51 protein-coding genes, 1 tRNA gene and 1 pseudogene are annotated in these 47,958 nt (G+C 75.0%); 19 read left to right on the forward strand and 34 right to left on the reverse strand.

What is annotated here, in order from left to right; genetic code table 11:
• Positions 1–68: 68 nt before the first annotated feature.
• From MY526_RS21010 to MY526_RS21020, 3 genes are all read right to left on the reverse strand, one after another.
• The gene (locus MY526_RS21010; RefSeq protein WP_436704991.1) at positions 69–698 is read right to left on the reverse strand and encodes a dihydrofolate reductase family protein; all 630 of its coding nucleotides are present in this window, start codon (positions 696–698) and stop codon (positions 69–71) included.
• Positions 699–933: 235 nt separating this feature from the next.
• Positions 934–1,605 (reverse strand): PaaI family thioesterase, encoded by a 672-nt coding sequence (locus MY526_RS21015; protein ID WP_436693941.1) that lies wholly within the window; start codon positions 1,603–1,605, stop codon positions 934–936.
• Positions 1,598–2,752: an acyl-CoA dehydrogenase family protein gene (locus MY526_RS21020; protein WP_436693940.1), complete on the reverse strand. Its 1,155-nt coding sequence runs from the start codon at positions 2,750–2,752 to the stop codon at positions 1,598–1,600. The genes MY526_RS21015 and MY526_RS21020 overlap by 8 nt, the downstream gene beginning before the upstream one ends.
• A 173-nt stretch (positions 2,753–2,925) precedes the next feature.
• Here MY526_RS21020 and MY526_RS21025 point away from each other — a divergent pair, with 173 nt between their 5' ends.
• Both MY526_RS21025 and MY526_RS21030 read left to right on the forward strand, forming a co-directional pair.
• Positions 2,926–3,420 (forward strand): STAS domain-containing protein, encoded by a 495-nt coding sequence (locus tag MY526_RS21025; RefSeq protein WP_436693939.1) that lies wholly within the window; start codon positions 2,926–2,928, stop codon positions 3,418–3,420.
• A 94-nt stretch (positions 3,421–3,514) separates the two neighbouring features.
• A complete protein-coding gene (locus MY526_RS21030) occupies positions 3,515–4,096 on the forward strand; it encodes a histidine phosphatase family protein (RefSeq protein ID WP_436693938.1) in 582 nt (193 codons plus the stop codon).
• A 117-nt stretch (positions 4,097–4,213) separates the two neighbouring features.
• Here the strand turns inward: MY526_RS21030 and MY526_RS21035 are convergent, their stop codons facing one another.
• A complete protein-coding gene (locus tag MY526_RS21035) occupies positions 4,214–5,296 on the reverse strand; it encodes an EAL domain-containing protein (RefSeq protein ID WP_436704992.1) in 1,083 nt (360 codons plus the stop codon).
• A 147-nt stretch (positions 5,297–5,443) separates the two neighbouring features.
• Between MY526_RS21035 and MY526_RS21040 the strand changes: the two genes are divergently transcribed.
• Positions 5,444–6,070, forward strand: coding sequence for a TetR/AcrR family transcriptional regulator (locus tag MY526_RS21040; protein WP_436704993.1), 627 nt, complete (start codon positions 5,444–5,446; stop codon positions 6,068–6,070).
• A 1-nt stretch (position 6,071) separates the two neighbouring features.
• On the opposite strand, the gene MY526_RS21045 is transcribed toward MY526_RS21040, so the two are convergent.
• Together MY526_RS21045 and MY526_RS21050 are read right to left on the reverse strand one after the other, a co-directional pair.
• Positions 6,072–6,569 (reverse strand): DUF427 domain-containing protein, encoded by a 498-nt coding sequence (locus MY526_RS21045; protein ID WP_436693935.1) that lies wholly within the window; start codon positions 6,567–6,569, stop codon positions 6,072–6,074.
• A gap of 7 nt (positions 6,570–6,576) precedes the next feature.
• Entirely contained in the window at positions 6,577–6,807 is a 231-nt protein-coding gene (locus MY526_RS21050) for a DUF3618 domain-containing protein (protein ID WP_436704994.1), read from the reverse strand.
• 120 nt (positions 6,808–6,927) lie between these two features.
• On the opposite strand from MY526_RS21050, the gene MY526_RS21055 reads away from it, so the two are divergent.
• Positions 6,928–7,008: transfer RNA gene (locus tag MY526_RS21055), tRNA-Leu, on the forward strand.
• Between the two features lie 21 nt (positions 7,009–7,029).
• Here the strand turns inward: MY526_RS21055 and MY526_RS21060 are convergent.
• Together MY526_RS21060 and MY526_RS21065 are read right to left on the reverse strand one after the other, a co-directional pair.
• The gene (locus tag MY526_RS21060; protein ID WP_436693933.1) at positions 7,030–7,950 is read right to left on the reverse strand and encodes a DUF6910 family protein; all 921 of its coding nucleotides are present in this window, start codon (positions 7,948–7,950) and stop codon (positions 7,030–7,032) included.
• Positions 7,951–8,002: 52 nt separating this feature from the next.
• Complete coding sequence (locus MY526_RS21065) at positions 8,003–9,994, reverse strand: putative bifunctional diguanylate cyclase/phosphodiesterase (RefSeq protein ID WP_436693932.1); 1,992 nt, start codon at positions 9,992–9,994, stop codon at positions 8,003–8,005.
• 164 nt (positions 9,995–10,158) lie between these two features.
• On the opposite strand from MY526_RS21065, the gene MY526_RS21070 reads away from it, so the two are divergent.
• The 4 genes from MY526_RS21070 to MY526_RS21085 all read left to right on the forward strand — a co-directional run bounded on the left by MY526_RS21070 (position 10,159) and on the right by MY526_RS21085 (position 14,728).
• Positions 10,159–11,760, forward strand: coding sequence for a helicase HerA-like domain-containing protein (locus tag MY526_RS21070; protein WP_436704995.1), 1,602 nt, complete (start codon positions 10,159–10,161; stop codon positions 11,758–11,760).
• A 96-nt stretch (positions 11,761–11,856) separates the two neighbouring features.
• Positions 11,857–12,045: a hypothetical protein gene (locus MY526_RS21075; protein WP_436704996.1), complete on the forward strand. Its 189-nt coding sequence runs from the start codon at positions 11,857–11,859 to the stop codon at positions 12,043–12,045.
• A 53-nt stretch (positions 12,046–12,098) separates the two neighbouring features.
• Positions 12,099–14,153: a glycosyltransferase gene (locus tag MY526_RS21080; protein WP_436693929.1), complete on the forward strand. Its 2,055-nt coding sequence runs from the start codon at positions 12,099–12,101 to the stop codon at positions 14,151–14,153.
• Positions 14,150–14,728, forward strand: a complete 579-nt coding sequence (locus MY526_RS21085; RefSeq protein WP_436693928.1) for a hypothetical protein — start codon at positions 14,150–14,152, stop codon at positions 14,726–14,728. The genes MY526_RS21080 and MY526_RS21085 overlap by 4 nt, the downstream gene beginning before the upstream one ends.
• Before the next feature lie 9 nt (positions 14,729–14,737).
• On the opposite strand, the gene rdgB is transcribed toward MY526_RS21085, so the two are convergent.
• Positions 14,738–15,349: an RdgB/HAM1 family non-canonical purine NTP pyrophosphatase gene (gene rdgB, locus MY526_RS21090; RefSeq protein ID WP_436704997.1), complete on the reverse strand. Its 612-nt coding sequence runs from the start codon at positions 15,347–15,349 to the stop codon at positions 14,738–14,740.
• Positions 15,346–16,086 carry a ribonuclease PH gene (gene rph / locus MY526_RS21095; RefSeq protein WP_436693926.1) on the reverse strand — a complete coding sequence of 247 codons (741 nt, stop codon included), beginning with the start codon at positions 16,084–16,086 and terminating at the stop codon, positions 15,346–15,348. Before rph ends, rdgB begins: the two co-directional genes overlap by 4 nt.
• Before the next feature lie 58 nt (positions 16,087–16,144).
• Here rph and MY526_RS21100 point away from each other — a divergent pair, with 58 nt between their 5' ends.
• Positions 16,145–16,549 (forward strand): YjbQ family protein, encoded by a 405-nt coding sequence (locus tag MY526_RS21100; RefSeq protein WP_436693925.1) that lies wholly within the window; start codon positions 16,145–16,147, stop codon positions 16,547–16,549.
• Between the two features lie 63 nt (positions 16,550–16,612).
• Positions 16,613–17,113: a thioredoxin-dependent thiol peroxidase gene (bcp, locus tag MY526_RS21105; protein ID WP_436693924.1), complete on the forward strand. Its 501-nt coding sequence runs from the start codon at positions 16,613–16,615 to the stop codon at positions 17,111–17,113.
• Between the two features lie 89 nt (positions 17,114–17,202).
• On the opposite strand, the gene MY526_RS21110 is transcribed toward bcp, so the two are convergent.
• From MY526_RS21110 to MY526_RS21145, 8 genes are all read right to left on the reverse strand, one after another.
• Complete coding sequence (locus tag MY526_RS21110; RefSeq protein WP_436693970.1) at positions 17,203–17,574, reverse strand: hypothetical protein; 372 nt, start codon at positions 17,572–17,574, stop codon at positions 17,203–17,205.
• A gap of 108 nt (positions 17,575–17,682) precedes the next feature.
• Positions 17,683–18,246 carry a DUF4188 domain-containing protein gene (locus MY526_RS21115; RefSeq protein ID WP_436704998.1) on the reverse strand — a complete coding sequence of 188 codons (564 nt, stop codon included), beginning with the start codon at positions 18,244–18,246 and terminating at the stop codon, positions 17,683–17,685.
• A 174-nt stretch (positions 18,247–18,420) separates the two neighbouring features.
• Positions 18,421–18,906 (reverse strand): DUF4262 domain-containing protein, encoded by a 486-nt coding sequence (locus tag MY526_RS21120; protein ID WP_436704999.1) that lies wholly within the window; start codon positions 18,904–18,906, stop codon positions 18,421–18,423.
• A gap of 94 nt (positions 18,907–19,000) precedes the next feature.
• Entirely contained in the window at positions 19,001–19,954 is a 954-nt protein-coding gene (locus MY526_RS21125) for a DNA polymerase domain-containing protein (protein WP_436705000.1), read from the reverse strand.
• A 39-nt stretch (positions 19,955–19,993) separates the two neighbouring features.
• The gene (locus tag MY526_RS21130) at positions 19,994–20,734 is read right to left on the reverse strand and encodes an MBL fold metallo-hydrolase (RefSeq protein ID WP_436693920.1); all 741 of its coding nucleotides are present in this window, start codon (positions 20,732–20,734) and stop codon (positions 19,994–19,996) included.
• 72 nt (positions 20,735–20,806) lie between these two features.
• Positions 20,807–21,757: a PLP-dependent cysteine synthase family protein gene (locus tag MY526_RS21135; protein WP_436693919.1), complete on the reverse strand. Its 951-nt coding sequence runs from the start codon at positions 21,755–21,757 to the stop codon at positions 20,807–20,809.
• Between the two features lie 47 nt (positions 21,758–21,804).
• On the reverse strand, positions 21,805–22,083 hold the full coding sequence (locus MY526_RS21140; RefSeq protein WP_436693918.1) for a ubiquitin-like small modifier protein 1: 279 nt from the start codon (positions 22,081–22,083) through the stop codon (positions 21,805–21,807).
• A 167-nt stretch (positions 22,084–22,250) separates the two neighbouring features.
• Positions 22,251–22,724, reverse strand: coding sequence for a Mov34/MPN/PAD-1 family protein (locus MY526_RS21145; RefSeq protein WP_436693917.1), 474 nt, complete (start codon positions 22,722–22,724; stop codon positions 22,251–22,253).
• Between the two features lie 64 nt (positions 22,725–22,788).
• Here MY526_RS21145 and MY526_RS21150 point away from each other — a divergent pair, with 64 nt between their 5' ends.
• The 3 genes from MY526_RS21150 (at position 22,789) to MY526_RS21160 (ending at position 25,088) form a co-directional block, all read left to right on the forward strand.
• Positions 22,789–23,142, forward strand: a complete 354-nt coding sequence (locus MY526_RS21150) for a hypothetical protein (RefSeq protein ID WP_436693916.1) — start codon at positions 22,789–22,791, stop codon at positions 23,140–23,142.
• A 73-nt stretch (positions 23,143–23,215) separates the two neighbouring features.
• The gene (locus MY526_RS21155; RefSeq protein WP_436693915.1) at positions 23,216–24,499 is read left to right on the forward strand and encodes a nicotinate phosphoribosyltransferase; all 1,284 of its coding nucleotides are present in this window, start codon (positions 23,216–23,218) and stop codon (positions 24,497–24,499) included.
• 16 nt (positions 24,500–24,515) lie between these two features.
• Positions 24,516–25,088, forward strand: coding sequence for a nicotinamidase (locus MY526_RS21160; protein ID WP_436693914.1), 573 nt, complete (start codon positions 24,516–24,518; stop codon positions 25,086–25,088).
• 51 nt (positions 25,089–25,139) lie between these two features.
• Here the strand turns inward: MY526_RS21160 and serB are convergent, their stop codons facing one another.
• The 4 genes from serB to MY526_RS21180 form a co-directional block, all read right to left on the reverse strand.
• Positions 25,140–26,396, reverse strand: coding sequence for a phosphoserine phosphatase SerB (gene serB, locus MY526_RS21165; protein ID WP_436705001.1), 1,257 nt, complete (start codon positions 26,394–26,396; stop codon positions 25,140–25,142).
• Positions 26,397–26,516: 120 nt separating this feature from the next.
• A complete protein-coding gene (gene ctaD / locus MY526_RS21170) occupies positions 26,517–28,268 on the reverse strand; it encodes an aa3-type cytochrome oxidase subunit I (RefSeq protein WP_436693913.1) in 1,752 nt (583 codons plus the stop codon).
• Positions 28,269–28,382: 114 nt separating this feature from the next.
• Positions 28,383–29,210 carry a putative RNA methyltransferase gene (locus tag MY526_RS21175; protein ID WP_436693968.1) on the reverse strand — a complete coding sequence of 276 codons (828 nt, stop codon included), beginning with the start codon at positions 29,208–29,210 and terminating at the stop codon, positions 28,383–28,385.
• A 49-nt stretch (positions 29,211–29,259) separates the two neighbouring features.
• The gene (locus MY526_RS21180) at positions 29,260–29,763 is read right to left on the reverse strand and encodes a metallophosphoesterase family protein (RefSeq protein WP_436693912.1); all 504 of its coding nucleotides are present in this window, start codon (positions 29,761–29,763) and stop codon (positions 29,260–29,262) included.
• A 78-nt stretch (positions 29,764–29,841) separates the two neighbouring features.
• Here MY526_RS21180 and MY526_RS21185 point away from each other — a divergent pair, with 78 nt between their 5' ends.
• Positions 29,842–31,386, forward strand: coding sequence for a DHA2 family efflux MFS transporter permease subunit (locus MY526_RS21185; RefSeq protein WP_436693911.1), 1,545 nt, complete (start codon positions 29,842–29,844; stop codon positions 31,384–31,386).
• 78 nt (positions 31,387–31,464) lie between these two features.
• Here the strand turns inward: MY526_RS21185 and MY526_RS21190 are convergent, their stop codons facing one another.
• The 3 genes from MY526_RS21190 to MY526_RS21200 form a co-directional block, all read right to left on the reverse strand.
• The gene (locus tag MY526_RS21190) at positions 31,465–32,406 is read right to left on the reverse strand and encodes a cytochrome c oxidase assembly protein (protein WP_436705002.1); all 942 of its coding nucleotides are present in this window, start codon (positions 32,404–32,406) and stop codon (positions 31,465–31,467) included.
• Positions 32,407–32,492: 86 nt separating this feature from the next.
• Positions 32,493–33,416, reverse strand: a complete 924-nt coding sequence (locus MY526_RS21195) for a cation diffusion facilitator family transporter (RefSeq protein ID WP_436693909.1) — start codon at positions 33,414–33,416, stop codon at positions 32,493–32,495.
• 110 nt (positions 33,417–33,526) lie between these two features.
• Positions 33,527–34,510 (reverse strand): M23 family metallopeptidase, encoded by a 984-nt coding sequence (locus MY526_RS21200; RefSeq protein ID WP_436693908.1) that lies wholly within the window; start codon positions 34,508–34,510, stop codon positions 33,527–33,529.
• A 392-nt stretch (positions 34,511–34,902) separates the two neighbouring features.
• Here MY526_RS21200 and MY526_RS21205 point away from each other — a divergent pair, with 392 nt between their 5' ends.
• Positions 34,903–36,084 (forward strand): alcohol dehydrogenase catalytic domain-containing protein, encoded by a 1,182-nt coding sequence (locus MY526_RS21205; RefSeq protein ID WP_436693907.1) that lies wholly within the window; start codon positions 34,903–34,905, stop codon positions 36,082–36,084.
• 177 nt (positions 36,085–36,261) lie between these two features.
• Positions 36,262–37,458: an MFS transporter gene (locus tag MY526_RS21210; RefSeq protein ID WP_436705003.1), complete on the forward strand. Its 1,197-nt coding sequence runs from the start codon at positions 36,262–36,264 to the stop codon at positions 37,456–37,458.
• Between the two features lie 7 nt (positions 37,459–37,465).
• On the opposite strand, the gene MY526_RS21215 is transcribed toward MY526_RS21210, so the two are convergent.
• Positions 37,466–38,797 carry a D-arabinono-1,4-lactone oxidase gene (locus MY526_RS21215; protein WP_436693905.1) on the reverse strand — a complete coding sequence of 444 codons (1,332 nt, stop codon included), beginning with the start codon at positions 38,795–38,797 and terminating at the stop codon, positions 37,466–37,468.
• A gap of 109 nt (positions 38,798–38,906) precedes the next feature.
• Between MY526_RS21215 and MY526_RS21220 the strand changes: the two genes are divergently transcribed.
• Positions 38,907–40,130, forward strand: a complete 1,224-nt coding sequence (locus MY526_RS21220; RefSeq protein ID WP_436693904.1) for an amino acid deaminase/aldolase — start codon at positions 38,907–38,909, stop codon at positions 40,128–40,130.
• Positions 40,131–40,137: 7 nt separating this feature from the next.
• Here MY526_RS21220 and MY526_RS21225 read toward each other — a convergent pair whose 3' ends face one another.
• From MY526_RS21225 to MY526_RS21240, 4 genes are all read right to left on the reverse strand, one after another.
• Entirely contained in the window at positions 40,138–40,536 is a 399-nt protein-coding gene (locus MY526_RS21225; RefSeq protein ID WP_436693903.1) for a hypothetical protein, read from the reverse strand.
• Positions 40,537–40,704: 168 nt separating this feature from the next.
• Positions 40,705–42,324 (reverse strand): ABC-F family ATP-binding cassette domain-containing protein, encoded by a 1,620-nt coding sequence (locus MY526_RS21230; protein ID WP_436693902.1) that lies wholly within the window; start codon positions 42,322–42,324, stop codon positions 40,705–40,707.
• 30 nt (positions 42,325–42,354) lie between these two features.
• Positions 42,355–43,332 carry a zinc-binding dehydrogenase gene (locus MY526_RS21235; RefSeq protein WP_436693901.1) on the reverse strand — a complete coding sequence of 326 codons (978 nt, stop codon included), beginning with the start codon at positions 43,330–43,332 and terminating at the stop codon, positions 42,355–42,357.
• A gap of 65 nt (positions 43,333–43,397) precedes the next feature.
• Positions 43,398–43,592: a three-helix bundle dimerization domain-containing protein gene (locus tag MY526_RS21240; RefSeq protein WP_436705004.1), complete on the reverse strand. Its 195-nt coding sequence runs from the start codon at positions 43,590–43,592 to the stop codon at positions 43,398–43,400.
• A 204-nt stretch (positions 43,593–43,796) separates the two neighbouring features.
• Here MY526_RS21240 and MY526_RS21245 point away from each other — a divergent pair, with 204 nt between their 5' ends.
• Positions 43,797–45,077, forward strand: a complete 1,281-nt coding sequence (locus MY526_RS21245; RefSeq protein ID WP_436693899.1) for a phosphoribosyltransferase family protein — start codon at positions 43,797–43,799, stop codon at positions 45,075–45,077.
• On the opposite strand, the gene MY526_RS21250 is transcribed toward MY526_RS21245, so the two are convergent.
• Genes MY526_RS21250 through MY526_RS21265 form a run of 4 tightly spaced genes read right to left on the reverse strand, consistent with a single transcriptional unit; the run spans position 45,078 to position 47,068 of the window.
• On the reverse strand, positions 45,078–45,503 hold the full coding sequence (locus tag MY526_RS21250) for a DUF1801 domain-containing protein (protein WP_436693898.1): 426 nt from the start codon (positions 45,501–45,503) through the stop codon (positions 45,078–45,080).
• 9 nt (positions 45,504–45,512) lie between these two features.
• Positions 45,513–45,638 (reverse strand): hypothetical protein, encoded by a 126-nt coding sequence (locus MY526_RS21255; RefSeq protein WP_436693897.1) that lies wholly within the window; start codon positions 45,636–45,638, stop codon positions 45,513–45,515.
• A gap of 31 nt (positions 45,639–45,669) precedes the next feature.
• Positions 45,670–46,248: a class I SAM-dependent methyltransferase gene (locus MY526_RS21260; protein ID WP_436693896.1), complete on the reverse strand. Its 579-nt coding sequence runs from the start codon at positions 46,246–46,248 to the stop codon at positions 45,670–45,672.
• 13 nt (positions 46,249–46,261) lie between these two features.
• Positions 46,262–47,068 (reverse strand): SDR family NAD(P)-dependent oxidoreductase, encoded by an 807-nt coding sequence (locus MY526_RS21265; RefSeq protein WP_436693895.1) that lies wholly within the window; start codon positions 47,066–47,068, stop codon positions 46,262–46,264.
• A gap of 249 nt (positions 47,069–47,317) precedes the next feature.
• Between MY526_RS21265 and MY526_RS21270 the strand changes: the two are divergent.
• Positions 47,318–47,958 (forward strand): annotated as a pseudogene (locus tag MY526_RS21270) (hypothetical protein); the annotation flags it as partial.

The raw sequence follows: 47,958 nt of genomic DNA on the forward strand, positions 1-47,958 counted from the left end.
CCGGCACCGCCCCAGCCGAGAACCGGTCCTGCACCGGGCAAAGGTTGGCAGCCGCGGCACTAGCTAGACTAGGAGGTGTCTCCCACGTCCCGCGTCGAGTAGACGATGTGCGTCGCGTTCGGCGACGCGTGCACCTCGATCGGCTTCAGCCGGAGGTTGGCGAGGCCCGCGAACGGCGACTCGCCGCCGCCGAGCACGATCGGCGCGTGGCTGAGCATGATCTCGTCGATCACGCCCGCCTCGAAGCCCTGCCGGACCGCACTCGCTCCTCCGGCGATGGTGACCGTGTCATCGCCCGCCGCCTCGACTGCGCGCTCCATCGCCTCCTCGAAGCTGGTGACGAAGTGGAAGGTGGTGCCGCCCTCCATCTCGACCGGGTCGTGCGGGTAGTGGGTCAGCACGAAAACCGGCGCGTGGTACGGCGGGTCCTCGCCCCACCAGCCGCGCCACATCTCCCCACCGGCGGCGTCGGCCCACTCACCACGATCGGGGGCGTACATGTTGCGCCCCATCACGTAGGCGCCGCGCGGCGCGAGGATCCGCGCAGTCATCGCGTGGTCGACGTCGTTGTCGGTCTGGCCGAGATGCCAGAGGTGCAGGTCCTCGCCGAGAACGCCGAGTGGCTCCTCCCGGGTCTGGCGGGGGCCAGCGACGTAGCCGTCGAGCGAGATGGACAGGTGTGCGGTGACCTTGGGCATGGGGGTCTGACTCCTGCTGTTGCTGGGACTCATCGGTCACCCCATCAAGGACCGAACGAGCAGGACAATGGCCGGAAGCCGAGCTCACGGCGAGCACGTCCGCCGGACGAAGGTGGGCCGGGAGGTAACGGCGTGACATGGCACCGACCACCACCCCGGGCAGCAGGGCGGCCCTGGTCATCACGAGCGAACTGTCCCTGAGGCCGCCTTCGGGGCGACCGTCGCCGGACCCTCGCTAGTCGCCGCGGGCGGTCCAGGCGCCGGCCGACCGTCCGGTCGACCCGAACACCGTCGCCGCGCGCTCCGGCCGCATGGCCACGAACAGGCCGTCGGCCTCGGCGAGCACCGTGCCCGGGTCGTCCTCGGCGGCCAGCCGGGCGGTCGCCGTCGTGCGCCGCCCGTCGGCCTCCCCCGCCTCCGCCGTGAGCACCAGCGGGATGCCGAGCGGCACCGGCCGGCGGTAGCTGACGGTCAGCGTGGCGGTCAGGCCGCCGCGGCCGGCCGCGCGCACGGCCCGGGCCAGCACGTGGTCGAGCAGGGTCGCGACGACGCCGCCGTGCACCAGTCCGGGCGGCCCCTCGTGCGGCTTGCCGACGGTGACCCGGCCGGTGGCCCGCCCGTCGGGCGTGCTCGTCGCCACCAACGGCGGCGCGACGGGGCTGCCGGGGCCGTAGACCGGGCTGTACCAGCGCTCGCCCAGGTCGGGGTCGTCGACGGAGGCGACCTCGTGCACGTCCCGCGCCTCCGCGCGCAGGCGGTCGGCCAGGCCACGGGCGGCCGCGGCGACGGCGGCGAGCTCCTCGCCCGGCACCTCGGTGCGGACGGCGGCGTCGACCAGCTCGCGCAGCGCCGCACCGAGCTCGCCCACGACCTCCCGCCGGGCGGCCCGCGCATCCGCCTCAGGCACGCGGCATGCCGGCGTCGCGCAGGAGCCCGCCGCCGATGATCACGCGCTGCACCTCGCTGGTGCCCTCGTAGAGCCGGAGGAGACGGGCGTCGCGGTAGAAGCGCTCGACCGGCGTGCTGCGCAGGTAGCCGAGGCCGCCGTGCACCTGGACCGCGCGGTCGACGGCGCGGCCGACCATCTCGGTGCAGAACAGCTTGGCCGACGACGGCCCGAGGGAGGTGTCCTCGCCGGTGTCGTAGCGGGCGGCCACGTCGCGGACCAGGCTCCGCCCGGCCAGGAGCTCGGCGTGCATGTCAGCCAGGTGCGCCTGGACCAGCTGGAACCGGCCGATCGGGGCACCGCCCTGCTGGGCGGTGGCGGCGTAGCCGACCGACTCGTCGAGCACCCGCTGGGCCATGCCGACGCTCAGCGCGGCGATGTGCAACCGGCCGCGGGACAGCACGGTCAGCGCCTTCGCGTAGCCGCGCCCCTCCTCACCGACCAGCGCGCCTGCCGGCACCCGCACGTCGTCGAGGAACACCTCCGCCGTCCAGGCGCCGGACTGCCCCATCTTGCGGTCGTGCGGTCCGACGGTGAGCCCGGGCGTGGCAGCGTCGACGACGAAGCTGGAGATGCCCCGGCCGCCGCGCTCCTCGGGGTCGCTCCGGGCGAACACGACGAACAGGTCGGCCAGCGGGGCGTTGGTGATGTAGCGCTTGACGCCGTTGAGCACCCAGCCGTCACCGTCCCGGCGGGCGGTGGTGCGCAGTCCGGCGGGGTCGGAGCCCGCCTCGGCCTCGGTCAGGGCGAAGGAGCCGATCAGCTCGCCCGAGGCCAGCCGGGGCAGGTACGCCTTCTTCTGCTCCTCGCTGCCGAACCGGGCGATCACCTGGCCGGCGATCCCGTTGTTGGTGCCGAACAGGGAGCGGAACGCCGGCGTGGTGTAGCCGAACTCCATGGCCAGCTCGACGTCCTCGGCCATCGTGACGCCCAGACCGCCGTGCTCCTCGGGCAGCGCGTAACCGAACAGCCCCATGTCGGCGGCGCGGGCGCGCAGCTCGTCGGGGATGCGGTCCTCCTCCTCGATCCGCTCCTCGAGCGGCACGACGACCTCCCGGACCAACTGCCGGACGGCGTCCCTGACGTGGCGGAAGTCCTCGGCGTCCACGCCGCCATGGTGCCGCGTGCGGGGCGGCGTCGTCGCGGCGGGTCGCCGGCGACACGCCTGAGCGCTGCGCAGTCGATCGAGGACTCCGTGTTGTGACGGCGTCCCGTCGGGGCTAGCGTCGCGGGCAGCCGCTGGAGCCAGAGGCGGTCGCTGCACACCCCGCCGGAGTACCCGTGCCGCACCTGCGAGTCGCCCTCGTCCCCGCACCCGATCTGGTCGTCGTCCGGGTGGTCGGCGACGCCGACGTCTCGACCGTCGGTCGCCTGACCAGCGCGCTGGAGGAGGCCGCCGGCCTCGGCACCGGCCGGGTCGTCGTCGACGTCGCCGGTACCCGGTTCCGGGACTGCTCGGCGCTGTACGCCCTGACCCGCTTCACCGACGCGCTGTCGCCGGCGGGACGCTCGTGCCGGGTGGTCGGGGCCCCGGCCGCCACGCGTCGGCTGGTGCGGGCCGCCGGCCTGGCCGACCGGCTGGAGCTCGACGGGCCACTGGCCGGGGAGGACCCGGTCCGGCCGGCCGCGAACCGGCTCCTGCCCCTGTTCCCGGCCGAGCCGGTGCCCCCGGCCCGTCGCTCCGGAGTCCTGCACCAGGTGCGTGGCACCCGGCGGGCCGACGACCGCCCGGCGCGCCACACGGGGCGGCTCGGGACCCTGCGGCGCTGGCGCTGACGGCGGCGCTTCCGCGGGAGCGCGGACCGGCCCTCTGCGGACACCCCGGGTTGCATGCCCAGGATGGACCGCCGGGGAGAGGGAGGATGGCCCGATGGGCGAGATCGTCGTACTGCGCCACGGCCAGACGGAGTGGAGCCTCAGCGGGCAGCACACCAGCGTGACCGACCTGCCGCTCCTGCCCGAGGGCGAAGCGCAGGCCCGCCGGCTGGCCGACACCTTCCGCGGGCGGGAGTTCGCGGCGGTGTGGGTCAGCCCCCGTCTCCGGGCGCGCCGTACCGCCGAGCTGGCCGGGCTCGCTGTGACCGGCACCGACGAGGACCTCGTCGAGATGGACTACGGCGGCTACGAGGGCCGCACCACCGCGGCGATCAGCGAGGAACTCGGCCGGGTGTGGTCGATCTGGGTCGACGGCACGATCGCCGGGGACACCCCCGGCGAGACGCTGGCCGACGTCGGCGTGCGGGTGGACCGGGTGCTGGAGCGCGCCCGGGAGGTCCTGCCCGACGGTGACGTCGTACTGGTCGCGCACGGGCACGTGCTGCGGGTGCTGACGGCCCGCTGGCTGCGCCTCGAGCCGGCCGCCGGCGCCCTGCTCGCACTGCCGGCCGGCTCCTACGGGATCCTCGGGCACGAGCACCGCCGGCCGGTGCTCACCGGATGGGGACTGCACTGATCCCGCAACGGGTCGAAGGGCCCGGACCGCAGAGCACTCCGGACCCCCCGGAGACGTCCTCGTGCCCCTGTGCAACCGGGGCATCGCGGGCACGCTGCGGAGATGGACGCCCTGCGTTCAGCGCGTGACGACGCGGGCGGACGGCGTCCAACGGGAGGCCGGCCGCCCGAACAGCCAGCCCTGACCGAGGTCGGCTCCCAGCCGGGTGACCTCCTCGGCGACCTGCTCGGTCTCGACCCCCTCGGCCACGACCAGCGCACCCAGCCGGTGGGCCAGCTCGACCACCGACCGGACCATCGTGCGGGCGCCGTCGTCGGGCAGCGCCTGCACCAGCGGCCTGCCGAGCTTGACCACGTCCGGGCGGACGGCGGCGAGCAGCGACCGGCTCGACCAGCCGGCCGCCACGTCGTCGAGTGCCACCCGCCAGCCCAGCGAGCGGTAGTGCTCGAGCACCGACAGCAGGTGCCCGCGGTCGCTGACCGCCGAGACCTCACCCACCTCGACGACCAGCCGGGTCGGGTCGATGCCGGCGTCGTGCAGCGCCTGCTCGGTGGAGGCCAGGTCGGTCCGCGGCCGGATGACCGACGCCGGGTCGGAGTTCACGAACAGGTCGGCGTCGTCCAGCCAGGGCGCAGCGCCGGCGATCGCCGACTCCCGGCCGATCCGGTCCAGCCGCGGCAGCCAGCCGGCGGACTCGGCGACGAAGAAGAGGTCCTCCCCGCCGACCTCGCGGCCGTCCACCAGGCCCCGCAGCAGCGCCTCGTGGGCGACGACCGAGCGGTCGGACAGCCGGACGACGGGCTGGTACACCGACCACAGCTCGGCCTCGGCGAGGACGCCGATCTCGGCGGTGACCCCGCGGCGGGCCAGCTCCACGGCGAGGGTGGGGGCGGTCAGCAGCCGTCCGGCGAGCGCGGATCCGTGCGTCGGGGGGTCGGTCGCCACGCGGACGTGGTCGGCCTCCGCGGTGGTCAGCTCGCGGGCCAGCCGCTGGAACAGCCGGGCGATGCCGCGGCCGCCGTCCTCGTCGGTGAGGTCGAGGAGGTCCGGCCCGCCGGCCACCGGCAGCCCGAGCGCCCGCGCGGTCCGCGCCACCGCCGCCAGCAGGTCCCCGTCCGTGCTGCCCAGGAGGACCCGACCGGCGTGACCGGGGACGTGCCAGTACTCCCGGCGCCGGGCGCCGCCGTCGGTGCTTGCCACCCCTGCAGGATGACCGAGGGCCGCAACCCGGTCGGGCAGGCGCGCGCGGCGGTTCCGGTCGGTGAGCGTCCCCTGTCCGGGTGTGTCGCACGCGAAGCCCACGCGTGGCTGGCATCCGTCCTCAACCTGAATGTCTAAGGTCACCCCATGTTCGCTGCTCAGATGATCGACTCGCCCCGCCCCTCCCGGGGCGGGCGCCCCCGCGATCCCAGCCGCGACGGGGTCATCCGGGCGGCCATCCTGCGACTGCTCGCCGAGGTCGGCTACGGGGCGCTCACCATGGACGCCGTGGCCTCGGAGGCCGGTGTCGGCAAGGCCACCATCTACCGCCGGTGGCGCACCAAGCAGGACCTGGTGGTCGACACCATCTCCGAACTCAACCGCGCCATCGCCGTCCCCGAGGACACCGGCTCGATCGAGGGTGACCTGCGGGCGATGATGCGGCTGGTCGGCACGATGATCGACAGCCCGGCCGGCGCCGCCATCCGCTCGCTCTTGCCGGCCATGCAGCACCAGCCGGCCCTGGTGGAGGCCTTCCAGAACGGCCCGCTCGCGGTGTGGCGCGGCGCCTACGCCGAGATGTGGGCCCGCGCCGAGGCACGCGGCGAGGTCCGCCCCGGGCTGGCGCGGTCGGTGACCGCGGAGGCCACCAGCGCCCTCATCGTGCAGCGGTGGCTGCTCACCGGGGAGCCGGTCGACGAGGCCTACATCGACCAGGTGCTCGAGATCGTCGTCATGCCCCTGATCCGCAACGCCCGGCCCGAGCAGGGCTGACTCACCAGCCCAGCGTTCCGGGCTCCCCCTTGAAGGGCCCGACGACCTCGGCGGTGATCCAGCCGCCGTAGAAGTCGCCGGCCTGCGCCCGGACGATCTCGCCGTCGACGAGGGCGCGGTCGACCCGGCTCGGATAGAACGCCACGGCCGAGCGCAGCAGCGCGTACCGGGGCGCCGGGTCCTCGTAGGACCACGCCACGGCGGGCAGCCGCTCGCCGTCGACCTCGGCGTCCCAGTAGGTCGCCGCCCCCTTCCACTCGCACCAGGAGGTGCCGGCGGCGGGCCGCAGGACGCCGTCGGCGACGTCGGGACGCGGGACGTAGAAGACGGGCGGGTGGCTGGTCTCGCAGACCCGCACGGCGCGGACGCTGTCGGCCACCACGCGGCCGCCGAGTTCGACGACGACCCGGCGCCCGGTGACCTCGGCCGACGGCGGGCGCGGATAGCTCCACACCGACTCCTGCCCCGGACCCACCGGGTCGGGGCGCGGGTGCCGCACGGGCCGGTCAGTCGTTGCGGTTCCGGACCTTCTGGACGACGACCAGCGTCATGAGCAGGCCCAGCGCGCCGACCGTCGCCTTCCCCGCGGCGGTGGTCAGGAAGTTCTGGACCGCCGCCTGGCCCCGCGCCTTCAGTCGCTGCGGGCTGCTGCGGAAGACCAGCTGGTCGAGGGTGGCCGCCAGCGACTCACGGGCGGCGTCGATCTCCAGCTGGATCTGTCGAGGGTCGCGAGGCACGGCGACAGACTGCCAGACGGGGCTCCGTCCAGCCCGTTCCCGTCGGGACGGGGCACCCGCACGGGCGACCCGCCACGTCCCGGGGCTCCCCCGCCGCCGCCTCCTAGACTCGGGGCTCACGCGGGAGTGGTGTAACGGCAGCCACGCCAGACTTAGGATCTGGTGCCTCCGGGCGTGCGGGTTCGACTCCCGCCTCCCGCACTCGATCGGCCGGCGCCGGCCTCAGGTCAGGCGGGCGCGCAGTGCCAGCTCGACGGAGGCAGCGGCCGGGTCGTCGGCGTCCACGACGGCCAGCAGGTGCACCTCGCCGTCTTCGACCGCCCGCAGTGCCAGGCCCTCGACCTTGAGCACCCGGCCCTCGACCTCGGGGATCGGCGCGACGTCCAGGACCTCCTCGCCGTCGACCAGCGCCAGCGCGGTCGCCACGACCGGGCCGTCGTCGACTGCGTTGGGCGTGTCCTCGGCGGCGGCGCTCAGGACGAGCCGTCCGTCCGGCAGCGCCACGGCGTCGGTCACCGCGAGGCCGACACCCTCGACCTCGCCGAGCCGGTACACGTGCGGCTCCTCCACCGGCACCGAGGCGGCCCCGGTCCGGCCGAGGACGGCGTCGACCAGCCCGGCCAGGGGCACCGCCACGCTGCCGGAGGGGACGCCGGCGGCCAGGTTGCCGCGGTTGAACCAGCGGACCACGTCGCCGTGCCGGCTGGCCCCCTCCAGGTTGAGTCGCTCGGGCGCCAGGCCCAGTCGCCGGCCGACGCTCTCGTACAGCGGCGCCAGGGACCCGGCCCGGGCGACGGGGTGCCCGTCCACCAGCCGCACCAGGACGCCGCGCATGCGCCGCGCCGTGGAGCCCGATCCGAGCAGCAGGACGGCCGGCTCCCCGTCCACCTCGACGGGGCAGGCCACCTCCAGGTCGGGCTTGAGGTGCTTGGTCCCCGCTGCCTCGGTGAACCGGTCTCGGCCCTCCACGGGCGGCAGCACCCGCACCGGTGTCACCCGCCCGGGACGGCGCCAGGCGGCGGACGTGGCGTCGTCCTGCGCGATCAGCCAGCCGTCCCCCAACGGCGCGACGGCGGAGGCCGCGGTCACCGGTGAGCCGTCGTCGAAGCGCAGCGACGTCACCGCGTCCACGTGGACCTGCACGGGGACGGTGTGCCCCCGGGGCCCGGAGCTCACGCCCCCGGTCGGGCGAGGGTCAGACGGCAACCGTCCGGACGGCGTCGAACCAGACCTCGAGCTCGGCCGCGGGCAGCGGGCGGCACAGGTGGTAGCCCTGGGCGACGTCGCAGCCGAGCTCCTCGAGCTGGTCCCACGTCTGCCCGTCCTCGACGCCCTCGGCGACCGTGGTGAGCCCGAGGTTGCGCCCGAGCTCCACGACCGACCGGACGATCAGCGCGTTGCCGCGGTCGGCCGTCATCTGCGCGACGAACGAGCGGTCGATCTTCAGCTGGTGCACCGGCAGGTCCTTGAGGTGGGCCAGGGAGGTGTACCCGGCGCCGAAGTCGTCGATCGACAGGGTGATCCCGGCCGCCGCCAGCCGGCCGAGGATGCGCCGGGCCCGGTCCGGGTCGGCCATGATCGCGCTCTCGGTGACCTCCAGCTCCAGCCGGCAGGCCGGCACCCGCGACGCGGCGAGCAGCTCCAGGACGTCGTCGACGAAGCGCTCGTCGAGCAGGTTCCGGGCCGAGACGTTGACCGCCACGTGCAGCTCCCGGCCGGCGTCCTGCCACCGGGCGCACTGGTCGAGGGCGGCGGCGAGGACGTAGCGGGTCAGCGGCCGGATCAGCGGCGTGCGCTCGGCGACGGGGATGAAGGCCGCCGGCGGGATCAGCCCGCGGACGGGGTGCTGCCAGCGCAGCAGGGCCTCGACCCCGCGAACCTCCCCACCGGGCACCGAGACCTTGGGCTGGAAGTGCAGGACCAGCTCGCCGTTGTCGATGGCCCGCCGCAGCTCACCGAGCAGGCCGAGCCGCTCGGGGCTGTGGTCGTTGAGCTCGGAGTCGTAGACGCAGGCACCGAGGCTGCGGTCCTTGGCGAAGTACATGGCGATGTCGGCGTTCTGCAGCAGCGTCTCGACGTCGGTGCCGTGCTGGCCGGACAGGGCGATCCCGATGCTGGCGTCGACGTCGAGGGAGACCCCGTCGGCGTCGATCGGGGCCTCCATGACCGCCAGCGCCCGCTGGGCCAGCTCGAGCGCGACCTCGGGTCCGTCGACGGTGGGGAGCAGGATCGCGAACTCGTCACCGCCGAGCCGGGCCACGGTGTCGCTGCCCCGCACGGACACGCGCAGCCGGTCGGCCACGGCCTGCAGGACGAGGTCGCCGTGCGCGTGGCCCAGGGTGTCGTTGATCTCCTTGAACCGGTCCAGGTCGATGAGCATGAGCGCCGTCGGCGCCCCGGCGTCCTCGGCCAGGGCGGCGATTCCCCGCTGCCGCAGCAGCGTGCGGTTCGGCAGACCGGTGAGCGCGTCGTGCAGCGCCTGCTGCCGGTTCACCTCGGCCTGCGCGAGGGTCGCCCGGCGGCTGCGGGAGAGCACGACGGTGAACCACGCGACCAGCGCCAGCCCGACGCCGAACACCGCCGGCGTGACCACGAGCAGCACGCGCTGGGTGCGGCCCATCGAGTCGAGGGCACGGCGGGCGTCGTCCCGGTGCTCCTCCGCCTCCGCGCGGACAGCGGCCCCCAGCTGCTCGTGGTGGTGGTGCACGTGCTCCGAGTGGTAGGCGCCGACGGCCGACGGGTCGAGCCACGCGGCCGCGATCTGGCCCTCCATGGCCTGGCCGTACTCCAGGTGCAGCCGCAGCCAGCCGTCGACCAGCTGGGCGTGATCGGTCCCCCGGACGGCGCCGAGCTGGACCAGCGCGTTGCGCGTGGCCACCCGGGCCAGCCCGTACTCGGTCCACAGCTCGGAGTCCGGACCGGCGGCGAGCCGCTCGCCGAGCTCCTCCTCCCGGAGCACCGACCGCTCGGCCTCCGCGGACCACTGCGAGACCGAGACGCCGCGTTCGGCCTGGGCGGCGGCACCGGCGTTGGTGATCGCCGCGGACACCGAGAAGGCGGTCAGGGCCAGGAGGACGCCGACCAGGCCGGCGGTCGCGGTGTGACCGGGCAGGTGCGAGCCGGGCGAGCGCGGGAAACGCGCGCCGACCGGTCGGACGTCACCGCCCGGCGTGCCAGAGGTGCTCATCTGTCTGTCGTCCCGTCGCTCGCGGCGGCCACCTGGCGCGGCCCGTCTGGGGAGGGGATCGGGTCGGCGGGCGCACCCCTGGCGTCGGCGGCGACCCGGTGTCCCTCGAACGGGGGACGCGGCGCCCGGGCGGCACCGGGCTCCCGGCGGCTACGGTCGGCGCCGTGACGCCGCCCGAACCGGCCGCTCCGCCGTCCGTCGCAGAGACCGCCGTCCGGATCGCCGCCGGCTACGCCACCGACGGCCCCGCCCTGGAGCTCGGCTCCGTCCTGCACGGCGGGCAGCCGCACCCGGACGCCGCGGTGCGCGTGCCGCTGTCGATGCTCAACCGGCACGGGCTGATCGCCGGCGCCACCGGCACGGGCAAGACCAAGACGCTGCAGTTGCTCGCCGAGCAGCTGTCGGCGGCCGGCGTCCCGGCGGTGCTGGCCGACGTGAAGGGCGACCTCAGCGGGCTGGTCCAGGCCGGCGTCCCCGGCGACCGGGTGACCGCCCGGGCCGGGCAGACCGGGGACGACTGGACGCCGACCGCCTTCCCCGTCGAGTTCCTGGCCCTCGGCGGCCTCGGCACCGGCGTGCCCGTGCGCGCCACGATCAGCGACTTCGGCCCCGTGCTCCTGTCGAAGGTCCTCGACCTCAACGCGACGCAGGAGAGCTCACTGGGGCTGGTCTTCCACCACGCCGACGACGCCGGGTTGCCCCTGCTGGACCTCAAGGACCTGCGGGCACTGCTCTCCTGGCTGGTCAGCGACGAGGGCAGGGCCGAGCTGAAGGGCCTCGGCGGGCTCTCCCCCGCCACCGCCGGGGTGATCCTCCGGGAACTCATCGCGCTGGAGGACCTCGGCGGCGACGTCTTCTTCGGCGAGCCCGCGTTCGAGCCGGCCGAGCTGATCCGCACGACGGACGACGGCCGCGGCGTGGTCACCGCCGTCGAGCTGGCCGGGGTGCAGGACCGCCCGGCGCTGTTCTCCACCTTCCTCATGTGGCTGCTGGCCGAGCTGTTCGAGGAGCTGCCGGAGGTGGGCGACCTCGACCGGCCGAAGCTGGTGTTCTTCTTCGACGAGGCGCACCTGCTGTTCGCCGGAGCGAGCAAGGCGTTCCTCGAGGCGGTCACCCAGACGGTGCGGCTGATCCGCTCCAAGGGCGTCGGCGTCTTCTTCGTGACCCAGAACCCGACCGACGTCCCCAGCGGGGTGCTCGGCCAGCTCGGCAACCGCGTGCAGCACGCACTGCGCACGTTCACCCCGGAGGACGCCAAGGCCCTGCGCCGGACCGTCTCGACGTTCCCGAAGACCGCCGACTACGACCTCGAGGAGCTGCTGACCTCCCTCGGCACCGGCGAGGCCGCGGTCACCGTCCTCTCCGAGCGGGGCGCACCCACCCCGGTCGCCGCCACGCTGCTGCGCGCGCCGCGCTCGCTCATGGCACCGGCCGACCCGGCGGTCGTCGCGCAGGCGGTGGCGGCGTCCCCGCTGTCGGCGCGCTACGGGCAGCCGGTCGACCGCGACTCGGCCTACGAGCGGCTCACCGCCCGGCTGGCCGCCCCGCCACCGGCTCCCGAGGAGGACGAGGTGCCCGAGCGCCGGGCACCGCGGCGCCGGACGTCCGGGCGCCGGGCCCCCGAGCGGCCGGCGGCGGACGACGACGGTGTGCTCGGAGAGGTACTCGGCTCGTCGGTCTTCCGCTCCTTCGCCCGCTCCGCGGCCTCCGCCCTGGGCCGGGAGATCACCCGCGGGCTCTTCGGCACCCGGCGGCGTCGCCGCTGACCCGCCGGCCGCGGCCGTCGCCCGATCGGGTCGTCCGTGTCGCCCGATCGGGTTCTCCCGCTCCACCCCGGCCCTTTGCGTGCCGACGACGTTCCGGTGACCGTCCTCGCCACCCGGCTGGCCTCCCTCGCCTCCGCTTTCCTCTTCCGCCCGACCGACGGCTCCGTCGCCGGCGGCCGGCACCGGGCGCCCGAAGCCGAGCCGGCGCGTTCCGACCGGCAGGCCGAGGGTGACCTGCTGGACTGGCTGGGCTTCACCCCGGCCACCCCTCCCCCGAACGGGTGACCCGCGGGGGGCTGCGGTTGAGACCAGGCCCCCGGGATGCCGACGACCTTCCCGTGACGCTCCTGTTCTCGCAGCCGGCATCGGCCGGTGCGCCCTCCGCCGTCCCGGCGCCCGGCTCGGCCCTGCCGCAGCCCGAGCGCCGGCTGGGCGACGTCCTGGTCGAGCAGGGCGTGCTCACCGAGCCGCAGCTGTTCGACGCCCTCCGGCAGCACGAGCGGATCGGCGAGCCGCTGGGCGCGGTGCTCCTCGCCCGCGGCCTGGTGACCCGTCGCCAGCTGTACGTGGCCCTCGCCGACGTGTGGGGCGCGGACATGGCCTTCGTCGACCCGGTCGAGGTCGACCCCGACCTGGCCCGGCTGTTCCCCTCCGCGATGCTGGCCCGCGAGGTGTGGGTGCCGCTGCAGGTGGAGGAGGACGCCGACGGCGAGCTGCGGGTCGTCGTGGCCACCGCCGGCCGCCCCTCGGCGCACGTCGCGCAGGAGGTCGTGCAGCGCACCGGCATCCGGCGGGTCCGCCAGGTCGTCACCACCGACTGGGACGTGCAGCGCGCGCTGCGCACCGTCTGGCGCGACGAGCTCGTGCACGACGCGGTGCGCTCCCTCGCGGAGCGGCGTCCGGACGAGTCGGCGTCGAAGGTGTTCGTCTGGCAGCAGGTCGCCCTCGGCGTGACGGTCGCCGTCGGGACCATCGCCTGCGCCGCCCTGTGGTTCTCCACCACGATGTTCTGGCTGGTCGCCATCGTGAACGTCGCCGTCGCCCTGGCCGTCGGCACCAAGGCCCTGATCAGCACCGTCGGCACCGCCTACGAGACCGTCGAGCAGGTGACCGACGCCGAGGTCGCCGCCCTGGAGGACACCGAACTGCCGCGGTACACGATCCTCGTGCCGGTCTACAAGGAGGCCGGCATCGTCGGCCTGCTCATGCGCAACCTCGCGGCGCTGGACTACCCCCGCGAGAAGCTGGAGATCCTGCTCCTGCTGGAGGAGGACGACCCCGAGACGCTGACCGCCGCGCTGGCCGCCGCCCCGCCGGACCTGGTGCGGATCATCGTGGTGCCGCACTCGCTGCCCAAGACCAAGCCCCGCGCGTGCAACGTCGGCCTGGCCTTCGCCCGCGGTGAGTTCGTCGTCATCTACGACGCCGAGGACCGGCCCGACCCCGACCAGCTGAAGAAGTCGCTGATCGCGTTCCGCAAGGGCGGCGAGGACCTGGTGTGCGTCCAGGCGGCGCTGAACTACTTCAACGCGCGGGAGAACCTGCTCACCCGCATGTTCACCCTCGAGTACTCCTCCTGGTTCGACTACACGCTGGCCGGCCTGGACAAGCTGCGGCTGCCCATCCCCCTGGGCGGCACGAGCAACCACTTCCGCACTGACCTGCTCCGCCAGCTCGGTGGCTGGGACCCGTACAACGTCACCGAGGACGCCGACCTGGGCATCCGGGCCTCCGCCCGCGGCCACCGCGTCGCGGTCGTCAACTCGACGACCTACGAAGAGGCCAACATGGCCGTCGGCAACTGGATCCGGCAGCGCAGCCGCTGGATCAAGGGCTACATGCAGACGGTGCTCGTGCACACCCGGCACCCGGTGAAGCTCGTCCGCACCGTCGGCCTGCGCCAGTCGCTGGGCTTCGCGCTGCTCATCGGCGGCACCCCGCTGATGTTCCTGGCCACCCCGTGGCTGTACGCGCTGTTCCTCGCCGACCTGCTGTTCCCCGGCGTCATCGTGCCGGACCTGCCCGAGTGGCTGACCCTGGTGAGCCTGGCGAACCTGCTCTTCGGCAACGGCGTGATCATCTACCTGTCGCTGCTCGCCGGCTTCAAGCGGCGCAGCTACGGCCTGGTGCCCTTCGCGCTGCTGTCGCCGCTCTACTGGCTGCTGCACTCCATCGCGTCGTACAAGGCGGCCTGGCAGCTGCTCACCAAGCCCTTCTACTGGGAGAAGACCCAGCACGGTCTCTCCGCGCACACCCAGGGCCCGGAGGCGCCGGCAGCTGCCGCGGCCGCCGACACCCAGACCCCCGTGCCCGCCGGTTCCGGCCGGCACGCGGGCACCGACGTCCACGGCCGGCTGGCCTGGACCGACGTCGCACCGGAGGTGCAGTCGTGACCGCTGTCCAGGCGATGGCTCCCGCCCGGCCGGACACCTCGTGGGCGGTCCGCCCGCCGCGGGTGGACCTGCGCCGCGTGTTCCTCACCTGCGGGCTGGTGCTGGCCGCCGAGATCCCGCTGATGCTCGTCATGGGCAACACGTGGGACGAGGCGATGCTCCCCGGCTACGCGATCCTCATGGTGACCTTCGGGGCGGTCTTCTGCTTCGCGGCGGTCACGGTGGCCGGCTTCACGGCCGGCGCCGCCGCCGCGGGCCTGCTGGTGCTCGGCGTCGTCGACCTGCTGCCGGTGCTCGGCGGTGCCGCCGTGCTCGCCCTGGTCTGCGGGGTCGCCCCCGGCTGGGCCCGCGTCGAGGCGTGGCAGGCCGCGCGCTCGGTCGCGCTGACCGCCGGGGAGGAGGCCGCGGTGGCCCGCACCGCGCTGCCTCTGACCGGCCGGCACCGGATGAAGGGGCCGCGCCAGCGCCTCGTCTGGCGACTGGACCGGGCGTTCGCCGCCTTCCTCGTCCTCGGGTTCCCGCCGGCCATCGCCGCGTTCTCGCTGTGGTTCATCGGCTGGGTCGCCGCGCGCTGAGCGCGCCGCTCAGGCGCGTCCGAGCAGCTCGGCGACCACCGGCACCAGCGCCGCGAAGGCCTGGCCCCGGTGACTGCGGGCGTCCTTCTCCGCCGGGGCCAGTTCGGCCGAGGTGAGCTCCAGCCCCTCCGGGACGAACACCGGGTCGTAGCCGAAGCCGTTGCTGCCCCGCTTCTCGCGGATCACCCGGCCGCGCCACGAGCGCTCCAGCACCCGCTCGCCGCCATGGGGGGTGACCAGGGCGGCCGCGCAGACGAACGCCGCGCCCCGCCGCTCGTCGGGGACGTCGGCCAGCTGGCCCAGCAGCAGGGCGGTGTTCGCGTCGTCGTCCCCGTGCCGGCCCGACCAGCGGGCGCTGAGGACGCCGGGCATCCCGTTCATGGCGTCGACGGCGAGGCCGGAGTCGTCCGCGACCGCCGGCAGCCCCGTGTACCGGACCGCCTCGCGCGCCTTGAGCAGCGCGTTCTCCGCGAAGGTGGCGCCGGTCTCGGGCGCCTCGGGATAGGACGCCACGTCGGCCAGCCCGACCACCGACATCCCGGGGACGGCGCTCTCCAGCAGCCGCTGCAGCTCCGCGAGCTTGCCGGCGTTGCGGGTGGCCAACAGCAGCCGGCCGCTCATCGGGCGAGGGCCTCGGCCTGCAGCCGGGACAGCTCGGCGCAGCCGCCGACGGCGAGGTCCAGCAGGGCGTCCAGCGCGGACCGGTCGAAGACCCCGTTCTCCGCGGTGCCCTGCACCTCGACGAAGCTGCCGTCGCCGGTGCACACGACGTTCATGTCGGTGCCGGCGCGGACGTCCTCCTCGTAGGCGAGGTCCAGCCGCGGCTGACCCTCGATCACGCCCACACTCACCGCGGCGACCGACTGCACGATCGCCGTCGGCCGGGCCAGCTTCCGGCGGGCGCCGAGCCATGACACCGCGTCGGCCAGGGCGACGTAGGCCCCGGTGATGGCCGCCGTCCGCGTGCCGCCGTCGGCCTGCAGGACGTCGCAGTCGATGGCGATGCTGTTCTCCCCGAGCGAGGCCAGGTCGATCGAGGCCCGCAGGGAGCGACCGATCAGTCGGCTGATCTCGTGGGTGCGCCCGCCGATGCGGCCCTTCACCGACTCCCGGTCGCTGCGGGTGTGGGTGGCCCGCGGCAACATCGAGTACTCGGCGGTGACCCAGCCCAGGCCGGAGCCCTTGCGCCACCGCGGCACCCCCTCGGTGACGCTCGCGGCGCACAGGACGCGGGTGCGGCCGAACTCGACGAGCACCGACCCCTCGGCGTGGTCGAGCCAGTGACGGGTGATCGTCACCGGACGGAGCTGGTCGGCCTCCCGGCCGTCGGGGCGCGGACTGGCGGCTGCGGCACTCACGGAGGCCGACAGTAGTGCGCGGCGGGCGGGCGCCGGTCGGGCCGGGCAGGATCCCGGCATGCGATCGGAGCTGCGAGCGGTCCGCACCGGCGGCGTGCCCACCGTCGTCGACCTCACCGACGAGTGCGCCGAGTTCGTGCGGAGCGAGACCGACGGGCTGCTGCACGTCTTCGTCCCGCACGCGACGGCCGGCGTCGCGGTGATCGAGACCGGGTCGGGGAGCGAGGAGGACCTGCTGGCCCAGCTCGACGTCCTGCTGCCCCGCGACGACCGCTGGCGGCACCGGCACGGCAGTCCGGGCCACGGCCGGGACCACGTGCTCCCCGCGTTCGTGCCGCCGCACGCGAGCATCCCGGTGCTCGCGGGTCGCATGCAGTTGGGCACCTGGCAGCGGGTCTGCCTGGTCGACACCAACACCGACAACCCGCAGCGCCACGTGCGGCTGTCCTTCCTCGCCGGCTGAGCGCCTGCCCCGTCGGTGCGCCCCCGTAGAGCGGTGTCGGCGGAGCACGGCAGGATGCCGGGCATGACCGACACCGACAGCGGCATCGACGCGGCCCCCGTCCGCCTCGCACCCGGGGACCCGGCGCCGGAGTTCACGCTGCCCGACGCCGACGGCAACCAGGTGTCCCTCGCCGACCACCGGGGACGCCGGGTGATCGTCTACTGCTACCCGGCCGCGCTCACCCCCGGCTGCACCACGCAGGCGGTCGACTTCACCGCGTCCGCCGGCGAGCTGGCCGAGGCCGGGCTGGACATCATCGGCGTCTCCCCCGACCCGCCGGAGAAGCTGCTGCGCTTCCGCGAGAAGGAGGGGTTGTCGATCACCCTCGTCTCCGACGTGGACAAGGAGGTGCTGCGGGCCTACGGCGCCTTCGGGCCGAAGAAGCTCTACGGCAAAGAGGTCGTCGGGGTGATCCGGTCGACCTTCATCGTCGACGCCGAGGGCCGCATCGAGAAGGCGTCGTACAACGTGAAGGCCACCGGGCACGTCGCCAAGCTGCGCCGGGAACTCGGGCTCGGCTGACCCCCGGCCCGGCCCCTCCCTCGACCGGGCCGCCGCCTCCGGCGGCGGGTGTCCGGCACGGACGCGGCGGGTCCGCGCGCCCGGCGTCGTCAGTGCAGGGCCAGCACCAGGCAGACCACGGCGAGGGCGAGGGCCACCGGCGTCATGACCAACCGCTCCGGGCGGCTGCGGGAGGCGGCGTTCATGGCCACGCCGACCGCGAAGTAGGCCGCCAGCGCCCAGATCGCGACACCGGCCAGACCGCCGGGCAGGACGCCGGAGATCCCGCCCGTCTGCAGCACCACGAGCGCGAAGACGGCGTACAGCGCGATGGAGACCGCGCTGCCGATGCGCAGACCCGTCGGCAGCACGGAGGTGCGCCCACCCCACGCGAACCGGCCGAGCGGTGCGCCGGCGATCAGCAGCAGCTGGAAGACGGCCAGGCCGGCGAGGAGTGCAGCGCCCACGAGCGCAGCGACCATGATCACGAGTGCACGCTAGCGGGTGCCGCCGGTCGCCCTCGGCCGGCTCGGAACGGGCCCGGGCCGCCGAACGGGCACGGGCCGCCGGGCGGGCGGGAGCCGCCGCGGTCAGTCGGCCCAGATCTCGCTCGCCGGAGCGGGCTCGGGCGCCGGAGCGGGCCGCGGAGCCCGCGGCTCGGGCACCGGCGCCTGGCCCTCGGCGGCCGTCCGGCGCAGCCGCAGCCGCGCGGAACTGTTGCCCGCCAGCGGGACCACCCGGCCGGCCACCGCCAGCCCCTGTTCCGGCACGTCGCTGTAGATCGCCTCGTACTCGCCGGCCCGGACCAGGAAGGTCTCGTGCCAGATGCCGGTGCGGCCGTGCCGATCGCGGCTGTACCACTGCAGCCACGTCGGCCGGTGCAGGTCCCCGGGGTCGCGGGCGAAGGCCTCCAGGTGCTCGAAGCTGCGCCAGTACTGGACGACGAGCAGCCCCGAGGTCCGGTAGGCCAGCAGCCCCTTCTCGGGATGGGCCATGAGGTCGGCGAGCATCGCCTGCATGCCGCGCCGGCGGCCGCCGACGTCGAAGAAGGCCTGGAACGCCCGCCACGGCTTGTTGAGCCGGGCACCGATCACGAAGACCACGAAGTCGCCGTCGATCTCCGCGCCGAACCGCCCGGGGTGGATGCGCGCCATCGCCTTCTCCTTCCCTGCCCGGGAACGGCGGCCGGGGTGTTCGGCGGCCGATGACCGCAGATCGTCGACGCGTCCGGGGGCGGCGGACAACCCCCGGAGCGCGACACGGCCGCGCAGCGGGCGGACCGTGACCCGGCTGTCGCGCTCCGCCCGGGTGAGGACGCCCTGGCGGCCTCACGCCCGCCACTCCCCCGGGCGCGGCTGGCACGCCGGCGCGCACGGGTAGCCGGGCTCCCACGGGAAGGTGCCGTCCCGGTGCGGCCAGGTCAGCTGGAACGCGGGGACGGAGTGGTCGGCCGGCCGTTGGTAGAAGCGGTTGGCCGAGAAGAGCACCTCGCCGGGGTTGGGGCAGACCTCGACGTACAGGCGCCCCGCCCACCCCGGCCAGGAGACGAACTCCCCGGGCACGAGGTCGCGCCCGCCGGCCACCATCGCGGCGACCTCGTCGAGCAGGGTGTGGGTCTGGTCGGCCGAGGACCCGACCACGACCAGCTCGGGGTGCCCCAGACCGAACAGGCCGACGGTGTAGCCGAAGGCGGGCTCGCCGGGGTCGTCGCCGGCGCCGACGTACTGCACGGCCCAGCGGTGCTGCCGGATCACCGCGGCGAGGTGGGCGTCCTCCTGGTCGAGCCAGGCGGTTGTCTGCGGATCGGTCGTCATGCCCGGGAGGGTGCGCCGGGGGCCGGACACCCTGCCCTCGGCGGCCGGACCGGCTGTGGACGGCGGGCGGACCTGTGGAAGGCGCCCGGGACCGTCAGTCCTCCTCCTCCGCGCGGCGCGCCCGCGCCCGGCGCTTCCCCTCGTGCATCGCCTGCACCCGCGCGACCGGGATGGTGTGGCCCTCGGCGACCAGCTCCGCGGGCAGTTCCTGCGGCTCGGGCAGCAGCTCCGCCCACGGGTCGCCGTCACCGAGCCGCTCCGCCGCCGTCCGCACGGTGATCTCCGCCGGCCGCACGGCCGGCAGCTCCGGCCACGGCACCGGCGCCGAGACCGGCAGCCCCGGCCGCACGCGCGGGCTGTAGGCGGCCACGATCGTCGAGGAGTAGGAGCGCGTGGAGTCCAGGAACACCCGGTCGCCCCGGTCGGCCCTGATGTAGGCGGTGGTCGCGAGCTCGGGGTCGAGCCGCTCGGCGCGCACGGCCAGCGCGCGGGTGGCGGCCGCGGCGTCGTCGGCCCGCGTCCCCCGCACCGGCACCACGACGTGCGCTCCCTTGGAGCCGCTGGTCTTCACCGCTCCGGCCAGCCCGGCGTCGGCCAGGGCCCGCCGCACCAGCTCCGCCGCCCGCACGACGACGTCGAACCCGGCGCCCTCGGGCGGATCGAGGTCGAGCACGATCCCGGTGGGCTCCTCGGCGCCGGCCGGGACGAAGGGCACGTGGAACTCCACCGCGCGCTGGTTGGCCAGCCAGAGCAGCGTCCGCCGGTCCTCGCAGAGCACCTGGTGCACCTCGCGGTGCGCGCCCGCGGACCACACGGCGACCGTCCGCACCCACTCCGGTGCGCCCTTGGCGACGTTGCGCTGCATGAACGGCTGCTGCCCCGGGCGCACCCGCATGACCGACAGCGGCCGCCCGGCCAGCTGCGGCACGAGCCGGTCGGCGAAAGCGTCCAGGTGGTCGACCAAGTCGCCCTTGGTCACGTCGAGCCCGTCACCCAGGGGCGCGTCCAGGCTGGTCAGCCGGACGCCGTCCCGTTCGTCGTCGACCACCGGCCCACCGTGCCCGGCCCGACCCGGCCGGGCAAGTGTTCACACGTCGTAGGTGCCCCTGGGCTCGACCAGCTCGCTGGCCGGGAAGACCTCCCGCGCGGCGGCCAGCTGCGCCTCGCGGTCGATCCAGGCCGGCACGTGGGTGAGGAGCAGCCGGCCGACCTGTGCCGCCGCGGCGTGCTCACCGGCCTCCCGGCCGGTGAGGTGCAGGGCGGGCGGGAGGTCCGGGACGTCGGGGTGCGCCGCCTCGGCCAGCAGGACGTCGGAGCCGCGGGCGAGCTCGACGACGGCGGCGCTGGCCCCGGTGTCCCCCGTGTAGACCAGCGACCGGCCCCCGGCGTCCAGCCGGATCGCGTAGCACTCGACCGGGTGGGCGGTGCGGGCGAGTGCGGCGGTGAACGGGCCGAGGGTCAGCTGCCCGGCCCCGACCGGGACGAAGTCGAAGACGTCGGTGAGCCCCTCGCCGTCGCTGTCGTAGGCCAGGGCCAGCCGGCGCTCGGCGCCGACCGGGGCGTACATCGGCACCGGCTTCCGGGTGGAGCGGCCCGAGTAGCGGTGCCACACGACGAACGGCGCGACGTCCAGGCAGTGGTCGGCGTGCAGGTGGGACAAGAACACCGCGTCGACGGTGGCGGGGTCGGCCAGGCCCTGCAGGGCTCCGAAGGAGCCGTTGCCGAGGTCGAGCAGCAGCCGGTAGCCGTCGTGCTCGACCAGGTAACAGGAGGCGGGGGACGCCGGCCCGGGACCGCTGCCGGAGCAGCCGATGATGGTGAGCCTCACGCGGGGTCCCCCGGCCGATCGACTGTCCCTGCCACGCGGGTCAGGCTAGCTGGCAGGCCGGGGTGCCCGGGCTCACGCCCAGAGCTGGCCCTCCAGCGCGGAGGTCGCCTCCTCCAGGGTGCCGCCGTAGGCGCCGGTGGAGAGGTACTTCCAGCCGCCGTCGCAGACGATGAAGACGATGTCGGCCTTGCGCCCGGCCGCCACCTCCTTGTCGGCGATGCCGAGCGCCGCGTGCAGGATGGCGCCGGTCGAGATGCCGGCGAAGATCCCCTCCTGCTCCACCAGCTGGCGGGTCCGGCGGACGGCGTCCTGCGGCCCGACGCTGAACCGGGAGTCCAGCAGCGTCGGGTCGTACAGCTCGGGGACGAAGCCCTCGTCGATGTTGCGGAGCCCGTAGACCAGCTCGCCGTAGCGCGGCTCGGCGGCGATCACGCGGACGTCGGGCTTCTTCTCCCGCAGGAAGCGGGAGACGCCCATGAGCGTGCCGGTGGTGCCCAGGCCGGCGACGAAGTGGGTCATCGACGGCAGGTCGGCGAGGATCTCCGGGCCGGTGCCGGTGTAGTGCGCCTCGGCGTTGGCCGGGTTGCCGTACTGGTAGAGCATGACCCAGTCGCCGTGCTCGGCGGCCAGCCCCTTGGCGACGGCGACGGCCTGGTTGGAGCCGCCCGCCGCGGGGGAGCTGATGATCCGCGCGCCGTACATCTCCAGCAGCTGGCGCCGCTCGATGGAGGTGTTCTCGGGCATGACGCAGATCAGCCGGTACCCGCGCTGGCGGGCGACCATCGCCAGCGAGATCCCGGTGTTGCCACTGGTCGGCTCGAGGATGGTGTCGCCCGGCTTGAGCTTCCCCTCCTTCTCGGCCGCCTCGACCATCGCGATCGCCGCGCGGTCCTTGATGGAGCCGGTGGGGTTGTGGTCCTCCAGCTTGGCCCACAGCCGGACGTCGGGGGTCGGCGACAGGTTCGGCAGCCCGACCAGCGGGGTGTTGCCGAGCGAGTCGACGAGGGAGGCGAAGCGGGCCATGGGGAGCTCTTCCGGGATGCGGGGAGGGACGGTCGCCGAGCGGGTGCTCAGCAGCCGCCGGCGACCGCCGGGAGGATCGTCACCGAGTCGCCGTCCTTGACCTGGGTGTCGAGCGCACCGGTGAAGCGGACGTCCTCGTCGTTGACGTAGACGTTGACGAAGCGGTGCAGCTTGCCCTCCTCGGTGACGAGGCGGTTCTTCAGGCCCGGGTGCTTGGCGTCGAGGTCGTCGACGAGCGCCCCCAGGGTGTCCCCGGTGCCCTCGACGGTCTTGTTGCCGCCGGTGTGGGTGCGCAGGATGGTCGGGATCCGGACCTCGATGGCCATGGCGTGCTGATCTCCTCGGGAGTGGGGGGTGGCGGGCCCGCTGCCGGGGGCAGCAGGACGTGCGTCTGGACGGGGAACGCCCGCTCGCCGCCGGGCATTCCTGCGGCGGCCCTCCTGCAGGGTCCCGCCGCGAGCTCGCGAGCGGTGGGGGGCAGGAGGGCCCTTGGTCAGTCGTAGACGACGGTCGTGGGCGAGTGGCCGAACAGGTAGGACTCGACGACCTCGACGTCCTCCTCGCTCACCTCGCCGTCGACGATGCGGAAGCTGCGGAACTCCACCTCGTCACCGGCCAGGCCGGTCTGCTCGCCGTGGTGCCGGGTCGACACCAGGACGTAGTGGGCGTTCGGCTCCGACGCGTAGCTGATGTCAGTGCGCGACGGGTACGCCTCGGTGGCGGTGTGCGAGTGGTAGATCACCACCGGCTCCTCGTCGCGGTCGTCCATGTCCCGGTACAGCCGCAGCAGGTCTCCGGAGTCGAACTCGTAGAACGTGGGCGACCGCGCGGCGTTGAGCATCGGGATGAACCGCTCGGGCCGGTCGCTGCCCTCGGGGCCGGCGACGACGCCACAGGCCTCGTCCGGGTGGTCCTCCCGGGCGTGGGCCACGATGGCGTCGTAGGTCGCGCGGTCGATGCGCAGCACGGCGCCAGTCTAGAAGGACCTCTGCGCGGTGCCCGGACGGGGCCGCCGGATACGGTGCCGTCTCGTGGTGCTCGACCTGTTGATGGCCGCCGGCGTCGTCGTCGTCGCGGTGCCGGCCCTCGTGCTCGGCATCGGCGGGGTACGGCACCGCAGCGGCCACTACAGCAGCGACGCCGGAGCCGACCGCGCCTCGCTGGTGCTGCTGGTCACCGTGCGGGTGCTGGCGCTGCTGCTGGTCTTCGCGCTGTCGGCCGTCGTGCTGGTCTCGACGATCGGTGCGGCGGTCCGCGACGTCGAGCTGCACGGGATGGTCTACGTCCTCTTCGTGCTCGACGCCCTGCTCGTGGCACTGGTCCTGCTCACCTTCGGCCGGCGGGCCCGGCGGGTGCGCCGCCCGGCGGCCTCCACGCGCCGCTGAGCCGGGCGATCCGCCGTCCGGGCGCCGCCGTCCGACGGGTCGTCGTCCCTTCACCGGCCTAGGCTCCGGAGCCATGTCGACGGGTCCCGCGCTGCTCACCGACCGGTACGAGCTGACCATGGTCGCCGCCGCCCTCGCCGACGGCACCGCCGACCGCGACTGCGTGTTCGAGGTCTTCGCCCGGCGGCTCCCCCACGGCCGGCGCTACGGCGTGGTCGCCGGCACCGCGCGCCTGCTCGAGCAGCTGCCCCGCTTCTGCTTCACCGACGACGACATCGCCGCGCTGCGCGCCCAGGGCCTCACCGACACGCGGCTGCTGGACTGGCTGGCCGACTTCCGCTTCGGCGGGGACGTCGACGGCTACGCGGAGGGCGAGTTCTTCTTCCCCGGCTCCCCCGTGCTGACCGTCCGCGCGCCCTTCGCCGAGGGTGTGCTGCTCGAGACGCTCATCCTCTCCGTCCTCAACCACGACAGCGCCATCGCCTCGGCGGCGGCCCGCATGGTCGCCGCGGCCTGCGACCGGCCCTGCATCGAGATGGGGTCGCGCCGCACGCACGAGGAGGCCGCCGTCGCCGCCGCCCGCGCCGCGCACCTGGTCGGCTTCGGCACGACGTCCAACCTCGAGGCCGGGCGCCGCTACGGCGTCCCCACCGCCGGCACCAGCGCGCACGCCTTCACCCTGCTGCACGACGACGAGGCGTCGGCCTTCCGGGCCCAGGTGGCGGCCCTGGGCGTGGGGACGACGCTGCTCGTCGACACCTACGACGTCGACCGCGGCATCCGGACGGCGGTGGAGGTGGCCGGCCCCGGGCTCGGCGCGATCCGGCTGGACTCCGGCGACCTGCCGACGCTGGCCACGCACGCCCGGGAGCTGCTCGACGAGCTGGGCGCGACGTCCACCCGGATCATCGTGACCAGCGACCTCGACGAGTACGCCATCGCCGGCCTCATGGCCGCCCCGGTGGACGGGTACGGCGTGGGCACCTCGCTGGTGACCGGCTCGGGCGCCCCGACGGCGGGGATGGTCTACAAGCTGGTCGAGCGCGACGGCGTCCCGGTGGCCAAGAAGTCGGAGGGGAAGAACTCCGTGGGCGGCCGGAAGCACGCCGTCCGCCGGCACGACGCCGACGGCACGGCGACGGCCGAGGTCATCTGCGCCAGCCCGATCACCCCCGAGGACGGCGACCGGCAGCTGGTCGTGGAGCTCGTGCGCGGCGGCCGGGTGTGCAGCCCCGCCTCCCCCCGCGAGGCGCTGGCCGCCGCCCGCGCGCACCACGAGCGCGCGCGGGCCGCCCTGCCCCAGGAGGCGTGGGCGCTGTCCCGCGGGGACTGCGCGATCGAGACGGTGGTGGCGTGAACCCGGGAGGTCAGCGATGAGCCGCGCGCTGGTGGTCGTGGACGTGCAGAACGACTTCTGCGAGGGCGGCAGCCTGGCCGTCGCCGGCGGCGAGGCGGTGGCCGGGGCGATCACCGAGCACGTGCGGGCGCGCGCCGGCGAGTACGCGCACATCGTGGCCACCCGGGACCACCACGTCGACCCGGGCGGTCACTTCGCCGCGGAGCCGGACTTCGTCGCGACCTGGCCGCGGCACTGCGTGGTCGGCACCGGCGGCGTCGAGTTGCACCCTCGACTGGAGCGCGAGCCCCTCGAGGCGGTGTTCGACAAGGGCGAGTACGCGGCCGCCTACTCCGGATTCGAGGGGCGGTCGGGCGGCGTGCCGCTGGCCGACTGGCTGCGCGGGCGCGGGGTGGACGCCGTCGACGTCGTGGGCATCGCCACCGACCACTGCGTCCGGGCCACCGCCCTGGACGCCGTCCGGGAGGGGTTCGCGACCCGGGTGCTGTTGCCGCTGACCGCCGGCGTCAGCGAGGCGACCACCGAGGCCGCGCTCGACCAGCTCCGCGGCGCCGGCGTCGAGCTGGAGGGCACGGTCCACCGACCCTAGGGGCCGAAGTGGCCACGACGGCCCTCCCCCCGGGCCCGGACGGGCGACAGATCACGTCGCGTCGAGGACCTCGTCCCTCGTGAAGCCGAGCACCTGCAGGACGGCGTCGAGGTAGGGCTGGTTGATCGCGGTGTGCGCCTGCTCCCGCACGAAGGGCTTGGCGTTGAAGGCGATGCCGAGACCGGCCGCGTTGAGCATGTCGAGGTCGTTGGCGCCGTCGCCGACGGCCACCGTCTGGTCGAGGGGGATCCCGTGCTCGGCGGCGAAGCGGACGAGGGCGCGGGCCTTGCCGGGGCGGTCCACGATCTCGCCGACCAGGCCGCCGGTCAGCCGGCCGTCGGCGACCTCGAGGGTGTTGGCCGCGGCGAAGTCCAGCCCGAGCTCCTCGGCGAGCGGGTCGGTGATCTGGGTGAAGCCGCCGCTGACGATGCCGCAGCGGAACCCCAGGCGCTTGAGGGTGCGGATCAGCGTGCGCGCGCCCGGCGTGAGCACCAGCCGCTCCCGGACCTCGTCGAGCACCTCCACCGGCAGCCCGGCCAGCGTGGCCACCCGGGCCCGCAGCGACTGGGCGAAGTCGAGCTCGCCGTTCATCGCGGCCGCGGTGATGCGGGAGACCTCGGCCTCCCGCCCGGCGCGCGCGGCCAGCTCGTCGATGACCTCCCCGCGGACCAGCGTGGAGTCGACGTCGAGGACGATGAGCCGCTTGCTGCGGCGGGCCAGCCCGACCGGCTCGACGGCGATGTCCGCCCCCGTGCTGGCGGCGACCGAGGCCAGCGCGGTGCGCAGCGCGGTCGACTCCCCGCCGGAGACGGTGAGCTCGAAGCTGACGACCGGGTAGTCCGACAGCCGGCGGATGGCGTCGATGTTGCCGCCGATCCCGGCGATCGCCGACGCCGCACCGGCGACCGCCTCGGGCGGCACGGGCCGGCCGAGCACGATCACGTGGTGGCCGCGGCCGTTCTGCCGCTCCTCCTCGTCGACCGAGTCGACCTGCACCTGCATCCCGGTGGCGTCGGCGACCTCGGTGGCCAGCCGGGCCAGCCGGGCGAGGAACGACGGCTCGTCGTCCGGCTCGGCGCCGTCCAGCGCGACGGCGGTGACCTCCACGCCGAGCACCAGCTGGCCGTGGACGACGACCTGCTCGACGTCGACGACCTCGATGGCCCGCCGCGCGCTGCCGGCCTCGGCGATCGCCGTGAACAGTCGCGCGGTGACCCCCGGCCGGTCCCCCCCGGTGACCGTCACCAGCGCCCGCGGAGTGGCCAGCGGGGCGGTCGACGGCGGTCGGGAGGAGGGGTCCAGCGGCACGTCGGCCATCGTGCCGCACGGCGCTCCGCCGCCCGGGAGCCGCCCCACCGACCCCGCCCCGGACGCGGCGACGCCCCGCCGGCCGGGGCCGACGGGGCGTCGCACTCGGCGGGTCCTGTCTCAGGTCGGGTCGGGGTCCTTGCTCCCCTGCCGCGGCCCGGCCGTGCCCCCCAGCTCGCTGGCGTACGGCTCGTGCCGCTTGCCGGCGTGGGCCTCCCGCTCGAGGCGCTCGAGCAGGTGCGGGTAGTGCGCCTCGAACGCCGGCCGCTCGGAGCGGATCTTCGGGATCTCCACGAAGTTGTGCCGCGGCGGCGGCGACGAGGTTGCCCACTCCAGCGAGTTCCCGTGGCCCCACGGGTCGTCGCGCACGGCCAGCCGCCCGTACTTCCACGACTTCACGACGTTGTAGATGAACGGGATCGTGGAGGCGCCCAGGATGAACGAGAAGATGGTCGAGATGGTGTTCAGCGTGGTGAACCCGTCGGTGGGCAGGTAGTTGACGTACCGGCGCGGCATGCCCTCGTTGCCCAGCCAGTGCTGGATCAGGAACGTGCCGTGGAAGCCGATGAACGTCAGCCAGAACTGCAGCTTGCCCAGCCGCTCGTCCATCATCCGGCCGCACATCTTCGGGAACCAGAAGTAGATCCCGGCGTAGGCGGCGAAGACGACGGTGCCGAAGACGACGTAGTGGAAGTGCGCGACGACGAAGTACGTGTCCGAGACGTGCCAGTCCAGCGGCGGGCTGGCCAGCAGCACCCCGGTGAGGCCGCCCAGCAGGAAGGTGACCATGAAGCCGATCGAGAACAGCATCGGCGTCTCGAAGGTCATCTGACCCCGCCACATGGTGCCGATCCAGTTGAAGAACTTGATGCCGGTCGGCACGGCGATCAGGTAGGTCAGGAAGGCGAAGAAGGGCAGCAGCACCGCGCCGGTGGCGTACATGTGGTGCGCCCACACCGCCAGCGAGAGGGCACCGATGGCCAGCGTCGCGAAGACCATGCCCTTGTAGCCGAACAGCGGCTTGCGGCTGAACACCGGGATGACCTCGGTGATGATGCCGAAGAACGGCAGCGCGATGATGTAGACCTCGGGGTGCCCGAAGAACCAGAACAGGTGCTGCCACAGCATCGCCCCGCCGTTCTCGTCCGAGTAGACGAGCGAACCGAGGTTGCGGTCGGCCAGCAGCGCGAACAGCGCGGCGGTGAGGATCGGGAACGCCAGCAGGATGAGCACGCTGGTGACGAGCGCGTTCCAGGTGAAGATCGGCATCCGGAACAGCGTCATCCCCGGCGCGCGGAGGCAGACGATCGTGGCGATGAAGTTGACGCCGCCGAGGATCGTGCCCAGACCGCTGACCGCGAGGCCGGCGATCCACAGGTTGCCGCCGGCACCCGGACTGTGCACGACGTTCGACAGCGGCGTGTAGGCCGTCCAGCCGAAGTCCGCGGCACCGCCCGGGGTGAGGAAGCCGGACATCGCGATGATCGACCCGAAGAGGAACAGCCAGTAGGAGAAGGCGTTCAGCCGCGGGAAGGCGACGTCGGGGGCGCCGATCTGCAGCGGCATGATCAGGTTGCCGAACGCGAAGAACAGCGGCGTCGCGAACATCAGCAGCATCACCGTGCCGTGCATGGTGAACAGCTGGTTGTACTGCTCGGGCGACAGGAACTGCAGCCCCGGCCGGGCCAGCTCCCCGCGGATGAGCATGGCCATGAGCCCACCCAGCATGAACCATGCGAAGGAGGTGGCCAGGTACATGAGGCCGATGGTCTTGTGGTCGGTGGTCCGCAACAGGTTCGACAGGCGCGAACCCCTCTGGACCTCGCGAGCCGGGCTGGGGCGGCTCACGATCGGTGCCGGTGCGATCGTCACCGCCGCAGCATAAGCGGTGCCTCCGGGCACCTCCTGCCGAGAGGGGCAGGCACGCCGGACGGCGCTCCCGGGGCCCGCGCGGCCGTGATCCGGCCGTGACCTGGCTCTCCCGGCTCAGCCGGCCGGCGCCCACGCGGTGACGTCGACCGCCACCGTCACCGCCGAGCGCTCCGGCAGCCCCGCGACCGCGGCCGCCAGCGCCGCCGGGGTCAGGTGGCGCGCGTGCGGCCCCATGCCGACGAGGGTGGTGACCGCGGTCCGGTCCAGGCTCACCTGCTGGCGGTGGCCGCCGGCCCCGACCGGCCGGAGGTGCGGTTCGAGCGCCGCCGACAGCCGCCGGGCCTTGTCCGGGTCCACCTGCAGCAGCCCCAGCGGCCCGACCAGCTCGACGAGGTGGTCGGCGGCGGGCGTGACGACGACGAGCCGGCCGCCGGGTCGCAGCACGCGGGCGATCTCCGGCCCGTTGCGCGGGGCGAAGACGACCAGCACGCGGTCGACGGCGGCGTCGCGCACCGGCAGCCGGGCCCAGGTGTCGGCGACCACGGCCAGGGCCCGGGGATGGGCGCCGGCGGCCCGGCGGGCGGCGTACCGCGAGGAGTCCAGGACGACCCCGACGGCGTCGGGCAGCCGGTCGAGGACCCCGGCCAGGTGGTGGCCGGTCCCCCCGCCGAGGTCGAGCAGCGTGCCGGGCGGAGGGTCGCCGTCCGCGACGACGGCGTCGGCCAGGGCGGCGGTGACCCCCGCGTAGTGCCCGGCGGCCAGGAAGGCCACCCGGTCGGCGACCATCTCCCCCGAGTCGCCCGACGGCGGGACGTGCCCGGGCGGGAGCAGCGTGACGTGGCCCTGCCGCGCCCGGTCGAAGGCGTGCCCGCCGTCGCACCGCAGCCCCGTGTCGCCGGGCAGCGCGGACAGCGGCGCTCCGCACACCGGGCAGGCCAGCAGGTCGAGGGCCCGCGGGGGCCAGGGACGGCGGGCGCTCACCGGACCGCGGTCACCTGGCGACCGGGTGGAAGGTCACGTCGTGCAGGGCGCCGTCGGCCGCGACCGCGGTGACGAAGGTGCCGTGCGGCTGCCGGCGGCGGTCGGTCGGCGAGCCGGGGTTCAGCAGCCGCAGGCCGGTGCCGGCGGTGGTGTCCCAGGGGATGTGGCTGTGCCCGAAGACGAGGAGGTCGGCGTCGGGGAAGCGGGCGGCGGCGCGCACCTCCCGGCCCTTCCGGTCCCCCGTCTCGTGGACGACGGCGACGCGGAGGCCCTCGATCTCGGCGCGGGCCACCTCCGGCAACCGCTCGCGCAGCGGCCCGTGGTCGTTGTTGCCGTACACCGCGAGCAGCCGCCGCGCCCGCTCCTCCAGCCGGTCCAGCAGGGCGACGTCCACCCAGTCGCCGGCGTGCACCACGACGTCGGCCGCGTCGATCGCGGCCCACAGGGCATGAGGTAGGTCACGCGCACGCCTGGGGACGTGCGTGTCGGCCGTGAACACCAGGGAAACCGGCACGTGCACATGGTCGCAGGGCGTTAGGTTGCCGATCGCCCGATGCCCGGGCTCTCCCCCTGAAAGACCTCGAGGACCCCCATGACAGACCCCACGTCCACGCGCGCCACCGGCGCCGGGCACGTCGGCGACGAGCCGTACCCGAGGCGGTGGCTGGCCCTCGCGGTCATCGCCGTGACCGTCCTCCTCGTGATCCTCGACGCCACGATCGTCAACATCGCACTGCCCGCGGTCTCGGCCGACCTGCAGATCTCCGCGGCCTCCCAGCAGTGGATCGTCACCGCCTACACGCTCACCTTCGGAGGCTTCCTGCTTCTGGGCGGCCGGATCGCCGACTTCTGGGGCCGCAAGCGCACCTACCTGGTCGGCGCGGCCGGCTTCGCGATCGCCTCGGCGCTGGGCGGCCTCGCCCAGAACGAGGAGACGCTGTTCGCCGCCCGCGCGCTGCAGGGCGCCTTCGGTGCGCTGCTCGCGCCGGCCTCCCTGGCGCTGCTCACCGTCCTGTTCACCGACCCGAAGGAGCGGGCCAAGGCCTTCGCCGTGTACGGCGCGATCGCCGGTGGCGGCTCGGCCGTCGGCCTGCTGCTCGGCGGGGTGCTCACCGAGTACGCCGACTGGCGCTGGTGCTTCTGGGTGAACCTGCCGGTGGCCGTCGTCGCCATCGTCGCCGCCATCCCGATCGTGCCGGAGAGCCGCGCCCCGGGTGACACCAGCTACGACATCCCCGGCGCCGTGCTGGTCACCGCCGGCATCGCGTCGTTCGTCTACGGCTTCACCCAGGTGGCGGAGAAGTCGCAGGAGAACGCGGCGGCCGGCATCGCCGACAGCGGCTGGACCGACCCCGCCGCGCTCGCGTTCATCGGCGTCGGGCTCCTGCTGGTCGCGGCGTTCGTCGTCCTCGAGCTGCGGACGCGCAACCCGCTGCTGCCGATGCGGATCATCCTGGACCGGAACCGGGGCGGCGCGTACCTCACCTCGACGCTGGTCGGCGCGGGGCTGATCGGGGCGTTCTTCTTCCTCAGCCTCTACTTCCAGCAGGTGCTGGAGTACAAGCCGGTGCACGCCGGCCTCGCGTCGCTGCCCACCACGCTGGGCGTGCTCATCTCGGCGGGCGCGGCGAGCGCGCTGGTGGTCAGGACCGGGCCGAAGCCGCTCATGGTGCTCGGTGGCCTGCTCGCGGCCACCGGCCTGTTCGTGCTGTCGTTCCTCGAGGTGGACAGCGGCTTCTGGTCGCTGGCCTTCCCCGGCCAGCTGCTGCTCGGCCTGGGCCTCGGTTTCACCTTCGTGCCGCTGTCCAACCTGGCCCTCGTCGGCGCCGGTGCGCACGACGCCGGCGCGGCCAGCGCCGTGCTCAACGCCACCCAGCAGGTCGGCGCCTCGATCGGCACCGCGCTGCTGGCGACGCTGTCGGTGGGCGCGATCACCGACTACGTCACCGGGGTCGCGACCTCGGGCGGGAACCCGCAGGACCCGGCGGTCGGGCTCCAGGCGCAGGTGGAGGGCTACACCACGGCGTTCACGTGGGCGGCGGCGCTGCTCGTGCTCGGCGCGCTGGTCTCCGCGGTGCTCATCAAGGCCACCAAGGAGGACCTCCCCGCCGAGGGTGCCGCGGTGCACGCGGGCTGACCCCACCCCGCGTTGATCATGGGCTCGTGGTCGGCGACACGGCCGGACACGCCGTCGAGCCGGGCAACGAGCCCATGATCAACGCGGGCTCGCGCGGTCGGCCATCGCGCGCAGGCGGGCGTTGTAGGCCGTCAGCTCGGCGTCCTCGGTGCGGACGGCGGCGCGGTCCAGCCGCTTGGCCTTGCGCTCCTCCGAGCCCATCCACGAGAAGAGCACGACCGCCATCACGAACACCATGGGCAGCTCGCCGAAGGACCACGCGATGCCGCCGGCGGTCTTCTGGTCGGCCAGCACGTCGACGTCCCAGGCGGCGGGCGGGTTCGCGAAGGTCCGCACCACCAGCGAGCCGGCCATCATCACCGCGACGCCGAAGAAGGCGTGCAGCGGCACCGGGATGAGCAGCTCGAGCATCCGGCCGGCATGCCCGGTCGTCCGCGGCCACGGGTCCTGACCCAGGATCGGCCCGAAGAACAGCAGCCCGGTGACCAGGAAGTGGGTCAGCATGAACTGGTGCCCCAGCGGGTCGTCCATCAGGGCGTCGAACAGCGGCGTGAAGTAGACGCCGTAGAGGCCGGCGAGGAACAGCGGCAGCGTGAACCCCGGGTGTGCCACGAACCGGCCGACCCGGCTGTGCAGCGCGTCGAGCAGCAGCGCCCGGGGCACGCCGGCCAGGCGCCGGCCCCGCGGCAGCGTGCGCAGCGCCAGGGTCACCGGGGCGCCCATGAGCAGCAGCAGCGGCGACACCATCGACAGCACCATGTGCTGCGCCATGTGCACGCTGAACAGCACCATGCTGTAGCCGTTGAGCCAGGTGCCGGTGACGGCGAACAGCGATGCGCAGCCGGCCACCCAGGCCGCCGTCCGCCACCACGGCCAGGACACCCCCGACCGGCGCAGGACGGCGACGGCCACCGGGTAACCCACGATGCCCAGCAGGCTCAGCGCCGCCAGCAGTGACCAGCCGTCCAGGTGCGGCAGGAACAGCCGCCCCCAGGTCGGTGGGTCCGCGGGCACCCACATGCCCGAGTGCTGACCGTGCTCCACCGCGACGCCTCCCGCTGTCTCCGACTGCGCCCCCACTCTCCCACCCGGACCGGCGGGGGTCCCTATTCGTGGACCGGGGCCTCGTGGCCGGCGTGCGACGGGGACTCCAGCTGGAAGGTGCAGTGCGCGACGTCGAAGTGCCCGCCCAGGCATTCACAGAGCGCGTCCAGCACCCGGCCGCCGTGCCCGGCCTCCAGCGCCTCGTCGGTGACGACGACGTGTGCGGACAGCACGGGCAGGCCGGAGGTGATGGTCCAGGCGTGCAGGTCGTGAACGCCGATGACCCCGTCCACCGCCAGCACGTGCGCCCGGACCGAGTCCAGGTCCACCCCGCGGGGGGCGGCCTCCAGCAGCACGTCGACCGCGTCGCGCAGCAGCGACCAGGCCCGCGGCAGGACCAGGACGCCGATCGCGAGGGAGGCGACGGTGTCGGCCGGCGTCCAGCCGGTGGTGGCGATGACGACGGCGGCGACGATGACGGCCACCGAGCCCAGCGCGTCGGCGAGCACCTCCAGGTAGGCGCCGCGCACGTTCAGCGAGTCGCCGCGGCCGCGGTGCAGCAGCGCCAGCCCACCGAGGTTGACCACCAGGCCGACGCCGGCGACGGCGAGCATCACGCCGGAGCCGATCTCCGGCGGGTCCCCGAACCGGCGCACCGCCTCCACCAGCACGTACCCGGCCACCCCGAGCAGGAGCAGCCCGTTGGCGACGGCGGCGAGGATCTCCAGCCGCTGCCAGCCGAACGTCCGGCGACCGCGCGCCGGGCGCTGCGCCAGGGTCACCGCGCCGAGGGCCAGCCCGATGCCGAGGGCGTCGGTGGCCATGTGCCCGGCGTCGGCGAGCAGAGCGAGCGATCCCGACACGACGGCCCCGACAACCTCGGCCACCATGACGGCGACGGTCAGCGCGAGGACGACGGCCAGCCGGCGGCGGTGGGCCGCCGAGGCGGTGGCCGGGCCGTGCGCATGACCGTGGTCGGAGCTCATCAGCCCCTCTTCCCCGCGCCGCGCCGCACACGGGGAGTCTCCCCCACGCGGCCGCCCTTCAGGGCCCCCGCGCCGAGCCTGCGAGGCGTGGGGGGAAGGGTGGTCCTTCCTCAGATCTGGACGCCGCGCTCCCGCAACCAGGGGAGCGGGTCGATCTTCTCGCCGTTGATGCCACCGACGTGCACCTCGAAGTGCAGGTGCGGCCCGGTGGACTGGCCGCGGTTGCCGAGCAGCGCGATCGTGTCGCCGGCCCGCACCACCTGGCCGGCGGACACCAGGATCTCCTCCATGTGCCCGTACACGGTCACGTCGCCGTTCGCGTGCTGGATGTAGACGACGTTGCCGTAGCCGCTGGCCGGGCCCGCCTCGAGGACGACGCCGTCCATGGCGGCGTACTCGGGGGTCAGCATGGGAGCGGCGAGGTCGATGCCGGCGTGCAGCTTGCCCCAGCGGGCACCGAACTGGCTGGTCAGCCGGGCGCCGGCGACCGGCAGCACGACATCGGGCCGGGCCGCCTCCGCGGCGGCCTCGGCGGCGAGCCGGTCGGCCTCGGCCTGCACCTGCGCGGCGGCGGCCTCCTGGTCCTCGCGGGCGGTGCGGCTGGCGGCGATCTCGCCGAGGCCGGTGGCGGCGTCGGCCTCGATGGCGGCCGCGACCGACTCGGAGGACTGCGTGTCCAGCCCGAGCTCCTCGGCCACGCTCACCGAGTCGCTCGCCGACGCTCCGCCGTCGGCCTGGGCGACGTGCTCGCCGCCGGTGACCAGGCCCAGGCCGACGGCGCCGACGAGGGCCGCGGCCAGGTAGAGCGCCGGACGGCGGTGCGCCGACGGCGGGCCCGGGCGACGCCGGTCGCGGCGCCGGCCGAGCCGGGTGACGACCACCGCGGGCGCGGCGGCCTCGTGGTCCGCGGTGAGGTCGTCGATGCCGGCGCGGGCGGTGGCCTCGGCCTGCCCGGTGAGGTCGGCCAGGTCGGCCACCTCGGCCAGCCGTGGCTGGGCACCGGTCTCGGACGGCGTGCTCTCCGACGACTGCGCGACCCCCGTGCGCGGCGTCGAGATGGTCTGGGGCGACGTCTCAGTCGCTGGTCCGGACACCCGTCGCGAGGACGGGGCCGCGGCCGTGTCGAGTCGGGTGGCGGGGCCCGGAGCGGGCGCCGTGCCCTCATCGAGGAGACGGTCGTGGGCGAGCTGAGTCATGCACCTGGCTTCCGTGGGGGACGGGGATCGTCGTGCGGTGCCCGCAGTGCGGACGGGACTCATGTAAACACGTCGTGACCGTTTCGTGATGTGAGGACAGGGGTACTGACCTGCGGTTTCGTGTCCTGGGTCACAGAGCTGCACTGATCTCATTCAACGTTGCGTAGAACCGATGTGACTCACAGTGCCTGACGCGCCGGGCCGCGCCGGAAACACGCGCGACCTACGTCACGAAGGGGCAGGAGGCACTCGTCGGACCCCTCCGGCGACGATCCGAGGAGTGCATCCCCATGCGCGCAGTGACCTGGCACGGCCGAGCCGACGTCCGCGTGGACACCGTCCCCGACCCGACGATCCAGGAGCCCACCGACGTCGTCATCGAGGTGACGTCGAGCGGCATCTGCGGCTCCGACCTCCACCTGATCGAGGTGATGGCGCCGTTCATGACGGTGGGCGACGTGATGGGTCACGAGCCGATGGGCGTCGTCCGCGAGGTCGGCTCCGAGGTGACCGCGGTCACGCCCGGCGACCGGGTCGTCGTCCCCTTCAACATCTCCTGCGGCACCTGCTGGATGTGCTCGCAGGGCCTGCAGTCCCAGTGCGAGACGACGCAGAACCGCGACCAGGGCTTCGGTGCCTCGCTGTTCGGCTACACCAAGCTCTACGGCCAGGTGCCCGGCGGCCAGGCCGAGTACCTGCGGGTGCCCTTCGGCAACACGCTGCCGATCAAGGTGCCCGAGGGCCTGCCCGACGACCGCTTCGTCTACCTCTCCGACGTCGTGCCGACCGCGTGGCAGGCCGTGCAGTACGCCGCGGTGCCCCCCGGCGGCACGCTGCTCGTCCTCGGGCTCGGGCCGATCGGCGACATGTGCACCCGCATCGCCCACCACCTGGGCATCGAGAAGGTGTACGCCTCCGACGTCGTCCCGGAGCGGATCCAGCGGGCCACCGCCCGCGGGACCGAGGTGATCCGGACGACGGACAGGAAGGACGTCGTGCGCGCCATCCAGGAGGCCACCGAGGGCCGCGGCGCCGATGCGGTCATCGACGCGGTCGGGATGGAGGCGCACGGCTCGCCGCTGGCCGCGCTCGCGCAGAAGGCCACCGCGGTCGTGCCCGACGCCATCATGGAGAAGGTCATGCAGGTGGCCGGCGTCGACCGGCTGGCGGCGCTGACCACGGCGATCGACGCGGTCCGCCGCGGCGGGACCATCTCGCTGTCCGGCGTCTACGGCGGGGCCACCGACCCGCTGCCACTGATGCGGATGTTCGACAAGCAGATCCAGCTGCGCATGGGGCAGGCCAACGTCTGGCGCTGGGTCCCCGACATCCTGCCGCTGCTGACCGAGGGCGATCCGCTCGGCGTGGACGACTTCGCCACCCACCGGGTGCCGCTGGAGCAGGCGCCCGAGGCGTACGCGAACTTCCGCGAGAAGAAGGACGGCACGGTCAAGGTGCTGCTCAAGCCCTGACCGTCCCCGGGCGCCCTCCCGCGGGCGGGCGCCCGTGTGAGCAGACCCACGCGGCGTCCCGGGCATGTCCCCCCGGGACGCCGCCTTGGCTCCGAGAGGGTCCTGTGCGCCGGGACCCCCGGCAGGACGACGCAGTCCGCCCCACTCGTCCGTGCCCGCGTCCCTGGAGCCGCTCCCGTGCCCCGCGCCCTGCTCGCCCTCGCCGTCGGCGCCTTCGGCATCGGCACCACCGAGTTCGTCGTGATGGGCATGCTGCCCCAGATCGCCGACGGTCTCGGCGTCTCGGTGTCCGCCGTCGGCATGCTCATCTCCGCCTACGCCATCGGCGTCGTCGTCGGCGCCCCGACGCTGACCGCGCTCGGGGTGCGCTTCTCGCCCCGGCAGACGCTGGTCGGCCTCATGGTGGTGTTCGTCGTCGGCAACGCGCTGTCGGCGCTGGCGCCCACCTACGAGACGCTGGCGGCCGCCCGCGTGCTCACCGCCCTCGCGCACGGCTCGTTCTTCGGCGTCGGCGCGGTGGCCGCCCGCCGGCTGGTCGCACCCGAGAGGGCCACCCGGGCGATCTCGCTGATGATGGTCGGGCTGACGCTGGCCAACGTCATCGGCGTCCCGCTCGGCACCTTCGTCGCCCAGCAGGCCAGCTGGCGGCTGGTCCTGGGCGCGGTCGCGGTCATCGGCCTGGTCACGATCGCCGGCCTGCTGGCCTGGATGCCGGGGGACGTCGGCGAGCCCGGGGACCTGCGCGCCGAGCTGGCCGCGTTCCGCCGCGGTCAGGTGTGGCTGGTGCTGGGCCTGACCATGGTCGGGTTCGCCGCGCTGTTCGCCGTCTACAGCTACGTCAGCCCGATCCTCACCGAGCTCGGCGGCATCCCCGAGGCGTGGGTGACCCCCGTGCTCGCGCTCTTCGGCGTCGGCACCACCGTGGGCACCCTGCTCGGCGGCCGCTTCGGTGACCGCTACGGCTTCTCCTTCGTCGCGGTCGGGCTGCTCGGCACGGCCGTCGTCCTGGTCGCGCTCGCCTTCCTCGCCCGCACCCCGGTCGCCGCGGTCGCGCTGCTGGTCCTCTTCGGCACCATCGCCTTCTCCCTCGGCCCGGTCGTGCAGAACGGCGTCATCGAGGCGGCGCAGGTGCGCGGCGGCAGCCTGGTGTCGGCGGCCAACCAGGGTGCGTTCAACGTGGCGAACGCCCTCGGCGCAGGACTGGGCGCCCTCGTGCTGACCGCGGGGTTCGGCTACACCGCCCCGATGTGGGTCGGCGCCGTCGTCGCGGTGGTCGGCGCCGGCATCGCCGTCCTCGCCCGGTCGGTCGGCCGCCGGCAGCCGGCACCGGCGAACGAGGCGCGGCTCGCCGAGGTGGGCAGCACCCCCGCATAGCGACGGGTCAGCGGCCCGGCGCCGGCCCCAGCACCCGGTCGAGGTGGGCGTTGGCGAGCACGCCGGTGGGGTCCAGCCGGTCCCGGACGGCGAGGAACTCGTCGAAGCGGGGATAGCGCTGCCGCAGGACGTCGGCGTCCAGGCCGTGCAGCTTGCCCCAGTGCGGCCGCCCCCCGACCTCCCCGGCGATCGCCTCCAGGGCGGTGAACCAGGGGCCCGGGTCGGTGCCGGCCGGGACGTGGGCGGCGATGTAGGCGGTGTCGCGACCGGACGCCGTCGACAGCGGGATGTCGTCGGCGGCGGCCAGCCGGACCTCCACGGGAAAGGCCGTGCGCCAGTCGCCGGCCTCGTGGACCCGGCGCAGCTCGGCCAGCACGTTGGGAGCCGCGGCGCGCGGCACGGCGTACTCCATCTCCAGGAAGCGCACCCGCCGCCGGCTGACGAACACCCGGTGCGAGTGGTCGGTCCAGCTGCGCGGGCCGAGCGCGCGGGCGGAGACGCGGGCCAGCGGCGGCACCAGCGCCGGCACCCGGCGGCCGGCGGCGACCACCCCGGCGAAGGCGGCGTTGGCGAGGATCTCGTCGTCCCACACCGCCCGCCAGCGGGGCAGCGGGTCCAGCCCCTCGGCCAGCGGCACCCGGGTGTTGCACTTGACCAGCGTCGCGTCGGTGTGCGGGAACCAGTAGCACTCGACGTGGTCGGTGCAGGTCATCAGGTCCTCGAAGCCGCGCAGCGCCGTCGACAGCCGTCCCGGCCCCTCGACCGCGTGCAGCGCGAACGCCGGCTCGGACTGCAGGGTCACCGCGGTGACCACGCCGAGGGCGCCGAGCCCCACCCGGGCGGCGGTGAAGACCTCGGGGTGGCTCTCGCGGTCGCAGTGCAGCACCGCGCCGTCCGGGGTGACCAGCTCGAGCCCCCGCACCTGCGTGGCCAGCCCGCCGAAGCGGGCGCCGGTGCCGTGCGTGCCGGTGGCCAGCGCACCGGCGACGGTCTGCCGGTCGACGTCGCCGAGGTTGGTCAGCGCCCAGCCGGTCCGGGCGAGCTCGGCGTTGAGGCGGTAGAGCGGCGTCCCGGCGCCGACGGTGACCAGCCCGTCCTCGCCGACCGCGATCCCGCACAGCTCGTCGAGCACCAGCTGCACGTCCTCCGGCCGCCCGATGGCGGAGAAGGAGTGGCTGCAGCCGATCGGGCGCACCCGCCGGCCAGCGCGCGCGGCGGCGGTGAGGACGGCGGCGACCTCGTCCACCGAGGCGGCGTGCACCACGTCCACCTCGGCGCGCTCGTTGCCCGCCCAGTTCCGCCAGCGCGCTGGAGCACCGGGCACCGCACTCCCCGTCACCCGGTCCTCCTCCGATCGGTCGCAGGAACTCTGCACGGCGGCGACAGCCCAGGTCAACGGCCCAGCAAGGGGGTTGACCCTCCGCTGTCGGGCGGCGACCCTCGCGCGGGTGCGCACCGTCCCCCCGTCCACCGAGGCCGCCCGCGCCCGGCTGGACCGGGCGACCGTCGAGCTCGACCCGCCGCTGGCCGTGGTCGACCTCGACGCCCTGGACGCCAACGCCGCGGACCTGGTCCGCCGGGCCGCCGGCCGGCCGGTCCGGGTGGCCAGCAAGTCCGTCCGCTGCCGCGCCGTGCTGCGCCGGGTGCTGGCCCGGCCGGGCTTCGCCGGCGTGCTCGCCTACGCGCTGGCCGAGGCGCTCTGGCTGACCGGCGGCGACGACCCGGTCACCACCGACGCCGTCGTCGGCTACCCGACGGTCGACCGGGCGGCGCTGCGCGCCCTGCTGGCCGACCCGGCGGCGGCCGGGCGGGTGACGCTGATGATCGACTCGGTCGACCACCTCGACGTCGTCGACGCCGTCGCCGCGCCCGGCCGGCGTCCGCCGGTCCGGGTCTGCCTGGACGTCGACGCCTCGCTGCGGGCCGCCGGTGGTCGGGTGCACGTGGGCGTGCGCCGCTCTCCGGTCCACGACCCGCCGCAGGCGGCGGCGCTGGCCCGCGCCGTGGCCGCGCGCCCCGGGTTCGCGCTGGTCGGCGTCATGGCCTACGAGGCGCAGATCGCCGGCGTGCCGGACGCGCCCACCCGCCGGCCGGTGCGCGGGCTGGTCGTGCGCGGGCTGCAGGCGCTGTCGGCCTGGGAGCTGGCCGAGCGGCGGGCCGCGGTGGTGGCCGCGGTCGCCGCCGTGGCGCCGCTGGAGTTCGTCAACGGCGGGGGCACCGGCAGCCTCGAGCGCACCGCGGCCGACCCGGCGGTGACCGAGTGCGCCGCCGGCTCCGGCCTCTACGCTCCCACCCTGTTCGACGGCTACCGGGCGTTCAGCGCCCGCCCGGCCGGCCTGTTCGCGCTGCCGGTGACCCGCGTGCCGGCGCCGGGCACCGTGACCGTCGCCGGGGGCGGGTGGGTGGCGTCCGGGCCGGCGGGCACCGACCGGCTGCCCCGCCCGGTGTACCCGGCGGGGTTGCGGCTGCTGGCCACCGAGGGCGCCGGTGAGGTGCAGACCCCGCTGCACGGACGGGCCGCGCAGCGGCTGGGCGTCGGCGACCGCGTCTGGTTCCGGCACGCCAAGGCCGGTGAGCTGTGCGAGCACGTCGACGTGCTGCACACCCTGGCCGGGGACGCCCTCACCGGCGCCGTCCCGACCTACCGCGGGGAGGGCCGGGCCTTCGGCTGAGCGAGCCTCAGTCTGCGTCGGCGCCCGCCAGCGCGCGGGCGGCCGCGGCGTCGTCCTCGTCGAAGCCGATCGCGCCGACCGTGCCGTGCTGGCGCACCTGCCCGTCGATCCAGCGGCGGTGCGCCTCCCACGCCGACTGGCGCGTGGTGCCCAGCGCCTGCCCGATCTCGGCCCAGGAGGCGCCGGCCACCCGCGCCGTCCGGACGGTCAGCTGCCGCCCCTGCCCGGCCTTGCGGGCGATCACCTCCCCGAGGGCCAGCAGCTCCAGGGCGTCGGCGCGGCCGAGCGGCCGCGGGCCGCCGGGGTCGTCGGGGTCGGCCAGCGAGTCACGCGTGCGCAACTCCTCGTACCGGCGGACGGCGGCGGCGAGCGTCAGTTCGCGGTCCAGGACGTCGATGTCGGCCATGACCCAGCGTCCGTCAGGCCACCCTGACAGTCAAGCCACCCTGACACCCGTGCCCCGCCCCCCGTTGATCATGGGCTTCTCCCCGGCGACACAGGCAGACCCGCCGGAACGAGGTTCCGGATCCCCATGATCAACGCGGAAGAGAGCCGGCGGAACGACGGCGGCCGATCAGCGGGCGCGCTGCACCCGGGTCTCGTCGAACACCGGCTCGGCCGACTCGTAGACCCGCCCGTCGGCACCGAACACGAGGAAGCGGTCGAAGGAGCGGGCGAACCACCGGTCGTGGGTGACCGCCAGCACCGTCCCGTCGAACGCCTCGAGCGCCTCCTCCAGCGCCTCGGCCGACAGCACGTCGAGGTTGTCGGTCGGCTCGTCGAGCAGCAGCAGCGTGGCGCCCGAGAGCTCCAGCAGCAGCACCTGGAAGCGCGCCTGCTGCCCGCCGGAGAGGGTGCGGAACAGCTGGTCGCCGGAATCGGCCAGGCCGTAGCGCCGGAGGGCCGCCATCGCGCGGCCGCGGTCGACGCCGGGACGACCCGGCTCGCCGTGCCAGAGCAGGTCGACCAGCGTGCGCTCCTGCCACTCCGGATGGGCGTGGGTCTGCGCGAAGAACCCCGGCACCACCCGGGCGCCCAGCCGCCACGCGCCGGTGTGCGCGACGTCCTGACCGGCCAACAGCCGCAGGAAGTGCGACTTGCCCGCACCGTTGGCGCCCAGGACGCCGACCCGGTCGCCGTACCAGACCTCCAGGTCGAACGGCCGCATCAGCCCGGTCAGCTCCAACTGCTCGGCGATCACCGCCCGGACGCCGGTGCGCCCGCCCCGCAGGCGCATCGCCACCTTCTGCTCCGGCGGGCGCTCCGGCGGCGGGCCGGCCGCCTCGAACTTCGCCAGCCGGGTCTGCATCGCGTGGTACCGGTTGGCCATGTCCGGTGAGTTGGCGGCCTGCTGCTGCAGGGTGCGCACCAGGTCGATCAGCCGCTGGTGCTCCTCGTCCCACCGTCGCCGCAGCTCGGCCAGCCGCTCGTGCCGCGCCGTCCGGGCCGCGTGGTAGCTGACGAAGCCGCCGCCGTGCACCCACGCCGTCCCGCCCTCGACGGTGACCACCCGGTCGGCCACCCGCGCGAGCAGTTCCCGGTCGTGGCTGACGAACACGACGGTCTTGCGGGTGTCGAGCAGCCGCTCCTCGAGCCACCGCTTGCCGGGCACGTCGAGGTAGTTGTCCGGCTCGTCCAGCAGCAGCACCTCGTCGGGACCGCGCAGCAGCGCCTCGAGCGCCAGCCGCTTCTGCTCCCCACCGGAGAGCGTCGACAGCTCGCGGTACTTGCAGCGGTCGTAGGGAACGCCGAGGGCGGCGACCGTGACCGTGTCCCAGGTGACCTCGGCGTCGTAGCCGCCCGCGTCACCCCACTGCGCGAGCGCGTCGGCGTAGGCCATCTGCGAACGCTCGTCATCGGTCTCCATGAGCGTGAGCTCGGCGGACTCCAGCGTGTCCCAGGCCGCCCGGACGGCGGGTGGCGAGAGGTCGATGAGCATCCGTTGGACCGTGCTGTCGTCGCGGACGGAGCCGATGAACTGCCGCATCACGCCGAGGCCGCCGGTCCGGGCGATCGAGCCGGCCTCCGGGGTCAGGTCGCCGGCGATGATCCGCAGCAGCGTGGTCTTGCCCGCGCCGTTCTCCCCCACCAGCGCGGCGCGCGCCCCGTCCCCGATGCGGAAGGAGACGTCGTCGAGCAGCACCCGACCGTCGGGGAGGGTGTGCCGGATCCCGATCACGTCGACGTAGCCCACCCCGCCATCCTCCGGCGACCGGCAACCGCGTCACTCCCCGGGTCGGAGCACCACCTTGCCCATGGCCCGCCGCTGCTCGAGGTCCTCGTGCGCCCGGGCCGCCCGGGCGAGCGGGTAGGCGGTGACCAGCGGCGACCACGCCCCGGAGGCGACCCGCTCCAGTGCCCGCCCGGCCAGGCCCGGGATGCCGCCGGGGAGCGCCGCCATCCGCGGGCCGAGGCTCCAGCCCACCGAGATCCCGCGGGCGACCACGTCGGAGGTGTCGAAGGCGGTCGGCCGGCCCGCGGAGAACCCGAACAGCACCTGCCGCCCGCCGGGGCGGAGCAGCTCCAGGCAGGTCCGGCCCACCTCGCCGCCGACGCCGTCGTAGACGAGGCTCACCCCGCCCACGGCCGCGCGGACGGCGGCCGCCCAGCCCGGGTCGCCGTAGTCGACCAGCAGGTCCGGACCGAGGTCGGCCAGCCGCGCCAGCTTCGCCTCCCCGCGGGCGGCGGCCACCACGGTGGCGCCGGCGTCCCGGGCGGCCTGCACAAGCAGCCAGCCCAGCCCGCCGGCCGCGGACGGCACCAGGACGACGTCGTCGGCGGACGGCGGCTCGAGCTCCAGGATGCCCTGGGCGGTGCGGCCGGTGCCGACGGCGGCGACCGCGGCGTCGGCACCCACGTCGTCGGGCACGCGGAACAGCGAGCCGACCGCGGTGACCGCCTGCTCGGCGTACCCGCCCGGGACCGCGCCCAGGTGGGCGACCACGCGCGCGCCGAGCCAGGCGGCGTCGACGCCGTCGCCGACCGCGTCCACGCGGCCCGCGACCTCCCGGCCGGGGACGGTCGGCAGCTCGGGGAGCGGGACGGGGCCGGGCTCTCCCCGGCGCAGCGTGGTGTCGAGCAGGTGGACGCCGCTGGCCGCCACCGCGACCCGGACCTGACCGGGGTCCGGGTGCAGGTCGGGCAGCTCGTCGAGGACCAGGTTGCCGGCGGGACCGAAGGCGTGGAGTCGGATGGCGCGCACGCCGTCATCGAAGGAGTTCGAGCGCGCTCGAGGTCAACCCCTCCGGCGGATCCGACCCGCGCGGCTCAGCTCTGGGCCTCCAGCCGCGCCCGCGCCAGGCGCTCGACCAGCTCCGGCAGCGCGGTGGCCGGTACTCCGCTGAGGTCCCGTCGGCTTTTGCGGACCACGGTGCCGATCACCTGCGGCCGCAGGCGCGCCCGGAACTCGTCAGCGAGTCGGGCGACGGCCTGGTCGACGGCGGGATCGTCGGTCAGCGTCATGCGGTGGGCCCTCCAAGGGGGCGTGCCGGTGGGGTCGTGGTCGACACCGGTCGGCATCGGACGCCACCCAGGGTTGCGGGCGCCCGGAGGCGGCACCAGGGACCTAGGTCCCCGGCGGCCCGATCCGGCCGCCGCGGGGCACCGGCCTCTGGTCTCCCCGGGCCCGTGCGCGGAGCATGGGCACGGCAGCGGAGGAGGTGGCGCGTGCCGTTCGCCGACCGCAGGGACGCCGGGGCACAGTTGGGCCGCCGGCTGGCGTCGATGGCCGGGCCCGAGGTCGTCGTGCTGGGCCTGCCCCGCGGCGGCGTGCCGGTCGCCGCCGAGGTGGCCCGCGCCCTCGGTGCGCCGCTGGACGTGATCCTGGTCCGCAAGCTCGGCCTGCCGCAGCGCCCGGAGCTGGCCATGGGGGCGGTCGGCGAGGACGGCGTCGTGGTGGTCAACGACGACGTGCTGCGCATGGGCCGCGTCGCCGAGCAGACCCTGGCCGACGTCCGGCAGCGGGAGCAGGAGGAGCTGGAACGGCGGGCCCGGCAGTTCCGCGGCGACCGTCCCCGGGCGCCGCTGGAGGGCCGGACGGCGGTGGTCGTGGACGACGGCATCGCGACCGGTGCCACGGCCCGCGCGGCCTGCGCCGTCGCGCGGGCGCACGGGGCGGCCCGGGTGGTGCTGGCCGCGCCCGTCGGCTCGCCGCAGTCGCTGCGCGAGATCGAGCCGGAGGTCGACGAGCTGGTCTGCCTGGAGAGCCCGTACCGGTTCGCCGCCGTCGGCCAGGCCTACGACGACTTCGGGCCCACGGCCGACGACGAGGTGGTCGAGCTGCTGCGGCGGTCGCGGGCCGGGAGCCCGGCGCCCCGGGACGACGAGGTGACCGCGGACGCCGGTGGGCTGTCCCTGCCCGGGCGGCTGACCGTGCCGGCGCGTGCCACGGCGCTGGTCGTGTTCGCGCACGGGAGCGGCAGCAGCCGGCACAGTCCCCGCAACCGGCGGGTGGCGGAGCTGCTGCAGGCCGCCGGGCTGGGCACGCTGCTGGTCGACCTGCTCACCCCGGCCGAGGAGGCCGACCGGAGCGCGGTGTTCGACGTCGAGCTGCTGGCGGAGCGGCTGGCCGCGGTCGCGGCCGACGTGCGCCGCGGGGACCTCGCGCGGCTGCCGCTGGGCTACTTCGGCGCCAGCACCGGCGCCGCGGCGGCCCTGTCGGCGGCCGCCCGGGACGACGGCGTCGGCGCGGTGGTCTCCCGTGGCGGGCGGCCCGACCTCGCCGGGGCGCGGCTGGGCGAGGTCCGCGCACCGACGCTGCTGATCGTGGGCGGGCGGGACGAGCAGGTCCTCGACCTCAACCGGGCGGCGCAGGCCCGGCTGTGCTGCGAGAACCGGCTGGCCGTCGTCCCCGGGGCCACGCACCTGTTCGAGGAACCGGGCACCCTCGACGAGGCCGCCGGGCTGGCCCGCGACTGGTTCACCGGCCACCTGAGCCGGCCGGGCTGATCAGGCGGCGTAGTAGGCGTTCCCGCCCGCCCTCGTGACCGCGACGGCGTCTCGGACCAGCGTGCCCAGCTCGCCGGCGTCCACCCTCTCCAGCGAGGTGAAGCGGATGCAGCTGCGGCCGCAGGAGACCTTCCCCAGCCGCTCCGCCCGCGTCTCCGGCAGGTACTCGCCGTCGACGACCGCGCAGACGTACAGCGACAGGTGCCGCTTCTGCGCCGCCAGGGCGATCAGCGGCCACATCGTCGTCTCCTTGGCCGACTTCGGGCGGTAGGGCATGAGGCCGTAGCCGAGCATCTGCTGCGCGCCGGCCGGCACCAGCTGCCGGTCGATGCCCGGCGCGGCGGCGGTGACCAGTGCGTCGACCCGGCGCAGCTCCTCCTCGCGCGGACCGGCCGCGGCGAACCAGGCCTCGATGTCGTTCTCCACTGCCCCTCCTCAGCCGAGCGCGAGGGACAGCACGGTCGCCCCGGCCACGATCACCAGCGCGAGCACCACGACGCCGGCGACCAGCCGCCGTCGTCGTCGCGCCCGCTCACCACCGACCCCGCCCATCCCCATCACGCGCGGCAGGCTACCGCCGGGGGACGACGTCTCAGGCCCTCCGCCGTCCCCAGAGCAGCGTGTCCAGCGCGGTGCCGGCCGGGGTCTCGCGGCGCACCTGCTCCAGCCGGTCGACGGCGAGCAACTCGGCCACCGGGGCCAGCCGGGCCACGCTGTGCAGGATCGCCGGGTCCTGCGGGCCGCCGACGCCGTGCGCCAGGTTGTCGACGTCGTGGCCCAGGACCAGCAGCCGACCACCGGGACGCAGCCAGCCCACGGCCCGCCGCAGCAGTCCGGTCGTGTCGGCCTCCGGCAAGTGCAGGTAGGCGACCAGCACGAGGTCGTGCGAGGCCGCCGGCGCGTCCCAGTCGAGGACGTCGGCGGTCACCCACGCCACCCGGTCGGCGCCGGGCCGCTCCCGGCCGCGGCCCAGCCCGGTCGCGGAGAAGTCGACCGCGGTCACCTGCCACCCGAGGTCGGCCAGCCACAGCGCGTGCCGCCCCTCCCCCGCCGCGAGGTCGACCGCCCGGCCGGGCACCAGGCCGGCGAGGAGCTCGGCGACCAGCGCGTTGGGCCCGGCCGACCACTGCTGCTGCTCGGCGTAGCGCGCGTCCCAGTCCTGTGCCCGCACGCCCGGCAGTGTGTCAGTGCAGGGCCATCCCGCCGGCCACGTTGAGCGCGTCGCCGGTGAGGTAGTCCGAGTCGCTGGAGGCGAGGAACAGCGCGGCGCGGGCCACGTCCTGCGGCTCGCCCGGCCGGCCAAGCGGCGAGTGCGCCGACCACTCGGCGACCTCGCGCCGGCTGCGCGCGGCGGTCCCGTGCAGCACGTTGCCCGGGCACAGGCAGTTGACCGTGATGCCGTGCGGGCCGAGCTCCTGCGCCGCGGCCCGGGTGAGCGCGACGACCGCGGCCTTGGCCGCGGCGTGGTGCGCCGGTCCGCCGCCGCCCGGCCCGCCGGCGCTGGTCACCGCGACGATCTTGCCGACGGCATCGTCGCCGGGGGCACGGAAGCCGACCATCGCGCAGGCCGCGGCCTGGATGGCGACGAGCATGGACTGCGTCGGCAGCGTGAAGGCGTCGCCGAGGTCGACCGGGTCCATCTCCAGGAGCGGCGCGTACCGCTGCTCGCCGGCGCAGGTGACCAGCACGTCGACGCCGCCGAGCCGGCCGATCGCCTTCTCCATCGCCTCGCGGGTGTCGAGCGGGTCGGTCAGGTCCGCGCGGTACGCCCGCCCGCCGACCTCGGCGGCCAACCGGCCGGCCGACTCGCCGCGGGGGTCGACGACGGCGACGGTGGCGCCCTCGTCGGCGAAGGCCCGCACGATCGCCGCACCGATGCCCTCGGCCCCGCCGGTCACCACCACCCGCCGTCCGGCGAGCCGTCGTCCGCGCGGGCGGAGGGGGATGGGGGCGGCTGCGGGACGTGCCAGGTCTGTGTCGAGCTGGGTCATGGGGAGTCTCTCGATCGGGTGTGGTCCGGGGCCGCCGGTACCCACAGATCCCGCGCCCTCACCTCCGCGGAGTTCCGGACCCCGATGTGCAGCAACCGGGGGCCGCCGCGGTCGCCCGGCGCGGGGTCACGCCGGGTGACGGCGCGGACCGGAGTTCGCCCGTTCGGACGACGTCTCTCGGCGCGCTGCCGCCGCTCTCTGGCCATAACCTCGTGTGACTAATCGAGTACGAGGAGTGGGGGTGAGGAGATGTCCGACGATGCTCCTGCACGCCCCCACCGCCGGCTCGCCCGGACCCTGCTGCTCGGCGGGTTCGGCCTCGGCCTGTGGCTGGCCGGAGCGTCCGGCGCCTCGGCCGACGAGGGGCCCGCGTCCCCGGCAGCCCTGCTGACCGGGGTCGTGGACGCCGCGCTGCCCGACCTGGAGCCGGGAACCGACGCCCTCGGTGCGGTCGCCCCGCCGGTCGTCGCCGAACTCACCCGTGTCGCCCCGGCGATCGTCGCCCCGGTGACCGGAGCGGTGAGCCCGGTGGCCGACGTCGTGGCGCCCGTGGTCGCCGACGTCCTGCCCCCTGTCCGGGACGTCGCCGCGCCCGTGGCCGACGTCGTCACGCCGGTCGGGACCGGCGTCCTCCCGCGGGCGGCGGGTGTGCCGCAGCCCGTCGCCGGATCCGCCGCTGCGCTGCCGGCCGCCCCCCTCCCGCCGGCTCCGGACGCCGCCGCCGGTGCCGTGGGTCCCGCCGTGCCGGCCGTGTCGGGGGCGGTCCAGCCGGGCCCGGTCGCGGAGGCAGCGGACTCCGTCGCGCCGTCGCCGGTGCCGCCGCCCGCGAGCCCCCTCCCCGGCCCCCCCCCCGCCGTCCCGGCGCCCCCCCGGGGGCGGGACGTTTCCAT

The sequence above is a fragment of the Geodermatophilus sp. CPCC 205761 genome (assembly GCF_051383655.1).
Taxonomy (GTDB): Bacteria; Actinomycetota; Actinomycetes; order Mycobacteriales; family Geodermatophilaceae; genus Geodermatophilus.

Bases quoted from the DNA above. Each gene is read 5' to 3' on its own strand.
- MY526_RS21010 (WP_436704991.1), bottom strand. From the start codon at position 698: ATGCCCAAGGTCACCGCACACCTGTCCATCTCGCTCGACGGCTACGTC.
- MY526_RS21030 (WP_436693938.1), top strand. From the start codon at position 3,515: ATGGGCGAGATCGTCGTACTGCGCCACGGCCAGACGGAGTGGAGCCTC.
- MY526_RS21040 (WP_436704993.1), top strand. From the start codon at position 5,444: ATGTTCGCTGCTCAGATGATCGACTCGCCCCGCCCCTCCCGGGGCGGG.
- MY526_RS21065 (WP_436693932.1), bottom strand. From the start codon at position 9,994: ATGAGCACCTCTGGCACGCCGGGCGGTGACGTCCGACCGGTCGGCGCG.
- rdgB (WP_436704997.1), bottom strand. From the start codon at position 15,349: ATGAGCGGCCGGCTGCTGTTGGCCACCCGCAACGCCGGCAAGCTCGCG.
- MY526_RS21100 (WP_436693925.1), top strand. From the start codon at position 16,145: ATGCGATCGGAGCTGCGAGCGGTCCGCACCGGCGGCGTGCCCACCGTC.
- bcp (WP_436693924.1), top strand. From the start codon at position 16,613: ATGACCGACACCGACAGCGGCATCGACGCGGCCCCCGTCCGCCTCGCA.
- MY526_RS21110 (WP_436693970.1), bottom strand. From the start codon at position 17,574: ATGGTCGCTGCGCTCGTGGGCGCTGCACTCCTCGCCGGCCTGGCCGTC.
- MY526_RS21115 (WP_436704998.1), bottom strand. From the start codon at position 18,246: ATGGCGCGCATCCACCCCGGGCGGTTCGGCGCGGAGATCGACGGCGAC.
- MY526_RS21120 (WP_436704999.1), bottom strand. From the start codon at position 18,906: ATGACGACCGATCCGCAGACAACCGCCTGGCTCGACCAGGAGGACGCC.
- MY526_RS21135 (WP_436693919.1), bottom strand. From the start codon at position 21,757: ATGGCCCGCTTCGCCTCCCTCGTCGACTCGCTCGGCAACACCCCGCTG.
- MY526_RS21140 (WP_436693918.1), bottom strand. From the start codon at position 22,083: ATGGCCATCGAGGTCCGGATCCCGACCATCCTGCGCACCCACACCGGC.
- MY526_RS21155 (WP_436693915.1), top strand. From the start codon at position 23,216: ATGTCGACGGGTCCCGCGCTGCTCACCGACCGGTACGAGCTGACCATG.
- MY526_RS21160 (WP_436693914.1), top strand. From the start codon at position 24,516: ATGAGCCGCGCGCTGGTGGTCGTGGACGTGCAGAACGACTTCTGCGAG.
- MY526_RS21185 (WP_436693911.1), top strand. From the start codon at position 29,842: ATGACAGACCCCACGTCCACGCGCGCCACCGGCGCCGGGCACGTCGGC.
- MY526_RS21190 (WP_436705002.1), bottom strand. From the start codon at position 32,406: ATGTGGGTGCCCGCGGACCCACCGACCTGGGGGCGGCTGTTCCTGCCG.
- MY526_RS21195 (WP_436693909.1), bottom strand. From the start codon at position 33,416: ATGAGCTCCGACCACGGTCATGCGCACGGCCCGGCCACCGCCTCGGCG.
- MY526_RS21205 (WP_436693907.1), top strand. From the start codon at position 34,903: ATGCGCGCAGTGACCTGGCACGGCCGAGCCGACGTCCGCGTGGACACC.
- MY526_RS21225 (WP_436693903.1), bottom strand. From the start codon at position 40,536: ATGGCCGACATCGACGTCCTGGACCGCGAACTGACGCTCGCCGCCGCC.
- MY526_RS21240 (WP_436705004.1), bottom strand. From the start codon at position 43,592: ATGACGCTGACCGACGATCCCGCCGTCGACCAGGCCGTCGCCCGACTC.
- MY526_RS21265 (WP_436693895.1), bottom strand. From the start codon at position 47,068: ATGACCCAGCTCGACACAGACCTGGCACGTCCCGCAGCCGCCCCCATC.